49 protein-coding genes (2 of these 49 only partly in view) are annotated in these 57,671 nt (G+C 70.3%); 26 read left to right on the forward strand and 23 right to left on the reverse strand.

Features of this window, described 5'->3' with window-relative positions; genetic code table 11:
* Positions 1-92, reverse strand: the beginning of a protein-coding gene (locus KCH48_RS12600; RefSeq protein WP_210573189.1) for a helix-turn-helix transcriptional regulator. Its footprint begins 757 nt before the window's first position; 92 of the gene's 849 nt are visible here — the first part of the coding sequence; it begins with the start codon at positions 90-92; its stop codon lies off the left edge, out of view.
* Between the two features lie 86 nt (positions 93-178).
* Between KCH48_RS12600 and KCH48_RS12605 the strand changes: the two genes are divergently transcribed.
* The 3 genes from KCH48_RS12605 to KCH48_RS12615 all read left to right on the forward strand — a co-directional run bounded on the left by KCH48_RS12605 (position 179) and on the right by KCH48_RS12615 (position 2,863).
* Positions 179-622 carry an ATP-binding protein gene (locus tag KCH48_RS12605; protein ID WP_210573190.1) on the forward strand — a complete coding sequence of 148 codons (444 nt, stop codon included), beginning with the start codon at positions 179-181 and terminating at the stop codon, positions 620-622.
* 101 nt (positions 623-723) lie between these two features.
* Positions 724-1,503: an NPP1 family protein gene (locus KCH48_RS12610; RefSeq protein WP_210573191.1), complete on the forward strand. Its 780-nt coding sequence runs from the start codon at positions 724-726 to the stop codon at positions 1,501-1,503.
* 109 nt (positions 1,504-1,612) lie between these two features.
* Positions 1,613-2,863: an amidohydrolase gene (locus KCH48_RS12615; protein WP_210573193.1), complete on the forward strand. Its 1,251-nt coding sequence runs from the start codon at positions 1,613-1,615 to the stop codon at positions 2,861-2,863.
* On the opposite strand, the gene KCH48_RS12620 is transcribed toward KCH48_RS12615, so the two are convergent.
* The 5 genes from KCH48_RS12620 to KCH48_RS12640 all read right to left on the reverse strand — a co-directional run bounded on the left by KCH48_RS12620 (position 2,864) and on the right by KCH48_RS12640 (position 9,688).
* Positions 2,864-4,219 (reverse strand): extracellular solute-binding protein, encoded by a 1,356-nt coding sequence (locus KCH48_RS12620; RefSeq protein ID WP_210573195.1) that lies wholly within the window; start codon positions 4,217-4,219, stop codon positions 2,864-2,866.
* Positions 4,216-6,711, reverse strand: a complete 2,496-nt coding sequence (locus tag KCH48_RS12625) for a VWA domain-containing protein (protein ID WP_307840871.1) — start codon at positions 6,709-6,711, stop codon at positions 4,216-4,218. Before KCH48_RS12625 ends, KCH48_RS12620 begins: the two co-directional genes overlap by 4 nt.
* 4 nt (positions 6,712-6,715) lie before the next feature.
* The gene (locus KCH48_RS12630) at positions 6,716-7,084 is read right to left on the reverse strand and encodes a hypothetical protein (RefSeq protein WP_210573199.1); all 369 of its coding nucleotides are present in this window, start codon (positions 7,082-7,084) and stop codon (positions 6,716-6,718) included.
* A gap of 84 nt (positions 7,085-7,168) precedes the next feature.
* Positions 7,169-8,290 carry a hypothetical protein gene (locus KCH48_RS12635; RefSeq protein WP_210573201.1) on the reverse strand — a complete coding sequence of 374 codons (1,122 nt, stop codon included), beginning with the start codon at positions 8,288-8,290 and terminating at the stop codon, positions 7,169-7,171.
* Between the two features lie 84 nt (positions 8,291-8,374).
* A complete protein-coding gene (locus tag KCH48_RS12640; RefSeq protein WP_210573203.1) occupies positions 8,375-9,688 on the reverse strand; it encodes a PP2C family protein-serine/threonine phosphatase in 1,314 nt (437 codons plus the stop codon).
* 169 nt (positions 9,689-9,857) lie between these two features.
* Between KCH48_RS12640 and KCH48_RS12645 the strand changes: the two genes are divergently transcribed.
* Positions 9,858-10,304 (forward strand): hypothetical protein, encoded by a 447-nt coding sequence (locus tag KCH48_RS12645; protein WP_210573205.1) that lies wholly within the window; start codon positions 9,858-9,860, stop codon positions 10,302-10,304.
* Positions 10,305-10,309: 5 nt separating this feature from the next.
* On the opposite strand, the gene KCH48_RS12650 is transcribed toward KCH48_RS12645, so the two are convergent.
* Both KCH48_RS12650 and KCH48_RS12655 read right to left on the reverse strand, forming a co-directional pair.
* Positions 10,310-10,687 (reverse strand): nuclear transport factor 2 family protein, encoded by a 378-nt coding sequence (locus tag KCH48_RS12650; RefSeq protein WP_210573207.1) that lies wholly within the window; start codon positions 10,685-10,687, stop codon positions 10,310-10,312.
* A gap of 102 nt (positions 10,688-10,789) precedes the next feature.
* The gene (locus KCH48_RS12655) at positions 10,790-11,116 is read right to left on the reverse strand and encodes an SH3 domain-containing protein (protein ID WP_307840872.1); all 327 of its coding nucleotides are present in this window, start codon (positions 11,114-11,116) and stop codon (positions 10,790-10,792) included.
* Between the two features lie 189 nt (positions 11,117-11,305).
* Between KCH48_RS12655 and KCH48_RS12660 the strand changes: the two genes are divergently transcribed.
* On the forward strand, positions 11,306-11,677 hold the full coding sequence (locus tag KCH48_RS12660; protein WP_374104675.1) for a hypothetical protein: 372 nt from the start codon (positions 11,306-11,308) through the stop codon (positions 11,675-11,677).
* Here KCH48_RS12660 and KCH48_RS12665 read toward each other — a convergent pair.
* The gene (locus KCH48_RS12665) at positions 11,592-12,914 is read right to left on the reverse strand and encodes a PLP-dependent aminotransferase family protein (protein WP_210573209.1); all 1,323 of its coding nucleotides are present in this window, start codon (positions 12,912-12,914) and stop codon (positions 11,592-11,594) included. The genes KCH48_RS12660 and KCH48_RS12665 overlap by 86 nt on opposite strands.
* Before the next feature lie 77 nt (positions 12,915-12,991).
* Here KCH48_RS12665 and KCH48_RS12670 point away from each other — a divergent pair, with 77 nt between their 5' ends.
* From KCH48_RS12670 to KCH48_RS12685, 4 genes are all read left to right on the forward strand, one after another.
* Positions 12,992-13,771, forward strand: coding sequence for an alpha/beta fold hydrolase (locus KCH48_RS12670; RefSeq protein ID WP_210573211.1), 780 nt, complete (start codon positions 12,992-12,994; stop codon positions 13,769-13,771).
* Positions 13,772-13,940: 169 nt separating this feature from the next.
* A complete protein-coding gene (locus KCH48_RS12675) occupies positions 13,941-14,939 on the forward strand; it encodes an endonuclease/exonuclease/phosphatase family protein (protein WP_210573213.1) in 999 nt (332 codons plus the stop codon).
* 28 nt (positions 14,940-14,967) lie between these two features.
* On the forward strand, positions 14,968-16,905 hold the full coding sequence (locus tag KCH48_RS12680; protein ID WP_210573215.1) for an FUSC family protein: 1,938 nt from the start codon (positions 14,968-14,970) through the stop codon (positions 16,903-16,905).
* A gap of 140 nt (positions 16,906-17,045) precedes the next feature.
* Positions 17,046-17,264: a hypothetical protein gene (locus KCH48_RS12685; RefSeq protein WP_210573217.1), complete on the forward strand. Its 219-nt coding sequence runs from the start codon at positions 17,046-17,048 to the stop codon at positions 17,262-17,264.
* An 83-nt stretch (positions 17,265-17,347) separates the two neighbouring features.
* Here the strand turns inward: KCH48_RS12685 and KCH48_RS12690 are convergent, their stop codons facing one another.
* Complete coding sequence (locus tag KCH48_RS12690; RefSeq protein ID WP_210573219.1) at positions 17,348-19,417, reverse strand: PhoX family phosphatase; 2,070 nt, start codon at positions 19,415-19,417, stop codon at positions 17,348-17,350.
* Positions 19,418-19,688: 271 nt separating this feature from the next.
* Here KCH48_RS12690 and KCH48_RS12695 point away from each other — a divergent pair, with 271 nt between their 5' ends.
* Together KCH48_RS12695 and metG (KCH48_RS12700) are read left to right on the forward strand one after the other, a co-directional pair.
* The gene (locus KCH48_RS12695) at positions 19,689-21,083 is read left to right on the forward strand and encodes a VWA domain-containing protein (RefSeq protein ID WP_210573221.1); all 1,395 of its coding nucleotides are present in this window, start codon (positions 19,689-19,691) and stop codon (positions 21,081-21,083) included.
* A gap of 121 nt (positions 21,084-21,204) precedes the next feature.
* On the forward strand, positions 21,205-22,824 hold the full coding sequence (gene metG / locus KCH48_RS12700) for a methionine--tRNA ligase (protein WP_210573223.1): 1,620 nt from the start codon (positions 21,205-21,207) through the stop codon (positions 22,822-22,824).
* Positions 22,825-22,863: 39 nt separating this feature from the next.
* On the opposite strand, the gene KCH48_RS12705 is transcribed toward metG (KCH48_RS12700), so the two are convergent.
* Entirely contained in the window at positions 22,864-23,289 is a 426-nt protein-coding gene (locus KCH48_RS12705; RefSeq protein ID WP_210573225.1) for a PIN domain nuclease, read from the reverse strand.
* On the reverse strand, positions 23,286-23,495 hold the full coding sequence (locus KCH48_RS12710) for a type II toxin-antitoxin system VapB family antitoxin (protein ID WP_210573236.1): 210 nt from the start codon (positions 23,493-23,495) through the stop codon (positions 23,286-23,288). The genes KCH48_RS12705 and KCH48_RS12710 overlap by 4 nt, the downstream gene beginning before the upstream one ends.
* A gap of 143 nt (positions 23,496-23,638) precedes the next feature.
* On the opposite strand from KCH48_RS12710, the gene metG (KCH48_RS12715) reads away from it, so the two are divergent.
* From metG (KCH48_RS12715) to KCH48_RS12730, 4 genes are all read left to right on the forward strand, one after another.
* Positions 23,639-25,351, forward strand: a complete 1,713-nt coding sequence (gene metG / locus KCH48_RS12715) for a methionine--tRNA ligase (RefSeq protein WP_210573237.1) — start codon at positions 23,639-23,641, stop codon at positions 25,349-25,351.
* A gap of 113 nt (positions 25,352-25,464) precedes the next feature.
* A complete protein-coding gene (locus KCH48_RS12720) occupies positions 25,465-25,929 on the forward strand; it encodes a hypothetical protein (protein WP_210573239.1) in 465 nt (154 codons plus the stop codon).
* Positions 25,930-26,216: 287 nt separating this feature from the next.
* Positions 26,217-26,582: a PH domain-containing protein gene (locus KCH48_RS12725; protein WP_210573241.1), complete on the forward strand. Its 366-nt coding sequence runs from the start codon at positions 26,217-26,219 to the stop codon at positions 26,580-26,582.
* Between the two features lie 188 nt (positions 26,583-26,770).
* The gene (locus KCH48_RS12730) at positions 26,771-28,222 is read left to right on the forward strand and encodes an ATP-binding protein (protein WP_210573243.1); all 1,452 of its coding nucleotides are present in this window, start codon (positions 26,771-26,773) and stop codon (positions 28,220-28,222) included.
* 31 nt (positions 28,223-28,253) lie between these two features.
* Here KCH48_RS12730 and KCH48_RS12735 read toward each other — a convergent pair whose 3' ends face one another.
* Complete coding sequence (locus KCH48_RS12735; protein ID WP_210573245.1) at positions 28,254-32,090, reverse strand: helix-turn-helix domain-containing protein; 3,837 nt, start codon at positions 32,088-32,090, stop codon at positions 28,254-28,256.
* A 343-nt stretch (positions 32,091-32,433) separates the two neighbouring features.
* Here KCH48_RS12735 and KCH48_RS12740 point away from each other — a divergent pair, with 343 nt between their 5' ends.
* Positions 32,434-33,243, forward strand: a complete 810-nt coding sequence (locus KCH48_RS12740; protein WP_210573247.1) for a hypothetical protein — start codon at positions 32,434-32,436, stop codon at positions 33,241-33,243.
* A gap of 41 nt (positions 33,244-33,284) precedes the next feature.
* Positions 33,285-34,589, forward strand: a complete 1,305-nt coding sequence (locus tag KCH48_RS12745) for a copper amine oxidase (RefSeq protein ID WP_210573249.1) — start codon at positions 33,285-33,287, stop codon at positions 34,587-34,589.
* 75 nt (positions 34,590-34,664) lie between these two features.
* Here the strand turns inward: KCH48_RS12745 and aspS are convergent, their stop codons facing one another.
* On the reverse strand, positions 34,665-36,428 hold the full coding sequence (aspS, locus tag KCH48_RS12750) for an aspartate--tRNA ligase (protein ID WP_210573252.1): 1,764 nt from the start codon (positions 36,426-36,428) through the stop codon (positions 34,665-34,667).
* A gap of 200 nt (positions 36,429-36,628) precedes the next feature.
* On the opposite strand from aspS, the gene KCH48_RS12755 reads away from it, so the two are divergent.
* Positions 36,629-38,743 carry a SpoIIE family protein phosphatase gene (locus KCH48_RS12755; protein WP_210573254.1) on the forward strand — a complete coding sequence of 705 codons (2,115 nt, stop codon included), beginning with the start codon at positions 36,629-36,631 and terminating at the stop codon, positions 38,741-38,743.
* A 9-nt stretch (positions 38,744-38,752) separates the two neighbouring features.
* Here the strand turns inward: KCH48_RS12755 and KCH48_RS12760 are convergent, their stop codons facing one another.
* From KCH48_RS12760 to KCH48_RS12775, 4 genes are all read right to left on the reverse strand, one after another.
* Positions 38,753-39,799, reverse strand: coding sequence for an AI-2E family transporter (locus KCH48_RS12760; protein WP_210573256.1), 1,047 nt, complete (start codon positions 39,797-39,799; stop codon positions 38,753-38,755).
* Positions 39,800-39,886: 87 nt separating this feature from the next.
* A complete protein-coding gene (locus KCH48_RS12765; RefSeq protein WP_210573258.1) occupies positions 39,887-40,864 on the reverse strand; it encodes a pirin family protein in 978 nt (325 codons plus the stop codon).
* A 114-nt stretch (positions 40,865-40,978) separates the two neighbouring features.
* The gene (locus KCH48_RS12770; RefSeq protein WP_210573260.1) at positions 40,979-42,916 is read right to left on the reverse strand and encodes an Ig-like domain repeat protein; all 1,938 of its coding nucleotides are present in this window, start codon (positions 42,914-42,916) and stop codon (positions 40,979-40,981) included.
* A 189-nt stretch (positions 42,917-43,105) separates the two neighbouring features.
* Entirely contained in the window at positions 43,106-43,579 is a 474-nt protein-coding gene (locus KCH48_RS12775; RefSeq protein WP_210573262.1) for an SseB family protein, read from the reverse strand.
* A gap of 167 nt (positions 43,580-43,746) precedes the next feature.
* On the opposite strand from KCH48_RS12775, the gene KCH48_RS12780 reads away from it, so the two are divergent.
* The 4 genes from KCH48_RS12780 (at position 43,747) to KCH48_RS12795 (ending at position 48,268) form a co-directional block, all read left to right on the forward strand.
* Complete coding sequence (locus KCH48_RS12780; RefSeq protein ID WP_210573264.1) at positions 43,747-44,607, forward strand: intradiol ring-cleavage dioxygenase; 861 nt, start codon at positions 43,747-43,749, stop codon at positions 44,605-44,607.
* Between the two features lie 129 nt (positions 44,608-44,736).
* Positions 44,737-46,563: an acyl-CoA dehydrogenase gene (locus KCH48_RS12785; protein ID WP_210573265.1), complete on the forward strand. Its 1,827-nt coding sequence runs from the start codon at positions 44,737-44,739 to the stop codon at positions 46,561-46,563.
* 95 nt (positions 46,564-46,658) lie between these two features.
* Positions 46,659-47,957, forward strand: a complete 1,299-nt coding sequence (locus tag KCH48_RS12790) for a M18 family aminopeptidase (RefSeq protein WP_210573267.1) — start codon at positions 46,659-46,661, stop codon at positions 47,955-47,957.
* Between the two features lie 74 nt (positions 47,958-48,031).
* Entirely contained in the window at positions 48,032-48,268 is a 237-nt protein-coding gene (locus tag KCH48_RS12795; RefSeq protein ID WP_210573269.1) for a DUF6458 family protein, read from the forward strand.
* A 2-nt stretch (positions 48,269-48,270) separates the two neighbouring features.
* Here the strand turns inward: KCH48_RS12795 and KCH48_RS12800 are convergent, their stop codons facing one another.
* Positions 48,271-48,657 (reverse strand): cupin domain-containing protein, encoded by a 387-nt coding sequence (locus KCH48_RS12800; RefSeq protein ID WP_210573271.1) that lies wholly within the window; start codon positions 48,655-48,657, stop codon positions 48,271-48,273.
* Between the two features lie 51 nt (positions 48,658-48,708).
* Here KCH48_RS12800 and KCH48_RS12805 point away from each other — a divergent pair, with 51 nt between their 5' ends.
* The 3 genes from KCH48_RS12805 (at position 48,709) to KCH48_RS12815 (ending at position 53,007) form a co-directional block, all read left to right on the forward strand.
* Positions 48,709-49,710 carry a helix-turn-helix domain-containing protein gene (locus tag KCH48_RS12805; RefSeq protein ID WP_210573273.1) on the forward strand — a complete coding sequence of 334 codons (1,002 nt, stop codon included), beginning with the start codon at positions 48,709-48,711 and terminating at the stop codon, positions 49,708-49,710.
* On the forward strand, positions 49,707-50,201 hold the full coding sequence (locus tag KCH48_RS12810) for an LURP-one-related/scramblase family protein (RefSeq protein ID WP_210573275.1): 495 nt from the start codon (positions 49,707-49,709) through the stop codon (positions 50,199-50,201). Before KCH48_RS12805 ends, KCH48_RS12810 begins: the two co-directional genes overlap by 4 nt.
* A 130-nt stretch (positions 50,202-50,331) precedes the next feature.
* Positions 50,332-53,007: a SpoIIE family protein phosphatase/ATP-binding protein gene (locus KCH48_RS12815; protein WP_210573277.1), complete on the forward strand. Its 2,676-nt coding sequence runs from the start codon at positions 50,332-50,334 to the stop codon at positions 53,005-53,007.
* Between the two features lie 16 nt (positions 53,008-53,023).
* Here KCH48_RS12815 and KCH48_RS12820 read toward each other — a convergent pair whose 3' ends face one another.
* Entirely contained in the window at positions 53,024-53,818 is a 795-nt protein-coding gene (locus KCH48_RS12820; RefSeq protein ID WP_210573278.1) for a carbon-nitrogen family hydrolase, read from the reverse strand.
* 180 nt (positions 53,819-53,998) lie between these two features.
* On the opposite strand from KCH48_RS12820, the gene KCH48_RS12825 reads away from it, so the two are divergent.
* A complete protein-coding gene (locus KCH48_RS12825; RefSeq protein ID WP_210573280.1) occupies positions 53,999-54,823 on the forward strand; it encodes a maleylpyruvate isomerase family mycothiol-dependent enzyme in 825 nt (274 codons plus the stop codon).
* 13 nt (positions 54,824-54,836) lie between these two features.
* Here the strand turns inward: KCH48_RS12825 and KCH48_RS12830 are convergent, their stop codons facing one another.
* From KCH48_RS12830 to KCH48_RS12840, 3 genes are all read right to left on the reverse strand, one after another.
* Positions 54,837-55,595 carry a hypothetical protein gene (locus KCH48_RS12830; protein ID WP_210573282.1) on the reverse strand — a complete coding sequence of 253 codons (759 nt, stop codon included), beginning with the start codon at positions 55,593-55,595 and terminating at the stop codon, positions 54,837-54,839.
* A 152-nt stretch (positions 55,596-55,747) separates the two neighbouring features.
* The gene (locus KCH48_RS12835) at positions 55,748-57,043 is read right to left on the reverse strand and encodes a nitrate/nitrite transporter (protein WP_210573284.1); all 1,296 of its coding nucleotides are present in this window, start codon (positions 57,041-57,043) and stop codon (positions 55,748-55,750) included.
* Positions 57,040-57,671: the 3' portion of a GntR family transcriptional regulator gene (locus KCH48_RS12840; RefSeq protein ID WP_210573286.1), read on the reverse strand. Its footprint extends 31 nt past the window's final position; 632 of the gene's 663 nt are visible here — the last part of the coding sequence; its start codon lies off the right edge, out of view; the stop codon is at positions 57,040-57,042. The genes KCH48_RS12835 and KCH48_RS12840 overlap by 4 nt, the downstream gene beginning before the upstream one ends.

A 57,671-nucleotide genomic window follows, 5' to 3' on the forward strand; every position in this document is an offset into this window, starting at 1 on the left:
GACATCCCGGCTGACTCCCGGTACCGGCGGAGCTCGGAGCCGAAGTAGTCCAGCGGCGAGGCGGTGGGGTCGAGTTTGCGGATGTTGGGCATGCGGCGGTCACCCCCAGGTCGGAACGCGGCGCGGCGTTCAGTTCGGTCTGTAGCCGAGCGTAATCACATGACTCCACGCTGATGACATGAATCACGCAACTGCCACCCCCGAGGAAGGACTTGGCGCCCGGCATCTGCGCCGCATCCTCCGCCTGTATCTCGCCACCTGGGGGATGGACGACCTGTACGACTCGGCGTCCCTCGCGCTCACCGAGCTGATCGCCAATGTCGTACGCCACTGTCCCGGGCGGCGTGCGACGGTGCTGATCCTGCGGCTGCCGGAGGAGCGGGGAGTGCGTGTCGAGGTCACCGACACGAGCTCGCGCCCGCCGTTGTCCACAGCTGTGGATGCGCTCGCCGCGGGCGGGCGCGGGCTGGTGATCGTCGAGGCCGTCACGGATCGGTGGGGGTGGGTGCCGTTGGCCGAGCGGCCCGGCAAGACCGTCTGGTTCGAGTGCGACGCCAAGGCCGCGGGGGAAGGGGAGGTGACGCCACGAGGAACATCCCCCCGAAACGCCGAGGACGATTGATCGCCCTGATCAGAACATGCCGCCGATCAACCCCCCGCGCTCCAGTCTCGGTCTCGTCCCGCCGAAATCCCGGCAGAACGAACCACCACTGGAGCACCCGCATGTCGCAGACAGCCAAGGCCCGCAGACGGTCCCGCCTCACCAAGGCCGCCCTCGTCCTGGGCAGCGCCGCCGCCCTGACCGTCGGTCTGACGGGCAGCGCGAGCGCCGCCGTCCTGAATCCGCTGCCGTGGAACGCGAGCACGTTCCAGAGCAAGTACATGCCGCTGTTCGACTACGACTCGGACGGCTGCTTCCCCGCGGCGGCGGTGGACGCGGGCGGACAGCTCAACGGCGGCCTGAACAACAGCGGCTCGATCACCGGCGGCTGCCGGACCGACCACCTCGGCAAGGCCAACACCTACGCGCAGTCCCTGTGCAAGAACGGCTGGTGCGCCTACGTCTACGGGCTCTACTTCGAGAAGGACCAGACGCTCAACGGCGCCGACGCCTTCGGGCACCGCCACGACTGGGAGTCCGTCGTGGTCTTCCAGAAGCAGGGCGAGGAGCGCCCGCGTTACCTGGCCGCCTCCCGGCACGGCGGCTACAGCACCCACCCGATCAACGAGGTGCCGATGGACGGCAACCGCGTCAAGATCGTCTACCACAAGGACGGCGCGAGCACGCACGCCTTCCGCTTCGCCGGGTGGGGCGAGGACACGGAGGCCTGGGGTCCGGGCAACAAGTGGGACACCCCGGCCCTGGTCACCATGGAGCAGATGGACAAGACGCCGCGCGACGCCCTGTGGAACTCCCAGTGGGGCAAGGCCAACTTCCCGCTGACCAACAATCTCGTCGGCAGCATCAACAAGGCCCGGCCCGGCGAGGTCCCCGCGTTCTGACGCACGGACCGACCCCTGAACCGCCGCTGGCGGGACACACTCCCCCCTCGTCCCGCCGGCGGCCTTCCGCATACGCGGCCCCGACAGGTGATCGCCCTACCCTGACGCCATGACGTCTGCTGCCGCACGCACCGCGCTGGACCTCACCGCCGACCTGCCCCTCCCCGCCCTCGAGGACCTCTACCGCGATCTGCACCGGCACCCGGAACTGGCCTTCCGCGAGCACCGGACGGCGGCCGGGCTCGCCAAGAGCCTCACCGCGGCCGGGTTCGACACAGCCGAGGGCATCGGCGGCACCGGCGTCACGGGCCTGCTGCGCAACGGCGACGGCCCGACCGTGCTGCTGCGGGCCGACATGGACGCGCTGCCGGTCGAGGAGCGGACGGGGCTGCCGTACGCGTCGCGGACGCCCGGGGTGATGCACGCGTGCGGGCATGACATGCACGTGACGTGGCTGACGGGCGCGGCGCAGGCGCTGGCCGCCGGACGGGACGCCTGGTCCGGGACGCTGATCGTGGTGGGCCAGCCCGCCGAGGAGTCCGGGCAGGGAGCGGCCGCGATGGTCGCGGACGGGCTCTACGACCGTGTGCCGCGCCCGGACGTCCTGCTCGGCCAGCACGTGGCGCCGGGTCCCGTGGGCCTGTTCGGCCACCGTGCCGGGCTGATCCTCTCCGCCACGACGGACGTCGACATCGTGGTGCACGGGCGCGGCGGGCACGGCTCGCGTCCGGAGACGACCGTCGACCCGGTGGTGACCGCGGCCTATCTGGTGACCCGGTTGCAGACCGTCGTCAGCCGCGAGGTCGCCCCGCGCGAGTCGGCCGTCCTGACCGTCGGCCGTATCGAGGCGGGCACGGCGGCGAACATCATCCCCGCCACCGCCCGGATCTCCCTCAACCTGCGGACGCAGTCGGCGGCGGTGCGGGACCGCATGGTCGCCGCGATCAGGCGTATCGCGCAGGGCGAGTGCCTGGCCGCCGGCTGTCCGCGCGAGCCGGAGGTGACGCTGGGCGACGCCTTCCCGGCGACGGTGAACGACGCCGCGACCCACGACCGTATCGCTGGGGTGCACCGCGAGGTGTTCGGTTCCGCCGCCGTCTTCGACCCGGGCCCGGCGATGGGCAGCGAGGACTTCGCGCAGCTCGCCGAGAGCGAGGGCGAGGGCGGGCTGCCGTACTCCTTCTGGTTCGTGACCAGCACGCCGGACAAGGTGTGGGACGCGGCGGAGGGCGAGGACCTCAGGGCGCGAATCGACGCGGTCCCCAGCAACCACAGCCCGCTCTTCGCGCCCGATCTCGCGGTGGTCGCGCCGGGGGTGCGGACGCTGGTGGCGGGGGCGCTGGCGTACTTGGTGAGCTGATCAGCCGGGCAGGGCCTTCTTCAGGGCCGTATGCAGTTTCTTGGCCAGCTCCTCCTCCGGCGGCGGGTCATCGGTGAACAGGGGGTCCAGCTGGGCGATCACGGTCTGGGTGAAGGCGCCGTACAGGGCGGTGCGCGGGCGTTGGACGGCCTGCTGCAGTGCGGGGAGGAGCGTGGTGCGGGCGTAGGCCGGGCGGCCTTTCTCGCGGGGCATGTCGTCGGGGCGCTCGCCCGTCGCGGACGGCGCGGGCGTGGCCGCCGCCGTGCAGTCGACCGTGTCGTCGGTGTACGCCGACTCCCGGGTCGCCGCGAACCCCGCGTCCAGCAGACAGCGTTCGCTCTCCTCGCCGGTGAGGAACTCGATCAGCTCCATGGCCTTCCCCGCGCGCGGCGAGGCCCGCGTCACCGCCAGGTTCTGCCCGCCGAGCACCCCCTTGCCGGGCAGCGGGACCACGCCGAGCTGGTCCTCGTCGAGGGTCTGGTGCAGGGTGCCGTAGGCGTACGGCCAGTGCCGCAGGAACGTGGTGCGGCCCGCCGCGAAGTCCGCCATCGACGCGGCCTCGTTCGAGTCGTAGGCGTCCCGGAGGATGTACGGCGTCCGGGTGCGCTCGCGCAGCTCCCGGATTCCCCTCTCCAGCGTCTCGGCGTCGCCGGTGTATTCGCCCCGCTCGTCGGTCAGCTCCAGGTCCGGCACCGCCGACGCGAACGCCTCGACGGCGCCCACGGTGCGGCCCTCGTAGGGGCCGAGCTGGGTGGTCCAGCCCTTCTCGTAGCCCTCGGGCTCGTTGCCGCCGAAGTCGTCGATCACCCTGAGCAGCTTCTTCCAGGTGAGGTCGCCCGTCAGCTCGGTCTGCTCCAGGCCCGCGGCCTTCAGGTGGTCGCGGCGGTAGTAGAGCAGCCCGACGTCGCTGTTGAACGGCGCCGCGTACACCTTGCCGTCCCAGCGGGCGGTGTCGGCGACGGAGTCGATGACGTCGTCGCCGAGCAGGTCGTCGGGCAGCTCTCGTACGAGACCGGACTCGGCGAACTCCGGTACCCAGGTGACGTCCAGGTTGACCACGTCGTAGGTGGCGCTGCCCGACTGGAGGGCGCCGAGGAGCTGGCTGCGCTGTTCGTCGGCGCTGCCGGTGAGTTCGACCAGGGTGGCCTTGAAACCGGTGCCCTCCTTGGCCTGCCGGTCGTTCCAGGCGTCGATGAGCTGCTGGCGGATGCCGCCCTTGCCGGTGACGTCCAGGCCGCTGGCGATGACGATGTCGCCGACCACGTCGCCGGAGGGCTCGGCGGACGTGCCGTCCCCGCCGCCGGTGCAGGCGGCCACCAGCAGCAGGGCGAGCAGGGCCGCCGTCCGTCGGATCACTGGTCCTCCCCGAGTCCCGTCCGTTCGACCTCGGCGGACAGGCCCTTGCCGATGTCGTCGTCGGCGTCCAGGCAGCGGCCACCGCTCGCCGCGGCGATCCGGGCGTCCGGCTTGCCCGCTCCGCAGGCTCCGCCGCGCAGCGACACCATCGCCACCGGCACGCCCGCCGACTTCGCCCGGGTCAGCACCTCGTCGAGTTTCCCGCCGGTCATCCGGTCGTGGTCCCCGCTGTCGGTGATGTAGACGATCAGCTGAGGGCGGTCGTCGGTGCCCTGGTCCGCCATGTCGTCGAGCGCGCCGAGCAGCGCGGCGTGCGGATCGGAGTCGGCGCCGGACCGGACCTCGGCCTGGTCGATCGTGCGTACGGCGTCCTCGCGGTCGTGGGTGGCGAGGGGGAGCAGGGGTACATACCGGTCGCCTTCGGGGGTGTCCGCCACCGCCCGCACGCCGTACTCGTCCTGGCCGCCGAGCCCGCCGAGGGACTGCTTCAGCAGACCGGGGCCGCCGCTGGGCCCGTCCCACAGGGAGGCCATCGAGCCGGAGCTGTCGAGCAGGAAGAGGACCCGGCCGGGACCGTGGGCGGCGCGGTAGGCCCGCAACGCCGCCTCGGTCTCGTTCCGTCCGGCGGCCTCCGTCAGCGGCTTGGGATCGGGCAGCACCCCGGGTGCGGGCCCGCTCCCGTCCAGCAGTGGACGGCGGCCGGTGGCCGCGCGGAAACCCGCGCGCGCGAACGCGTCCCGCCCCTGCCCGTCGGTGAGCCAGGAGCGGAAGTCCGCCACGGCTGCGTCCCGCGCGTCCCGGTCCAGGTCGCCGTCCTGCCAGCGCACCCGCACGAACGTGGGCTCCAGGCCGGGCACGTTCGTCGGGTACTCGGCGATCCGGGGGCTGCGCCGCCAACTGTCGCAGCCGACCCCGGACTTCAGCAGGAATTCGGGGACGAGGACGGCCGTACGGTCGTCCACCGCGTCGTCGCGGGGCAGTTCGCACAGCAGCTGCGCGGCCGTGTCGGACGGCGGCCCCGGCTGGTCGAGCTGTTTCTCCACGTCGAGCGCTCGGTCGGCGTCGTCGTACAGGCCGATCGTGGCGAACAGCGCCGAGTCGGTGAACTCCGGGTCGCTGCGGCGCACTTCGGCCTGGTCCGCGCGGCCACGCAGGTCGGCGATCAGCTCGGCGAGCTTGCGGTCGGTGCGCTGGTCGGCGGCGGGGAGGGTGGTCGGTACGGCGAGGACGACCGGGGAGTACGCGAAGGGCTGCCCCTCCACCTTCAGCGAGGCCTTGGGATTGGTGTCCCGCTCGTGTTCGGCCCGTTGGGCGGCGGCGGGCGAGCCCGGGATCCAGATGTCGGCCTGCGGCCCGATGTCCCGCTGCGGGTTGGTCTCCTCCGCCCGGGGTTCCTGCCAGGGCTCGGACTCCTCGCGCAGCGCGGTCACCACATCGGCGGAACGGGCGCTGTACACCGTGATCCCACTGACCCGGCACCCGTCCCCGTCCGTGTTCTCCTCCGACGTCAGATAGGTGTTCGCCGCCGAGGTGACCGTCGGCTTCAGGTCGGGATCGGTCAGGACGCGCAGTTCGAGGGGCGGCGCGCAGACGGGGGAGGAGCCGACGAGGGAGACCAGGCCGTAGGTGCCGAAGGCGAAGGCGGCGAGGGTGAGGACGAGGGTGCCGAGGGCGGCGGCGCGGTGGCGCAGGTGCTTCAGGAGGGGCGACGGTCTGGGCGACAGGTGAGCCGGTTCTTCGGTCCGCGGCGGCTGCACGGCACCGCTCTCCGGCCGCGCGGACAGCAGTACGTCCTCCCCGGGCTCGGCCCGGCTCTGCGGCACCCATGGCTCACCGCGCATCGTCTTCTGCCTGGCCATCTCCTCACGCAGCTGACCGGAGAGCCATCGGAACCGCCATTCGCCCGGTTTCTCAAGGAGTCGGACGAGCTCGGCGGTGAACGGCGTCGGTGTGGCGGGGTCGCCCGCGTCGATGCGGTGGTTGGCCTGCACGCTCATCAGCAGCAGCACCCGCCGCTTGCTGTACTCGTGCTCCCGCTCCCAGGCGACGCCCGCGTTGCCGGCATAGCAGCAGTCGAGGACGACCACGATCCGCTCGGCCTTGCTGCTGAGCAGCACGGTCTGCACGTCGTCGTACTTCGCCGCGCCGGGGAAGACGGTATGTCCGCCCCTGATCACGCGCGCATCGCGCATCTGCAGGAACAGCGGGACGCCGGAGCTGGGCGTCGCGCCGTGCCCGGCGAAGTACAGCAGGAGCAGCCCGTCGGTCTCCGCGGCGGCGGAATACAGCGCCTCGTTGAACTTGCCCTGCGAGGGCGACCGACAGACGGTGATCGAGTCGTCGTCGAACACACCGCCCTTCAGCAGCGCCCGCCTGAGCATGTTCAGGTTGTGTTCGACGGCGGGAAGATCCCCGGGCACCCCGTGCGGCGGCTTCTTGTCCTCGTACGTGGACACCCCGACCAGGAGCGCCCGGTTCTTGCTGGGACTCACCGGACTACCCGTCGCCGTCCAACGGGTCGACGGTTCCCGCGGGCGGCTCGCCGTCCTCCACCTGGCGGCGGTTGGCACGCCAGGCATCGACGGACCGTCCGACCTGGTTGAGCAGCTGAAGGAAGACGGCGCCCCCGGCGGCCCCGATCAGCTGGATGACGATCTCCATGCCGACGCCCATCGGGGCACCGGTCTCGTCCGTGCGGGCCCGTTCGCGGATCCGCAGCTCGCCTTTGCGCACCATCTCGTCGAGCGGCTGTTCCCGCTCGAGCCAGTTCCGCAGCGCGTCGATGTCTCCCTCGCCCGCGGTCTCGTCCAGCCGGACGCGGATCGCTCGCTCGTCCCGGTCGGCCACTCCATCCCCCTCAGCCATAACTCACCATCATGGCAGGGAGGTTGCGGGCACTGAAGGGTTCGTCACCGGGGCACTGAAGTGCGTTTGCGTCACAAACGGAACTCAGTGCGCTGTTTGCGCGGACCGACTCTGTGTCTGGAGCTGGTTCAGATGCCGCTGGATGTGATCCAGCGCGCCCTCCCGACGCCCCGGCACCCGTGCCCTCAAGTCGGCCAGTGTGGGCGCCAGTTCGCGGGCCCGCGCCGGGTCGGCGATCCGGCCCCACTGGTGGTGCGCCCGGTCGACGGCCGCCTCGACGGCCGGGTCGGACGGCGCCTGCCCGGCCGCCAGCCGCGCGGAGGCGACGCCCAGCCAGGTACGGCAGCTGCGGACGGGGTCCCCGGCGAACATGGCCAGATCCGCGCGGACTTCGGCCCAGTGCAGGGCCTGTTCGGAACCGGGACCGTACGCCCGCACCGCGGCCTGCTCCTGATGCGCGGCCAGCGCGTCGGCGTCGTCGTGCCGCTCCGCCTGCACGGCGGCGCTGATCGCGGAGTGCGGATCGGCGACCTGAGGCGGATGCTGCGGGCGCGGCACGTGAACGGGCATCGGCACCGCCGACGGCGTCAGCACCAGGTCACCGTACGAACCCTCGTTGGCGATCCGGCTCAGCGCCAGCTGATGCAACTGCTCCAGCGGCGGCCGGTGTCCGCTGCGCAGGATCGTCGCCACGGCCTTCATGTACGAGGGCACCGCCACCGTCCGCCGGGGAGGCGGCGGCGCGATACGGCCGTAGACGGCGCTGTTGCCGCCCGAGTCGAAGGGCCGGGTCCGCAGATGGTCCCAGGTCTCCGCGTCCGCGTGCAGATCGAGGACGAGGGCCGTGGTCCCCGCCGCTCGCAACCGCAGTTCCTCCCGCACCCAGTGCCACGGGAACGCCGTGTACCGCACCGTCGACGGCGTCGTCCGGGCCAGCGCCAGGTGCGGCAGGAACTGCCGGCGGTCGATCTGCAGCTGGCCGGTGATGAAGACGGTGAGCGGGCCGGGGGCGCCCGCGGCGGCGCGCAGCCGGGTGAGGACGGCCTGCGGCTCGAGGGGGTCGGCGAGTTCGACGACGTTCGCGGTGTCCGTGCCGGACAGGACGGCGGGCGGGACGGCCGCGAGGACGGGAAGCACGGACGCGGCGTCCACCATTCGCCCCTTGCCGAGCGGCGAGGCCGCCAGCAGCAGCACGGTTCCGGGCATCGTCCCTCCCAATCCCCCGTCGATCACTTACGGCAGCACCGTAACCGCTGCGCCTGCAAAGGTGGGTGTCAGGACCACAAACCGTCAACCGTCCCGTGCCTCCAGGGGCCTGAGCCGCCGTACGGCGAACACCGTCGTGTCGTCGGCCAGCCGTCCCCCGCAGTGCCGCAGCACACCCTCCCGTACGAAGTCGACGAGGCGGCGGGGTTCGACGGTGCGCGGGTCGGCGGCGACGGCGCGGGCGACCTCCGTGGCGAGCGGGTAGAAGACGCCGTCGGTGTCCCGGGCCTCGGTGACGCCGTCCGTGGTCATCAGCAGCGTCTCGCCGGGCGCGAGGGTCACCTGCTGGACGGGCGGCGGGTCCTGGGCGGGGGCGAGGGTGCTCAGGCCGAGGGGGAGGGTGTCGCCGCCGGACGGCAGGGACCGTACGCCGTCGGTGCCGACGAGAAGCGGCGGCTCGTGGGCGAAGACGACGACCTCGACGACGCCGGGCTCCGGAACGCGCCCCAAAGGGGCGCGGGGCTGTGACATATGCGGCTCCGCCGCGTGGGCGCGACCAGCCACGACGGACCCGCGGCCGAAGAACCGCCCGGCGCTCGACTCGGGGAACCCCACAAGCACCGCCGTGGCGAAGCGGTCCGCGTCGTCGCGGCCGAGCGCCGTGACATGCCCGCCGTGCCGCAGCATCCGCACCTCCAGGCGGTCGGCGACCGTCGCCAGCTCCGGTTCGTGGTAGCCGGCCTCGCGGAACGTGCCCAGCAGCGCGGCCGCCGCCTCGACCGCGCCCAGGCCCTTGCCCTGCACATCGCCGATGAGGACACGCGTGCCGTGCGGGCCGGGCTGGATGTCGTAGAAGTCGCCGCCGACGCGGGCCTCGACATCTGCGGTCAGATACACCGCCGCGTGCTCCAGGCCGCCCCAGCCGGGCGGCAGCGGACGCAGCACGGTACGGCGGATGGTCTCGGTGACGTCCCGCATGTGCAGCATGCGGCGCTCGCCGCGCACCCTGACCGCGCAGGCCAGCACGGCCAGCACACTGCCGACGGCGACGAGGAAGAAGTCGGCAGGTCCGGCCTGGTACTCGTTCGGCCAGGCGCCGTCCGCGATGGGATAGGCGACGGTCGCGAGCACCGCGTAGGCGGCCGTGCCCCACACCCCGCAGATCGCGGCGGCGATACTCGGCACCAGCACGATCCAGGTGATGATCCGGAAGTCCCGGGTGGTGTTCCAGTCGACGATCAGGATGCCGACGAGCACCAGCAGCGGCGGCACCCAGGCGACGCTCCGGTCCCGGATCCGCAGAATCTGGTGGTGTTGCAGCACATCCCGGGGCACGGCGTCGGGCAGTCGTACGAGCGGGCGCCGACCGCCCACCGGCCTCAGTCCGCGCCCGCTCATGACGCCAAGCGAAACACGGCCGCACGCGGACCGCATCCGGACCGGGGCCAAGCGGGTATCTCACCGAGCCGACCGGGGTTTCCCACCGACTTGCCAGAGCACCCGCCCAGGTGTGCTCTGGATGACAAGAGCGACAGGAGAACAGGGGCAACAAGAGAGGAGTCCTCCCATGGCTCATGCGGCACCCAGCCCCAGGGGACGACCGGCCACGCGGCTCCCCACACCCGACGTCTTCAGCGAGCGCACCCACAGGATCGCGAGGTATGCGATTCCCGTGGTCCTCGGGCTCGTCTACGGCTACTGGGCCGCGGCCAACCGGCGCTCCGGCGGCGAGATCACCGGCTGGAACATCCTGTTCGGCTTCACCACCGCACTCGCGTTCATCGTGCTCTGCGTCGCCGTGGCGATCTGGGCCCCCCGGCTGAAGCGGGAACTGCACTCACTGACGAAGTCCGCCTTCGCCGGCGCGGCATTCGGGTTCCTCTACAGCCAGACGGGGGCGAGCGTGCTGCGCTCCACGGTGATGAGCCTCCTCATCACGGCCGCCATCTTCACGGTGTTCTTCTACCGCTACTACACACACGAGGACGCCGAGGGAAACCCGCTCCCTCGCTGACGTCACTACATCGGTTCGACGAGGGCGGCCCGCCATTCAGGCCGCGGGTCCGCCCCCAGGCTCGTCCAGTACTCCGTCCCACGGACGATCTGTCCGTCACGGACAGTCCAGAACGATGCCGCGCGGAAGACACCGAGACTGTCGTGTGGCACTTCGACTTCGGAGACGACTTCATCGCCCTCGGCCACCACCTTGAGCACCCGAATCGACCAGCCCTCCGGATATTCACGGTTCACCGCGACGAACTTCTCCCGGCCGATGATGCGTTCGAGGCTGATCGGCCACTCGACTACGACATCCTCCGCGATCAACTGGGCGACGCCTGCCCAGTCCCGAGCCTGGATCCGTTCCCACAGGGTCTCAATCACCTTCGAAGATTCCATCGACGGAGCCTCCCACAGGGGTCTGACAGAGGGACACGCGCACGCGCGGGCCCCGGCACCGCCGGCCGGAGCCCACGCGCTCCCCTGTTTCCCTTCCCCCGGTCACCAGTTGGTGTGGACGAAGGCGGCGCTCGCCCATGCCTGGACGCCGACGAGCCGGTACCAGTACGGGTTGCCGTTGACGCTCTGTCCGACGACCCGGCAGTCGATACGGACCTGACTGCCCGGTGCCAGCCGCGCAACGACGTGCGAGTGGACGGTCGGCGACTGCCGCACGTCAAGCTTCGTCGCGGAGACGACAGTGCCCCAGATCGGACCGGAGGATCCTCCGCTGCCGGCGTATGCCGTGCCACCCGCCGTCGAAACGGCGAGGCTTCCGCCGGTCAGCAGGGCCACGGCCAGGGTCCGCAGGGCCGGAGTGGTGCGCATGATCGGCCTCCTTCTCCCCAGAACCATGAGACACCCGATCGGGTGAACCCTCCACCGGAGAGCGCCCCCGTATGCCGTCGCCGAGGTCGCGCGCCCGCTCACCAGGGAGTTACCTGAAGAGGAGCGCCCCGAAGGGGCGCGGGGAACTGCGCGACCAGCCACAACGAACCCGCAGACGAGGTGCTCCACGTGCTCCAAGTCGCAGCCCTCTGGCTCCCCCTGGCGGCCGCCGCGTCCGCCGTCACCGGCATCGCAGTCGCCGCCTACCGCCGCCGCGCCCTCACCGCCACCGCCCTCGGCACCGCACTCGGCGGCGCGTTCCTCGCCCTGACCATCGAGATCGGCCGCCGCCTCACCCTCGCCCACCTCCCCGAGGACGCCCACCACCCAGCCACGAGCACCGCCTACGACGCCCTCACCACCACCCTCCGCACGGTCTCCTGGCTCCTGGTCGCCCTGGGCCTCACCGTGGCCCTCACATGCCACCTCGTACGACGTCGGCGAGCGTCCGCAACGCCCGCTCCAGATCCGGCTCAGGAACGGACGCGAGCCCGAGCCTGACCGCGTCCGGCGTGCGCGCCGGGTCCACGGCGAACGCGGGCCCGGGAGTCACCGCGATCCCGTGCTCGGCTGCGGCGGCCGTGAACGTGTCCGCACGCCAGGGCGCGGGCAACTCCCACCAGGCGTAGTAGGCGCGGGAATCGGACCGTATGCCGAACCCGTCGAGGTGCCGGGCGACAACCCGCTGCCGACGCGCGGCATCCTCCCGCTTCCCCTCGACCAGCCGCGCCACCGTCCCGTCCCCGCACCACCGCACGGCCGCCTCCAGCGCGAAGCGCCCCGCATTCCACCCCCCGGACCGGATCGCGGCGGCCACAGCCTTCGTCCGATCCTGCGGTACGACGAGAAAACCCACGGTGAGCCCGGGCGCGACCCGCTTGGACAGCCCGTCGACGACGTGGGTCAGCGCGGGGGCGTGCACGGCGAACGGCTCGGCATCACTTAGGAACGACCAGATGCGGTCCTCCACAACAGGAATCCCCAAGTCACCTACGACACCCGCGAGTTCGCACCTCCGCGCCTCATCCACCGTCACCGACGTCGGATTGTGCAGCGTCGGCTGCAGATAGAGCGCGGACAGGCGAGCCGTGCGGTGGGCGGCGGCGATCGACTGGGGGAGCGGTCCGCGTTCGTCGGCGGCGAGCGGCACGAGCGTGACGCCGAGCCGCCCCGCGATCTCCTTGACCAGCGGATACGTCAACGGCTCGACACCGACCCGACCACCGGGCCGGACCAGGGAGGCAAGGGCGGCGGCGATGGCCTGACGAGCGTTTCCCGTGAAGAGCAACTGAGCAGGGGCAGGCCGCCAGCCCGGAGTCGCGAGCAGGCCGACCGCCGCCTCCCGTGCCGGAGCCGTTCCGGTGGCCGCCGCCGGACGCAGGGCCTCCGTCAGGACGTCGGGGCGCAGGAGCGGGGCGAGGGCGGGGGCGAGCAGCTCCGACTGGCCGGGCGCGGAAGGGTAGTTGAGCTCCAGATTCACGGGCGCGGCAGTCCCCGCTTCGACGAGCTGACGGCCGTACGACATGACAGGCGTCGCCCGCACGAACGTACCCCGGCCGACCTCCCCCACGACCAGCCCCCGGCGCACAAGTTCGCCATATACCCGCCCGGCCGTGGACCCGGCGATCCCGCGGCGGCGCGCGAACACGCGCTGCGGAGGCAGCCGTTCGCCGGGGCGGAGCCGGCCGGCGGCGATGTCGTCGGCGATGCGGTCGGCGAGACGCCGGTAGTCGTCCACTCAACTCCCTCCCAGGATTGCACCGAGAGCAAAGATCTTATTGCACCGAGGAGTTGACCGGATCTAGGGTCATCCACATGGCACCCTTCCTCGCATACGAGGACAAAGGAGCGGATACCTCTCTGTTTCCCCTCGTCCTCGTCCACGGCCACCCCTTCGACCGCACGATGTGGACCCCGCAGACCGAGGCGTTCTCCGCCTCCCGCCGGGTCATCGCCCCCGACCTGCGCGGCTACGGCGCCTCCCCGGTGGTCCCCGGCGTCACCCCGCTCTCCGACTTCGCCCGCGACATCGAGGCGCTGCTGAACGAGCTGAAGGTGCGGGCGTTCGTCCTGGCCGGCCTCTCGATGGGCGGCCAGATCGCGATGGAGTGCTACCGCCTCTTCGGCGAGCGCGTCCGGGGCCTGGTCCTCGCTGACACCTTCCCGGCGGCGGAGACGGCGGAGGGCAAGGTGATCCGCAACGAGATGGCGGACCGGCTGCTGGCCGAGGGCATGCGCGGATACGCCGACGAGGTGCTGGAGAAGATGGTCGCGCCGTACGCCTCGCCGCAGGTCAAGGCCCACGTCCACGGCATGATGACGGCCACGCCCCCGGAAGGCGCCGCAGCAGCCCTGCGCGGCCGCGCCGAACGCCCCGACTACCGCACCCTGCTGACCCACGTCACCGTCCCGACGCTGGTCGTCGTCGGCGCCGACGACACGTACACACCGGTCGCGGACGCGGAGGCGATGCACGCGGCACTGCCCGACTCGACACTCAGGGTCATCGAAAGGGCGGCCCACATGCCGAACCTGGAACGCCCGGCTGAATTCAACGAGGCGTTGCGGGAGTTCCTGACGCGGGTCGACGCGTAATTACGGGGATCCTGGGCGTCACGTGCTCCCTCTTCCACTCGATGACCGGCGCCACATCATGCGCGCGCACCCTCGGGACCCCTCCCGCTCGGTGCAACCTCCCCCGCACCGCTCCCGTCTTTTTTGAGGGAGGATTCGGCCACCCCACCCGCGAACGGAAGGCCGGGCATTGGACACCGAGGTCGCCGAGTGGACCGCTTCCGATGACGTGCGCCAGCGACGGACCTCGCGGCGTCCCGGCGTCGGGTTCGCCGTGCTGCTGTTCGCCGGAGTCAGTGTCGTCGTGGGCTGCCGGCTCGCCGACACCGACGCCATCACGCCCGTCCCGCAGGTTCTCGCCTTCCTGCCCTGGCTGCTCGTGCCCACGGGTCTCGGGCTGCTGCTCACCGTGCTCGCGCGGTGGTGGGTCGGGGCGGTGTGGGGCGTCGTCCTGCTGGGTCTGCTGGCGTGGTTCATCGAGCCGTACGGCAAGAGCGCCCAGCCGACCGGGCCCGTCCTCGCCTCGTTCCGTGTGCTCACCTCGAACGTCGAGTTCGGGCAGGCCACCGACGCCCTCGTCGAGACCGTACGACGTGACAAGCCGGACATCGTGTTCGTGGAGGAGTGCGACGTCGCCTGCGACGCGGTGCTCAAGCGCGACCTGGCCGCCGACTATCCGCACCGCGAGGCCGCGATCGCCGACGGCTCCGAGGGGTCGGTCATCCTCAGCCGCTTCCCGCTCCAGGGCACGGACGGCGTACCCGGCACGCTTTCGATGCCCGGCGCCGTCGCCGACGTGCGCGGGCACGACGTACGGCTCCAGCTCGCGCACCCCATGCCGCCGCTGCCCGGGCAGACGGACGTATGGCGCCGGGAGCTGGGCGCCCTGCGTGACTACGTGAGCGCCGACGAGCAGACCCCCACCATCCTGGCCGGTGACTTCAACGCCTCCCAGGACCACGCCGCCTTCCGCCGCATCCTGGACGCCGGCCTGCGCGACGCGGCCCGGCTCACCGGCTCCGACCGCACACCGAGCTGGCCGACCCGGACGACACCGACGTTCGGCACCCAGATCGACCATGTGCTGCTGTCCCCGGACTTCTCCGCGCGCACGGCCCGCTTCCTGGACCTCGGCGACACCGACCACCGCTCGCTGCTGGTCGACGTCACGCTCCACCAGCGGGGATGAGGTTGGCGGGGGCGAACATAATGGGGCCATGTCCCGAGAGTTCCCCATCGGCCTGACGCCCCCCGACTGGCTGGTCCGGAACCTCCGGTCCGAACCGGCGCCCGTCAACCGGTCCGCCGTCGCCCGCGCCGCCCTTGCCATGGCCCTGCCCCTCGCCATCGGCCTCGCCGTCGACCGGCCCGCCTACGGCGCCCTCGCCTCCATGGGCGCGCTGTCCGGAGTCATCGGCGACACCGCCGACGCCTACCGGATGCGGATCCTCAACATCGCCGTCCCGCAGCTCTTCGGCGCCGTCGGCATCACCCTCGGCTCGCTGGTCTTCGGCCACGGCTGGCTCGCGGTCGCCGCCGTCACCGGCGTCGCGCTCGTCTCCGGGATGATCTCGACGATCGGCGCGGTCGCCTCCGTATCGGGACTGCTGCTGCTCCTCAACTCGGTGGTGGGCGCGGGCCTGCCGATGCCGGGCGAGTGGTGGCTCGCGCCGGCGCTGATGTCCGGCGGCGGGCTCCTCGTGCTGCTGCTCGCGCTGCTGGCCTGGCCGCTGCGGGGCGGAGTGCCGGAGCGGACGGCGGTCGCGGACACCTACCGGACGGTGGCCGAACTGCTGGCGGCGACCGGTGATCCCGACGCGTACGACGCCGCCCGCCACGCCGTCACCCAGTCGCTGAACCAGTCGTACGACCTCGTCCTCGCCCGGCGCACCCGCCACCACGGCCGCAGCCCCGAACTCACCCGGCTGCTCGCCCAGTTGAACGCCATCACGCCCGTCGTGGAGGCCGCCCCCGCGGCCCACCTGGCCGGAAAGCCGCTCCCGCCCGAGATCCCGTCAGCGGTCCGGCACGTCGCGGAGGCCATCGACACCGGCTACACCGGCCCGATAGGGCTCGACCTGCCGGCGGCCGTGAGCGAGACGAACCGCGCCATGAACCACGCCGTGCGCCACGCGGCCTCCGTCGTCGCCGCCCCGGACATCGACCCCCACGGCATCGACGACCGCCTCGGCCGCCCGGCCGCCCTCCGCATCCGCGCCGCCCAGGCCGGACGGAACGTGATCCTCTCCGCCACCTCCTGGCGCTACGGCCTGCGCCTGGCCCTGTGCATCGGCCTGGCCCAGGTCCTGGTCTCGATCATCACGGTCCCGCGCTCCTACTGGGTCGCGCTGACCATCACCTTCGTCCTCAAGCCCGACTTCGGCTCGGTCTTCTCACGGGCGCTGCTGCGGGCCCTCGGCACGGTCGCCGGACTCGTCGTCGCGGCGGCGGTGCTCTCCCAGGTGCCGCGAGGCTGGTGGGACGTACCGGTGATGCTGCTGCTCGCCCCGCTGATCCCCGCCCTCACCCCACGCGGCTACGGCTACCAGACCGCCGCCATCACCCCGGTGATCCTCCTCCTCTCCGACGTCCTCAACCGCCAGGGAACGGGCCTGCTGCTGCCCCGCCTCGTCGACTCCCTCATGGGCTGCGCGATCGCGCTGGTCGCGGGTTATCTGCTCTGGCCGGAGAGCTGGCACGTCCGCGTGGGCGACCGCCTCGCGGACGCGGTGGCGGACACGGCGACATATGTGGAGGCGGCCTTCGGCAAGGGCGAGGACCCCGCCGCCCGCGCCCGCATGCGCCGCCGCCTCTACCGCGACCTCTCCGTCATCCGCACGGAGTTCCAACGCGCCCTGACCGAACCCCCACCCACCGGCCGCCGCGCCGCCGCCTGGTGGCCCCTGGTCGTCGCCGTGGAACGGATCGTCGACGTGACGACGGCGGCACGGGTGCGGGTGAAGCACGGGGCGACCCCTCCGTCGTCCGCGGAGGTCGCTCAAGTGACCTTGCAACTCCGTGAACTGGCGGAGGGGCTACGAGAGGCAGACGTCCTGTACGAGGTCCGCACCGACCTGACCGGCCCGCCGGAAAGCGTCCTGGAGCCACTCCGCCAGGAGGTGGCGGCAGCAAGGGCGATCGCGTCCCCGCACTGACGGCGATGGCGGCCTGGTCAACTCCGCGCAGGCGGTGAATCGTTACGTCGTTCTCGTGCGAGTGACGCAGGGCGAGTTCGGGAGGGCGTACAGGTAATGATCAATCCTGTTCAACCGCCCTCCCGATAAGGGGATTTTTCATGCGTCGCACCGCCTCCGTCCTCCTCGGCACCCTGGCCCTCGCCGGAGCCGCCGCCCCGGCAGCCACCGCCGTGCCGGACCCGTCGGCCGCCGTCACCTGCCTCACCGAGGCCCCGGGCACCGTCACCGGACTCGTCGACCCGGCCGCCCTGCTCGACCCCACCGCCCTCGCGGCCCCGGCCGAACTCCCGGCCGTGAACTGCGTGACGGCTCCCTGAGCCGCACGGACAAACGGATGCGGGCCGCTCCCCTGAGGGGAGCGGCCCGCATCCGTATGCGTACGGGTTGCGTACGAGTGCGATCAGACGCCGATGTCGCAGCCGTCCTTGCGCCACACGGCCACGACCGCCGGGCGGACGTACTTGCCGGGTCCGTCGGGCCAGGTGCTGGCCGGCTTCTCGACGGTGGCGCCGTCCTTCTCGCCCGGGTGCTGTACGGCGACCAGAACGCGCCGGTCCTGGATGACCGGGCCGCAGGTCTCCGCGCCGATCGGCATCGTCGCGAACTGCTTCAGCTCACCGCGCCGTTCACCGCGCGTAGCTACCCCGAACAGACCGTCGTGGTAGCCGAGCTGGGCGCCGTCGGTGGAGATCCACAGGTTGCCGTACCGGTCGAAGGCGACGTTGTCCGGGCAGGAGATCGGGCTGACCTTGTTCTTCGGGAACCCGGCGAAGTAGGTGGCCGGGTCGTTCGGGTCGCCCGCCACCAGGAACAGCGACCAGGCGAACTTGGTGCTGTCGGCACGGTTCCAGCGCTCGGTCAGCTCCAGGACGTGCCCGTGCTTGTTGGCGTTGCGCGGGTTGGCCTCGTCCGCCTTGGCGTTCGTGCCGGTACCGCGGTTGGTGTTGTTGGTGAGGGCGACGTACACCTTGCCGGTGTGCGGGTTGGGCTCGATGTCCTCGGGCCGGTCCATCTTGGTGGCGCCGACCTTGTCACCGGCGAGCCGCGTGAAGACGAAGACCTCGTCGGCGGTCATGCCCTCGACGTGCGAGACGGCACCCTTCGCCGTGGCGGTGGCGAGCGGGATCCACGTACCGCTGCCGTCGAACTCGCCGTCGGCGGGGAGCTTGCCGGTGCCGTCGATCTCGATGGCGGGCGAGTCGCCGCTGAGCTTGGCGACGTACAGCGTGCCCTCGTCGAGGAGTGAGAGGTTGTGCTCGCGCACCGCCCTGCTCGACCCCTTCTTCATCCGCTTGCTGCCGACGAACTTGTAGAAGTAGTCGAAGCGCTCGTCGTCACCGGAGTAGACGACGGGACGGCCGTCGTCCGTGAGACGCACGGTCGCGCCCTCGTGCTTGAAGCGGCCCAGCGCGGTGTGCTTGCGCGGCTTGGAGGTGGGGTCGTACGGGTCGAGCTCGACGACGTAGCCGAAGCGGTGCACCTCGTTGGGCTCCTGCGCGACGTCGAAGCGCTTGTCGAAGAGCTCCCACTTGCGCTCGGTGGCGGTGGTGCCGATGCCGTACCGCTTGTCCGTCGCCCGGCTGCTGTTGGCGAAGTACTGGTTGAAGTTCTCCTCGCCGTGCAGCGTGGTGCCCCACGGGGTGGTGCCGCCGGCGCAGTTGTTGAGGGTGCCGAGCGCCTTGGTGCCGGTCGGATCGGCGGAGGTCTTCAGCAGGTCCGAACCGGCGGCGGGCCCGGTGATCTTGAACTCGGTGGCCGCGGTGACCCGACGGTTGAGCGGGTGCCGGGGCACGGGCTTGAGCTTGCCGGTCTTCCGGTCACCTTCGACGACGACGGCGGAGAGCCCGTGGGCGGCCCAGGCGATCTCGACCTGCTCCTTGGTCGGGTTGGCGGAGTCGTAGCCACGGAACATGAGCACCTCGTCGGTGTACTCATGGTTGGCGACGAGGATCTGCCGGTTCCACTCGCCCGGGAGGGGCAGCAGCGCGAGGAAGTCGCAGTTGTACCCGAACTGCCCCGCCTGCGCCTTGGCGGTCTGGTTGTCCGGGTCGAAGGCGGGGGCGCCGCGCAGGATGGGCTCGCCCCAGCGGATGACGACGTTCTGGGCGTAGCCGTCGGGAACGGTCACCGCGTCGTTGGTGTTGGGGGCGACAGCGGTGAAACGAAGCCCGCGCGCGCCCTTGGAGGAGCCGAAGGTGGACGTCGTCCGAGTGGCGGCGGCGGCCTCCGGGGCCGCGGCGGCGGTCACGGCGGTGCCGGCCGCGGCGGCCACCGTGACGACGGCGGCGGCCTGCATCACCGAACGGCGGCTGAGGGCGCCCTGGATGACGTCGCCGACGTATTCGTTGGTGGTGGTGTTGGGCACCTCGTGGAAGCAGGCGTTCCCACACCGGTACAAACAGGTCATGGCCGACCGGCCACCGGGATGCGAATCGGACGGCGTTCTGACGAGCGGGAGCGGAATGCGCACTTTGTTTTCCCCTTGCTTCCCCTTGTAACCAGCGTGACGGACGGTAGGCGCATGTTTGTGCGGGAGCGGGGCGACACGGTGAACTAAAGGTGAACTGGAGGTGCCTGTACATTCGTTACGTTCGTGGCGGATGTTTGACCGGTCCGGCCCTTGACTCAGGACATCCCGCCGACCCTGCCCCTCCCGAAGATCACCTTCCGGGGCGGCTAACCTTACGTGTCCGTCCTGGCCAGGGATTAGCGGGCATCAACTCACGCGAAGGGTTGCGTACATGGGCATTCTCACTCTCCTGCGGAACGCGTTCGGCCGCAGCCGAAAGGCCCGCACGGCCGAAGCAGAGGGTGCGACACCTTCGCAGACACCGGAACCGACGGTCCCCTCCCCCTCCCCCTCCCCCGAACCGACCCCCACGGCTTCCATCCCGGAACCCCGCACCTCCACGCCGGACGACTCCGAGCACGACTTGGTCTCGGCCGCTTTCGACAAGGTGACGGTGCCGGGGCCGACGGGGCCGGTGGGAGAGAAGGGGGAGACGGGGGAGACGGGGCTGGATGAGCCGAGGCCCGAGACGCCGGGGGCCGACGAGCCGGTTGTCGAGGCCCCGGTGGCTGAGACGCCGGCTGTCGACGAGCCGGTGGTCGAGGATCCGGTATCCGAGACTCCAGCCGCCGAAGAAGCGGTGGCGGTCGCTGATGAGCCGGCGGTGGAGCCGGAGCCCGTAACTGACGAGCCGGTGGCTGAAGTGGCGGTAGTCGAAGAACCGGCCGCCGAGGAGAAGGCCCTCGAGCCGACCGTGGACGAACCGGTCGCCGAGGAGCCGAAGGCGGTCGTCGCAGACTCCGGCCCGGAGTCCGAGCCGGAGTCTGCCGCTGCTACCGAGGTGGCTCCCGCCGCCGCCCAGGCGGACGAGCCCGCGGCCGCCGACGGCGATCAGGCCCCACAGGGGCCACCCGCACCCGACGACGAAACCGCCACGGGTGGTGCGGGTGGGAACGACGAGGCCGAAGGCGAAGCCGAGGCCGTAGACGACGCCCCGCTGCCGCAGGCGCTCCTCACCGCCTACAACGCCGCCCGCGAAACCCTCACCACCCGCAACCTCACCGGCACGACCGCCAAGGTCTACCTCGTCCTCGACCGCTCCGCGTCCATGCGCCCGTACTACAAGGACGGCTCCGCCCAGGCCCTCGGCGAGCAGGCCCTCGCCCTCGCCGCCCACCTCGACCCCGAGGCCAAGGTCCACGTCGTCTTCTTCTCCACGGAACTCGACGGCACAGGCGAACTCACCCTCACCGACCACGAGAACAAGATCGACGACCTGCACGCAGGGCTCGGCCGCATGGGCCGTACCAGCTACCACACGGCCGTCGAAGAGGTCATCAGCCACTACGAGAAGTCCGCCACCACGGACCCCGCACTCGTGATCTTCCAGACGGACGGTGCCCCGGACGCCAGGACCCCCGCCACCCAGTCCCTCACGGACGCGGCGAAGAAGCACCCCGCCGTCTTCTTCTCCTTCGTCGCCTTCGGTGACCCGGAGAACAAAGCCTTCGACTACCTCCGCAAGCTCAAGTCGGACAACACGGCCCACTTCCTGGCCGGCGAAACCCCACGCGAGCTGACCGACCAGGAGCTCTACGAAGGCGTACTGGCGAACTGGCGCCCGTAGCCCCTCGTAGAACCTCCGCACACGACCGACAGGGCCCGGCATTACCCCGGGCCCTGTCGCCGTAATCCCCCACCCGCAATCGATGTGAGTCGATCTCCCCCGGGCCAGTACGATTTCGACCATGGCGGCCACTGGATCCGAGAAGCAGGGCGGGAAGGCGTACTACGTCTCCACCCCCATTTATTACGTCAACGACGCTCCTCACCTGGGCCACGCCTATACGACCGTCGCAGGCGACGTGCTCTCGCGCTGGCACCGTCAGCGCGGTGAGAAGGTGTGGTACCTCACCGGCACGGACGAGCACGGTCAGAAGATCATGCGCACCGCGGAGGCGAACGGCGTCAGCCCGCAGGAGTGGGCCGACAAGCTCGTCACCGAAGCTTGGCAGCCCCTCTGGGAGCACCTGGAGATCGCGAACGACGACTTCATCCGTACGACGGAGAAGCGTCACACGGACCGCGTCCAGGAGTTCGTCCAGGATCTCCACGACAAGGGCGAGATCTACAAGGGCGGCTACGAGGGCCCGTACTGCGTGGGCTGCGAGGAGTACAAACTCCCCGGCGACCTCATCGAGACCGAGGCCGAAGACGGCACGACGACGAAACTGTGTGCCATCCACAAGAAGCCGGTGGAGATCCTCAAGGAGGAGAACTACTTCTTCAAGCTCAGCGAGTACGGCGAGAAGCTGCTCGCCCACTACGAGGCGAACCCCGGCTTCATCCAGCCCGAGTCGGCCCGCAACGAGGTCGTGAACTTCGTCCGCCAGGGCCTCCAGGACCTCTCCATCTCCCGTTCCACCTTCGACTGGGGCGTCCCGGTCCCGTGGGACGACAAGCACGTGATCTACGTGTGGATCGACGCGCTGCTGAACTACGCGACGGCGGTCGGCTACAACGAGAACCCGGAGAAGTTCGAGAACACCTTCCCCGCCGACGTACACCTGGTCGGCAAGGACATCCTCCGCTTCCACGCGATCATCTGGCCCGCGATGCTGATGGCGCAGGGTCTGCCGCTGCCCGGCAGGATCGTGGCCAACGGCTGGCTGATGGTCGGCGGCGAGAAGATGTCGAAGTCGAACCTGACGGGCATCAAGCCACAGGACCTGACGTCCCACTTCGGCGTGGACGCGTACCGCTGGTACTTCCTGCGCGCGATCGCGTTCGGCCAGGACGGCTCGTTCTCCTGGGAGGACTTCTCCGCCCGCTACACGAGCGAGCTGGCGAACGACTACGGCAACCTCGCGTCGCGCGTGGCCGCGATGGTCGGCAAGTACTTCGGCGGCGCGCTGCCGGAGGCAACGGCCGTGGGCGAGGCCGAGAAGGCCATCCAGGACGGACTGGCCAAGGCGGCGGCCGAAGCGGACCGCCGTATCGGCGACGACCTGGACTTCCAGGGCGGCATCCTGGCGATCTTCGACTTCGTGAAGCAGGTCAACGGTTACATCACGGAACAGGAGCCGTGGAAGGTCGCGAAGGACGACTCCCCGGAGGGCAAGGCCCGCCTGGCAACGATCCTCTACACGGCCGCGGAGTCGCTCCGCGCGGTGGCGGTCCTGCTCAACCCGGTCATGCCCGACACCTCCCAGAAGCTCTGGGACTCCCTCGGCGCGGACGCCGTCCTCGGCCCGCTCCCCGACCAGACACTCACCGACGCCGCCGCCTGGGGCCGACTCCCGGCGGGCGCGACGATCACCAAGGGCGCGGTGCTCTTCCCACGCCTGGAGGAGAAGCCGAGCGCGTAGTACGTACTGCGTACGTACTACGAACACATGACGGGCTTCTCAGGACTCGGGCTCGGGCTCGGCCAGCCAGACGGTCGGCTGGCCCGTACGGTGGGCGACGGTCTCGAAGTCCCGGTCGTGGTGGAGCAGGGTCAGGCCCGACAACTCGGCTGTGGCAGCGATGAGCAGGTCGACCGGTCCGGCCGAGCGGTGCTCAACGTTGTCGGTGAGCAGTTGCTGAACCTCGCGAGCGCGCTGATAAATGCCGTCGGGCATCAGAGTCCAGCTGAACAGCTGCCGCAGCTCCTCCTGAATGCCTTCGCGATCCGCTCGCCCGCGAGCGGAGAAGAGGATCTCCAACTCGGTCAGATCGCACAGCGCGACCAGCCCGTTGTCGAGCACTTGCCCCCAGTCTGCGTCGTACGCATCGCTGCTGAGCAGACGCACGGCGGCCGAGGTGTCGATCAGATACGAGAGATCACTCACCGGCGGTAGTTCCTCTTGTCCAGAAGGATGTCGAAGTCACCACGCGCCCCCCTCTCACGGAGCTTGGCCAGCGCTATGGCCCGGCTGCGCCGCTTGGCGACTTCCAGCAGCGCGGTGTTGACGGTGTCCTTCTTGGTCTTCGTGCCCAGCAGCTCCTGGGCTTCCGCCAGAGCTTCGTCGTCGACCTCGATGAGCAACTTCGACATGACGCACCCCTCCCGTTCAAGCGTTCTATACGATACGCAAGGACAGTATATATTCAAGGCATCGCGATCGTCCCGGTCGACTACGATTTCAAGGTTCGTAGGACGACCCCTCACCCCACGCAGCAAGTCTGGAGCAGCCCGCAATGGCTCGACACCTCATCACCAGCGCCCTTCCGTACATCAACGGGATCAAGCACCTGGGCAACATGGTGGGGTCCATGCTCCCGGCGGACGTCTACTCCCGGTACCTGCGCCAGCGCGGCCACGACGTCCTCTACATCTGCGCGACCGACGAACACGGCACCCCGGCCGAACTGGCGGCCAAGGAGCAGGGCATCCCGGTCGACGAGTTCTGCGCGCAGGCGCACGACCAGCAGAAGGCGATCTACGACGGCTTCCAGCTGGCCTTCGACTACTTCGGCCGCAGCTCCTCCCCGCAGAACCGCGAGATCACCCAGGAGATCGCGCGCGAGCTGAAGGCGAACGGCTTTATCGAGGAGCGGGCCATCCGCCAGGTGTACTCGAACACCGACGGCCGTTTCCTCCCGGACCGCTACATCATCGGCACCTGCCCGCACTGCGGCTACGACAAGGCCCGCGGCGACCAGTGCGAGAACTGCACGCGCGTCCTGGACCCGACCGACCTGATCGACCCGCGCTCCGCGATCAGCGGCAGCAGCGACCTGGAGATCCGCGAGACCAAGCACCTGTTCCTCCTCCAGTCGGCCCTGGCCGGCGAGGTCGAGGCATGGGTCGACGAGCGCGCCGACAACTGGCCGATCCTGGCGTCCTCCATCGCCCGCAAGTGGCTCACGGAGGGCCTGCACGACCGCGCGATCACCCGCGACCTCGACTGGGGCGTCCCGGTCCCGGCGGACACCTGGCCCGACCTGGCCGCTGACGGCAAGGTCTTCTACGTGTGGTTCGACGCCCCGATCGAGTACATCGGCGCGACGAAGGAGTGGGCGGACCAGGACCCGACCGGCAACCGCGACTGGCGCTCCTGGTGGTGGAAGTCGGACGCGGACGTCCGGTACACGCAGTTCATGGGCAAGGACAACGTCCCCTTCCACAGCGTGATGTTCCCGGCGACCCTGCTGGGCACCCGCGCGCCGTGGAAGAAGGTCGACGTGATCAAGGCCTTCAACTGGCTGAACTACTACGGCGGCAAGTTCTCCACGTCGCAGCGGCGCGGCGTCTTCACCCACGACGCCCTGGAGATCCTCCCCGCCGACTACTGGCGCTACTTCATGATGGCCAACGCCCCGGAGTCGGACGACTCGTCCTTCACCTGGGAGCACTTCACGGCCACGGTGAACAAGGACCTGGCGGACACCCTCGGCAACTTCGTCAACCGCGTTCTCTCCTTCTCGAAGAAGCGCTTCGGCGACGAGGTCCCGGCGGGCACGGAGCCCGGCGAGGCGGAGGCGAGGCTCGGCGCGGAGATCGCCCGCCTGCTCACCGAGTACGAGGAGCAGATGGAGGCCATCCAGTTCCGCAAGGCGGCGGCCGCCCTCCGCGCCCTGTGGTCGGCCGGCAACTCGTACCTCGAGGAAAAGGCCCCCTGGCTGGAGATCAAGACCGACAAGGAGGGCGCGGCGCTCACCCTCCGCACGGCGATGAACCTGATCCACCTCTACGCGGTGGTCTCGGAGCCCTTCATCCCGACGACCTCGGCCGCCATGCGCCAGGCGTTCTCCCTGACGGACGACACGGCGACCTGGGTGAGCACCGACGAGGCGAAGGCACTGAACTCGGTCCCCGCCGGCACCCCCTTCACCGTCCCCCCGGTCCTCTTCGCCAAGCTCACGGACGACGACCTGGAGACGTACAAGGAGCGCTTCGGCGGCGAGTAAGGGTGAGAAAGGGGTGATCAACTCGCGGACGAAACGAGAAAGTTGCCCGAGCGGCCGATCCAGTGTGTGCCCTGCCCGCACGGCGCACACATCACGACCGTATGGTCTGCGCCATGGCAGTACCTGAGGTCATCCCGATCGCCTACGAGCCACACGGCCGTACGGAGGCCATCGGTCGCTACGCGGACGGACAGTTCCTGGGGTCGGTCACCTGGGCCTTCCCCAAGGGCTTCCGCCTTGACGCGGGCTGGGAAGAGCACAAGCGGCTCTACGCGGCACTGCACACGTTCGACGCCAAGGGCATCTACCGCGACTCGCAGATCCTGTGCGCGGGCACCTGGGCCGAGCAGCAACGCACCCCGGCAGTCCTGCCCCGGGCCCGGGCCCACCTGGCGACCCTGCTCAGGGCCCTGCCCCGCCGCACCTACACGGACATCGCGATCCGCCCCTTCCAACTCACCGTCGAAGGCGTCCTGTTCGGCCTACTCACGGGAGAGGACGAGGGCGAACCCTGGGCCGAGCTCTACCCGGACCACCTGGGCTTCGGCCCACCCTGGGACGGCCTGTACGACACGTGAGCGCACTGGAAATCAGCCTGGAGAACCCTCAGGCCAGGGAGATGTGGAGAAAGGTGCTGATGGCAGTCACCGCTGACAACCCGAGCCGATTGACCCTCTGGCAGGAGACCTCGACACCCTCACCCTCTGGTTCGACCGCTCCCTGACGGCGACCACGGCCGAGGAACTGTTCGCAGCCGAGGCCTAGGTCACACGACGCGGTACCGACCTCCGTCGGCGCAACCCCCCGCTCCTCCCTGTGCGTCCACCCACCGGGCAACAAAGCCAATCGAGTGGGGGTCCCATCCATGGCACTGTTCGGCAACGCGCACACCATTGACCCGGGCAAGGCACAGCACGACTACGCTCGACTGCTGGGCCAGAACGAGCAGGTGCACGCCGCGTACATGCTGATCCGCGACACGATCCTGCTTACGGACCGGCGTCTGATCCTCGTCGACAAGCAGGGCATCACCGGCAAGAAGGTGGAGTACCACTCCGTCCCGTACCGCAGTATCACCCACTTCGCCGTGGAGACCGCCGGCACTTTCGATCTCGACGCCGAGCTGAAGATCTGGATCTCCGGCACACCGACCCCGATCGAGAAGACCTTCACCAAGGGCGTCGACATCTACGAAGTCCAGGCGATCCTCACTCACTTCGTCGCGAAGTAAAGGGAACTAATCGAACTCAAACACCGCAGGTTGTCCGGGACTTCACCGTCCCGGACGCCCTTCACACTCGTGCGAGGAATCCGCGTCGGACCAGGTCGCCACTACGGTTCACGGGAGCGGAATCTGGGTAGATCAAATCTACGTAGAATGAATCTACCTGAATGCTCGCCCTGGCCCTGGGAGATCCCATGCCCACCCCATTTGTAGGCCGCCAATCCGAGCTGGCCCTCCTCCACAAGCGTCTCGACCGGGTCACCGCCGAGGGCGCCGGGGTCGCGGTCGCCATAAGGGGGCGGCGGCAGGTCGGGAAGTCGCGGCTGGTGCAGGAGTTCTGCGACCGGGCCGGTCGGCCGTACGTCTTCCTCAGCGCCACCAAGGGCGCGTCACCCGTGGAGGGAATCGCCGACTTCATGGCGGAGCTGCGTGAGTCCTCGCTGCCGGCCGACCCGGAGCTCGTGCCGAAGACCGCCCCCACGAACTGGCCCGACGCCCTCCGGAGCCTCGCCGCCGTGCTGCCCGCCTCGCCCAGCATCGTCGTACTCGACGAACTGCCCTGGCTCGCCGAACAGGACCCCGTGTTCGACGGGGCTCTCCAGACCGCGTGGGACCGACTGCTGTCCGGTCGGCCCGTGCTTCTGCTGCTGCTCGGCAGCGATCTGCACATGATGGAGCGGTTCACCGCGTACGACCGCCCCTTCTACGGTCGGGCCGACCCCCTCGTGCTCGGACCACTCAATCCGGCCGAGGTGGGCGATGCCCTCGGCCTGGACGCTGCCGACGCCATCGACGCACACCTCGTGTCGGGCGGGCTGCCGGGCATCCTGCGGGCCTGGCCGCACGGCACCCCGGCGCTGGACTTCATCAAGGCGGAGTGCGCCGACCCGGCCTCGCCGCTCTTCGGTGTCCCGGAAGCCGCCCTCATGGCTGAGTTCCCCGCGCCGGACCAGGCGCGCCGCGTCCTGGAGGCGGTGGGCAGCGGAGACCGTACGCACGCCAACATCGCCGCGACGGCCGGCAGTCAGAGCGGTGCCCTGCCCTCGGGGATACTGTCCCCGCTGCTCCGGCGTCTCACCAATGAGAAGCGAATCCTTGCCTCGGACTCACCGCTGTCCACCCAACCCGGCAAACCAGCCCTATACCGCGTGGCCGACAGTAATCTGCGGCTCCACCTCGCCGCGACGCGGTCCGCGCAGGAGCTGTCCCGGCGCGGCCGGCCCGAGGCCGCGTACCGAGTGGTCGAGCGACGGTGGGCCGCCTGGCGGGGACGGGCCGTCGAACCACTGATTCGGGAGGCGATGGAACTGGCCGCGACGACAGTGGACTTCCCGTGGCCGGACACCGAAGTCGTCGGCGGCTGGTGGAACCGGCGGTTCTCGCCGGAGATCTATCTGATCGGCGCCGACCGCTCCCCCGTAGCGGGGGCGCTGTTCTTCGCGGGCTCCGTGAAGTGGCTCGCCTCCCCCTTCGACCAGCATGACCTGACCGCCCTCATGCAGGGTGCCGCCCAGGTCCCCGGTTTCACTCCGGGGGCCACGGGTCTCGCCGTCGTGTCCCTCTCAGGTACCACGGGAGCAGTGAACGAGAGTGGCGTCGGGCTGGCGTGGGGGGCGCGCGACGTGGTCGCGGCCTGGGGTCGCTGAGCGACTCCGACGTCACCCAGCGGGGCGCCGTTCAGCAGGTCGCGCGGTACGGCAGATCCGGCAGATACGTCTTCCAGTCCGCCGCCGACAGACCGCCGCCGGCGCGCTGGCAGGCCTGGTCGGCCAGGTGGGACGGGGTGAGGTCGTACTTCTGGAGCGGGACGTGGCGGCCGGCGACGTACAGCGTGCGCCCTTCGGCGCCGAAGGCGAGGGACAGGACCGGTCCGCCCGAGGTCGACAGCGCGGAGCCGAGGGGGCGGCTGGACGGTACGTCCCAGAGCTGGACCCTGCCGAAGGGGTCGCCCACCGCGAGGGTACGGCTGTCGGCGGAGAAGGCGAGCTTGGTCATGCTGCCGGTGTAGCCGCCGAAGGCGTAGGGGTCGGAGTACGCGTAGTCGTCCGTGCCAGGGAGCAGGCTGAGGCGCCTGCGCACGGCTCCGTCCCAGAGCTGGACTCTGCCGGTGCGGTCGGCCGCCGCGAGATAGGCCCCGTCGGGGCTGAAAGCCAGCTCTTCGGTCAGGTCATCGCCGAGATTGCGGTCGCTGACCAGCCCGGTGGAGAGGTCGGCGATCACTCCGTCGGGGGTCACCACGGTGTCTCCGTTCCGGCGCACCGCCAGGCTCATCACATACGGGTAGAAACTGTCCACCGCCGCCGTCATCGCCAGACCGTTGGCGGCGGCCCTGTCCACCGTCCGGACGCGCTCGCGGCGGCGCACGTCCCACACGTCGACCGCTTTGTCATTCCAGGACCTGAACGACAGCAGAGAAGTGCCGTCGTGAGTGAGCGCCACGCTCTGCACCCCCCACAGACCACGGCCGCCCGGCGGCTCGATGACGGCGTGTTCCCGCCGGGCTCTGATGTCCCAGACGGTGATCCGGGGCCGCTTCGTCACATCGGTGACGGCGTCGGACCAGCTCCTGCCGTAGGCGAAGTACCTGCCGTCGCCGCTGAATGCCATGAGATCGACGCAGGTCGACTCCAGCTCGCTCCCGTCGAACTCGTCCGGCCCCTCGGCATCACACGGCGTTCCCTCCGGTCCGAGGAGAACATTGCCGTCGCGCGTGTCCAGCAGTTGGACGCCTTTCCCGGCACCGCTCTGCCGCAGAACGGCCAGCGTCGCGCCGTCCTGGGCCAGTTGGGCATGGTAGGCCGGTTGTTGCTCCCAGCGCCGCGCCGTCCCGTCCAGGCGCAGCGACCGTACGACCGTCACGGCTCCGTTGACATAGCGCACGGCGTGCGCGTCGAGGTCGAGCGCGAAATCGCTGGCCTCCGTGGGCAACGAGTACCGGAGGACGGGGACGGGGTCGTGCGGCTCCGATGGGCGCCACACCGCAAGCCCCCGCTCGCCGCTCGCGGCGAGGAACCGGCCGTCCTCGCTGAACCGGAGCGTGCTCAGGCCCTCCTCCTCGATCCCGGTGAGCTCACGCCCGGAGCGGAAGTCCACCATGCGGATCCCGGTCTCGGTGAGGAGCGCCATGGTGCGGTTGTCCGGGGCGAAGTCGAGCCAGCTGGCCTCACCGGCACACGAGTACCGTTTCAGTCCTGCCGGCCACGGTACGGGGGCCGTCCCCCCGCCAGCGGTGTCCCAGATCTCCAGCGGGCGCTTGTCGGAGCACAGCGCCAGCCAGCGGCCGTCCGGACTGACCGCCATCTGCTGCACCGTCTCCGCCTCCCGCACCGTGACCCGCACCAACATCCGCCGGGTGCGCAGGTCCCAGGCCTGGACGGAAGTCGGGCCACCCTTCTCCGGGTCCGAAGGCTCTGTGGCCACCAACAGGGTGTCCCCGCCGGGCCCGAACACCACGCTCATCGCCCAGTCCGTCGGCAACTCGGCGGTGGCCCGCCCGGCCCGGACGTCCCATATCCGGATCCCGTCGCCCTCCCACAGCGCGAGCTGACGGCCGTCCGGTGCGACGGCCTCGACCGTGGCCAGTGCCTCGTCGCCGTACCCCGGGTACGAGCCGGTACGACGATGGGTGCGCACGTCCCACGTCGTGATCCTCTCCGGAGCGACGGACATCAGGGTCCGACCGTTGTCGACGAGATGGCGCCCGTCGCCTGTGCCCGACTCCGCGTCTCCTACATCCGCCCCAGGTATCGCGAACGTGTCCTCCTCCCGCTGTGCCACCGCCCCCACCAACGCCCCCCGAGTCTCCGTGGTCTCCGCCAGCCGCCACGCCGCCACCCCCAGCCGCATCGACGTCACCGGATCGGACAGCCGCATGCTCTCCGCCACCGCCGCGATCCGCCGCGCCTCCGCCTCCGCATGCCGTCGGTCGCTCGTGCGCCCCTGCTGCCAGGCGACGACCCCGGCGACGAGGGACAGGACGACCAGGAGGCTGAGGGCGCCGATCAGTCCGCGGCGGCGGCGCCGCGCACCGGTTCGGGCCTCCCGGCTCGCGGCCAGGAAGGAACCTTCCAGCGAGGTGAGGCTCCCGGGGGCGGTGAACAGTTCGTCAGCCGTGTCGAGGCGGGCACCCCGGTACACGGCCCCGGGGTCGCGCCCCAGGTCGTCCCATGCCTGGGCCGCCTCCGTCAGCCGCCGGTGGGCCCGCAGCCGCTCCCGGTCCTCCTCGATCCAGCCGCGCAGCCGGGGCCAGGCGGTGAGCAGCGCCTCGTGGGCGAGGTCGACGGTGTCCTCGTCGAGGGTGATCAGGCGGGCGTGGGCCAGCCGGTCCAGGACGAGGGCGACGTCGTCGGGGCCGTCGGCGAAGTCGAGTTCCGTACGGGCGACCGGCCGCCGCGTGTCCTGCGAGCCCTCGCCCGGCGTGATCAGCCGGAGCAGGATCAGCCGGGCCAGTTCCGCCTGTGGCGTGGACAGCCCGGCGTACACGTCCTCCGCTGTCTGTGCGATCGCCCCGTGCAGCCCGCCCGCCGCCTCGTACGCCGCCACCGTCAGCGCCCGCCCCCGCCGCCGGCGCCAGGTCTCGTGCAGCACGTGCGACATGAGCGGCAGCCCGCCCGGCTCGCCCTCCACCTCACCCACCACCCGGGCGGTCAGTTCCCGTTCGACGATCAGCCCGGCCGTCTGCGCGGGTCCGATCACCGCCGCACGCAGCTCGGCCGCGCTCATCGGCCCGACCAGCAGCCCGGAGCCGGACAACGCGTCGGCCAGGGCGCGGTGTTCGGCGAGGCGGCCGTAGAAGTCGGCGCGTACGGCGATCACGACCCGCAGTCGGCTGTCCGGCTCACGGGCGGCGAGCAGCCGTTCGACGAACTGCGCGCGCTCGTCCGGGTCGTGGCAGAGGGTGAAGACCTCCTCGAACTGGTCGACGACGATGACCGTGTCTCCGGCGCCGTCTGTCGGCCGTAACGCCTCCGCATGCGTACGCAACGGACGCTCGCCCGGCGTGAGGATGCGGATTCCGGCAACAGAGCCGCCTTGTTGCCGCAGCACCGGTATCAACCCGGCCCGCAACAACGACGACTTGCCGCTCCCCGACGGCCCGAACACCGCCGTGAAGCGCTGCTCGGCCGTCAAAGCCTGTAACGCCGCGATCAGTTCGTCCCGCCCGAAGAACCGGTCGTGGTCGTCGGGCTCGAACCGGGCCAGCCCCTGGTACGGCGACCGGGCCTCGTCCCCCGCCCGTTCCCGTGACGCGGTCTCCTCGCTCGTCTCCGTCCAGCGCCGCTCCCACTCTTCCGGGTCGCCGCCGCATGCCTCGACGTACGCCAGGGTGACGTCCAGCGAAGGCAGTTGCTTCCCGGCGGCGGCCTGGGACAGCGCGGGCACCGAATAGTGCGCCCGGCGGGCCATCTCCCGGTAGGTGAGCCCGCCCGCCTCCTGCCTGAGCTTCCGCAGTTCGTACGCGAACCGCTGCACAGGCCCCGCGTTCGGATCGACCGGTGTCTCGCGACGTCCCATCGCTGCTCTCCCCCGAAGCCTGTGGCCACAACGGTCGACTCGCTTTGTTCAGTGTGGCGGATGAGGGCTGCTTAACAACCCGGACCAGGGCTGAACTCGTAGTCGGCGGGCCGCTCTTGGGCCAGCCACGGCACAGAACGAAGCGCTCGACCCGGGGCACCGAGCAAGGGGAGGAACCAATGTCCGTACCGGATACCGGGAGCTGACGTACGCCGAGCAGGCCCTCGTCGAACGCGCCGAGGGCGCGGCCACCGGGTGAAGTGACCAGACCCGGCGAGGGGCGCGCCCCTCGCCGGCCCTTCCAGAACCGTTCCGCAGACACGAGACACGGGGGAGCACCGACATGCAGCACCAGAAACACCCCGGCCCCACCGCCCACCGCCTCCTCACCGGCACAGCCATAGCCCTGGCCGGTACGGCGGTAGCCGTAGCCGTCGCCCTGCCCATGAACGCCTCGGGTGACGACGGCACCCCGAGCCCGGCGACCACAGCCCAGGCCACAGCCTCGCCGTCGCCGTACGACTCACCGGAAACACCAGGACAGCCCGCACCCGCCGCCGCCCCGCAGACCACCGGAACCGCCAACGACGCCCTGACCGACGCCGAGATCGAGCGCGCCGCGCAGCTGGCCCTCGGCGCGGACCGGCAACTCCGCGCCACCAGCGAGGACGTACGAGGCCTCGACGGGAAGCCGCAGCTCCTCACCACCACCCTGGTCGACCCGGACGGGGCGGACGCCGAGCGGCGGGCCGACATCCTCTTCTACGACTACCGCGACAACCGCCTGGTCAAGAAGACCGTGAACCTCACCACCGGCCGCGTGGAGCGCGCCCAGTCCACCACCGGCACCCAGCCGCCGCCCGCCGGACCGGAGTCGCGCGAGGCGCTGAAGGTACTGCTCGCCGACCCGCTCGGGCAGGGGGTGCGGCAGGACTACGAAAGCGCCACCGGCCGGCCGCTGACGAGCGACCGTCAGCTCCGGGTGCAGGGCATGACGTACGACACCCCACCGCCGGACGCCACCGAACTCGCCGGCTGCGACGGCACGCACCGCTGCGTGCGGCTCTTCACCAGCGTCAGGAACGGGCCCTGGATCGACACCCTGAAGTTCGTCATCGACCTCAGCGACCGCTCGGTGCACCGGCTCCCCTGAGACCGGTCGATCGTGTACGTATCAGACAAGGAGTCCCGCCCATGCGGTCCCTCACCCGGCGACTGGCCCTCACCGGAGCCTGCGCCCTGCTCGCACTGCCCGCCACCACACTGACGAGCGCCGACGCCGCGCCCGAAGCCGCGCCGACGGCACAGGCGGCCTGCAGCCCTTCGTCCACCATCACCAAGAAGCTGCCGAACGGCACCACCTGGCGCATGTGCTGGCGCAACGACCCCACCTCGGGTCTCGTCCTGACGAACATCACCTACCAGCCCAAGCACGCCATCCGCCCGATCGAGGTCCTCGGCAGAGCGGCCCTCGCGCAGATCCATGTGCCTTACGACAACGGCGAATTCGAGTACAACGACGTGACCGAGCAGTACTTCGGCGCCAACATCCTCACCGTCAAACCGAAGGACTGCCCAAGCGGCACGATCAAGAGTGTCCGGGTCGACGACCCGGACGGGCCCGGACGCCGGACCGTCAAGGGGCTGTGCGTGACGACGCAGCCGCGCGGTTTCGCCTACCACGGGAACAGCGAGCACGTCGGGGAGGACCACCCCCACATCGACTCCGCGCAGGGCAGCGACCTGGTCGTGTACACCGTCAACGCGGTCGGCTGGTACCACTACATCACCCAGTGGAACTTCTCCGACGACGGCACCATCACCGCCAAGGAGGGCGCCACCGGCAACCTCGCCGGCGACGAGTTCGATGCCTCCGACGGCACCGGCTGGCCGGTCGGCAAGAACGGCAACGCCAAGGCCCTCAGCCACCAGCACAACGTCCTGTGGAAGCTCGATTTCAAGCCGGACGGGTCGTGGAAGTCCAGGGTCGAGCGCTACGACACCAAGCCCAACGGCACCGAGGCCACTACGGGCTACGGGCGGCTGAAGACCAAACGCACGCCGATCACCAAGGAGTTCAAGGGCGACAACAGCAACGCCCGCTGGTGGCGCGTCGTCAGCACCGCCAGGAACGGGGACAACCATCCGCGCTCGTGGGAGATCGTCCAGCAGCACACCGACAAGTACAGCTCGCGCCCGTACACCCGGCACGACCTGTACGTCACCCAGTTCAACCGCTGCGAGACCTACTCCAACGACAACAACAGCAACGGCGAGACGGGCTGCAAGGACCACGTGGGCCAGTTCGTGAACGGCCAGACCCTCACCCGCCCCGTCGTCTGGGTGAACGTCGGCTTCCACCACATCGCCCGCGACGAGGACCAGACGCCGATGCCGGTGCACTGGCAGGGCTTCGAGATCGTCCCGCGCGACGTGACCGACATGAGCCCGCTGACACCCGACCGCCTGCACAAGCCGAAGTACAACGGCGCGAACTGATCGGGTGACGAGAGGGACAGACAGCAGTGGGGCCCGGAACCGGTCGACGGTTCCGGGCCCCTCCGGGCTGGACGCCTACTTCGGCTGCGGCTTCCGCACCGACAGGTGCAGTTCCTTCAGCCGCGCCTCCTCCAGCTCCGTCGGCGCGCCCATCATCAGGTCCTGGGCATTGCCGTTGAGCGGGAAGGCGATGGTCTCGCGGATGTTCGGCTCGTCGGCCAGCAGCATGACGATGCGGTCGACGCCGGGGGCGATGCCGCCGTGCGGCGGGGCGCCGAAGCGGAACGCGCGCAGCATGCCGGCGAACTTCTCCTCGACGGTCTCGCGGTCGTAGCCCGCGATCTCGAAGGCCTTCAGCATGATCTCGGGCTCGTGGTTCCGGATCGCGCCGGAGGACAGCTCGACGCCGTTGCAGACGATGTCGTACTGCCACCCCAGGATGTCCAGCGGGTCCTGGGTCTCCAGGGCCTCGAGGCCGCCCTGCGGCATGGAGAACGGGTTGTGCGAGAAGTCGATCGCGCCGGTCTCCTCGTCCTTCTCGTACATCGGGAAGTCGACGATCCAGCAGAAGCGGAAGACGTTCTCCTCGAAGTGCCCGGCGCGACGAGCGGCTTCCACCCGCACCGCGCCCATGATCTTCGAGACCTCGTCGAACTCGCCCGCACCGAAGAAGACCGCGTGGCCGGCCGACAGCGACAGGCGCTTCGTCAGCTCCGCGACGTTCTCCTCCGTCAGGAACTTCGCGATCGGGCCGGACAGCGAACCGTCCTCGGCGACCCGCACCCACGCCAGGCCCTTCGCGCCCTGCGAGACCGCGAAGTCACCGAGCTGGTCGAAGAACTTGCGGGGCTGCGCGGAGACGTCCGGCACCGGCAGGGCCCGTACGTGCTTGCCCGCGAAGGCCTTGAACTCCGAGCCCTCGAAGATGTCGGTGATGTCGACGAGCTCCAGCTGGGCGCGCAGGTCCGGCTTGTCGGAGCCGTACTTCAGCATCGCCTCGCGGAACGGGATCCGCGGGAACGGCGACGTGACATGGCGGCCGTTGCCGAACTCCTCGAACAGCTCCGTCATCAGCTTCTCGACGGGCTGGAAGACGTCCTCCTGCTCGACGAAGGACATCTCGACGTCGAGCTGGTAGAACTCGCCCGGCGAGCGGTCGGCGCGCGCGTCCTCGTCGCGGAAGCAGGGCGCGATCTGGAAGTAGCGGTCGAAGCCGGAGATCATCAGCAGCTGCTTGAACTGCTGCGGCGCCTGGGGGAGGGCGTAGAACTTGCCCGGGTGGAGGCGAGAAGGCACGACGAAGTCTCGGGCGCCCTCGGGGGAGGTCGCCGACAGGATCGGCGTCGCCATCTCGTTGAAGCCCAGCGCCGTCATCTTGTGCCGGATCGCCGAGATGACCGCCGTACGCAGCAGGATGTTGCGGTGCATGCGCTCGCGGCGCAGGTCCAGGAAGCGGTACTCCAGGCGCCGCTCCTCGTTGACCCCGTCCTCGGTGTTGATCGTGAACGGCAGCGGGGCGGCCGCGCCGAGCAGCTCGACCTCGGAGACCTCGACCTCGATCTCGCCGGTCGGCAGATCGGGGTTGATGTTCTCGGCGCCGCGGGAGACGACCTGGCCGTCGACACGGACGGTGGACTCCTTGGAGAGCTTGTCCAGAGCCTCGTACGCGGGCGTGCCCGGCCGGGCGACCAGCTGGGTGATGCCGTAGTGATCACGCAGATCGATGAAGAGGATGCCGCCCAGGTCGCGCCGATTGTGCAGCCAGCCGCTCAGCCGGACGTCGGTGCCGACGTCAGAGGCGCGGAGCTCGCCGCAGGTGTGGGACCTGTACCGATGCATCGTCGTTCATCCAGTCTTCGCGGATCGGGGGCTGTTTCACGTGAAACTCCCACCAGTGGATCCAGGGCTGTTTCACGTGAAACTCCACCAAGCCTACCGGGCACCCCAAGATCGCCTCCCACCCATTAATCGCCTCCCACCCATTCAACGATGAACAGCTTCGGTGGCAGTCACCGAACACCTCTCCCTACAGTGGGGCAATGCGCACTGGTGAGCCCCTGCCGGCCGTGGGGGAGGTTCTCGCCGCCCTCGCGACGGGACTGTGGCACTGGAACACCGCCACAAGACTGGTCACAGTCGACGCGGAGACGGCACGGCTGCTCGGGCTGCCCGCAGAGCAGTGCACCCTCAGCCAGGCCCAGGTGCGCGCCCGCCTGCACCCCGTGGACTGGAACGAGATCAGCGGAGTGATCCAGCTCGCCGTCGCCGAGGGCACGCTCGGCGAGGTGCGGGTGCGGATCATGGACGAGCGGGGCCAGATCATCCGGGTCGGCCGCAGCCGCTTCCACGCGTCCTTCGACCGCGAGAAGCGTTCGTACGAGGTGACCGGCTCCCTCCAGGAGGTCACCGACCCCTCGCCGGGCACCACCGCGGGGCGTGCGGTGACCGGGGACTGGCGGCGCTCCCGGGAGGCGTTCCTGCTGGACGCGGGCCGGGCGCTGGCCGAGGCGCGGTCGACGGCGGAGGTACTGCGGGTCGCGGCCGGGCTGTCGATGCCGGGGTTCTCACCGGACGGCCTCGCGGTGTTCGGCGTGGAGGGGGACCGGCTGACGATCATCGGCCACCACGGTCACCAGCAGGGCGACGAGAGCCCCTTCTCGCACATGGCGCTGGGCACCGACTACCCGGCGGCTGAGGTGGTCCGCACCGGCCGAGCCGTCTATCTGTCCACGCCCGAGGAGTACAAGACCCGCTACCCGGTCACCTGGCCGCTGGCCCAGAACTTCGGCCGTCAGTCGTGGGCGTTCCTGCCGCTGACCGTGGCCGGACGGACGATGGGCGCCTGGATGGCGGCCTTCGCCTACCCCGTCGCGTTCACACCGGACGAGCGGTCCGTGCTGACGACGGTGGCCCGCATGCTCGCGCAGGCCCTCTCCCGGGCCGGGCTCGCCGAGTCGGAGCGTGAGCTGACGGACGGCCTCCAGCGCTCGATGCTGCCCACGCTCGGCCCCGAGATACCCGGCATGAGCGTCGCCGCCCGCTATGTGCCGACCGGCGGCGGCCTCCAGGTGGGCGGCGACTGGTACGACATGATCCCGCTGCCCTCCGGCCGGTTCGCGTTCGTCATCGGCGACGTCCAGGGCCATGACGTGCGGGCGGCCGGCCTGATGGGGCAGCTCCGGATAGCGCTCAGGGCGTACGCCTCCGAGGGCCACCGCCCGGACGCGGTGCTCTCCCGCGCCTCCCGCTTTCTGCACGGCATCACCTCCGACGGCGACGACCTGCGCTTCGCGACCTGCCTGTACGCCGAGGCCGACCCCGTGACCGGGACCCTGGACATCGCCCGCGCCGGGCACCCCGACCCGGCGATCCGGATGGCGGACGGCACGGTCATGGCACGGCCCACGGAGGGCGGCCTGCCGCTCGGCATCGACCCGGACGCCGACTACCCGACGAGCCGGTTCACCCTGGAACCCGGCGAGACCATGATGATCTGCACGGACGGCCTGATCGAGACCGGCGGGCACGACCTGGAGACCGGCTGGCTGCGGCTCCGCGCGATCCTGGAAGAGCACAAGGGCGACCTGGAGGAACTCGCCGACTCCCTGGTCCAGGCGGTGCACGGCCCTTCCTCCCACTACACCACCGGCCCGCTGGCCGACCGCCGCGAGGACGACATCGCGCTCCTGCTGCTGTGCCGGCAGGGGGAGGGCTGCGGCTGCGAGGACACGGCGGTCGTCAGACGTCCCACCGTTCGGCGCACGATGCTCTCGGTGGCCCAGGCGGAGCCCGAGCGGGTCGCCACCGCCCGCCAGCAACTCCGCGAACTCCTCCACGACTGGGCCTCCCCCGACCAGGTCGACTCGGCCGTCCTGCTGCTGTCCGAGATGCTCACCAACGTCCTCGTCCACACCGACGCCGACGCCCTCCTCCTCGCCGAGATCACCGGCGAGGCCGGCATCCGCCGCCTCCACGTCGAGGTCACCGACACCAGCGACGACCTCCCCCACAAACGCCGCCCCGGCGAACTGGCCTCCTCCGGACGCGGGTTGATGCTCATCGAACTGCTGGCGAACGCGTGGGGCGTCGACCCGCGCGGCGAGGGCAAGAGCATCTGGTTCGAGCTGTACGAGGAGCAGGGCGCGGCTCAGTGACGCCGGCCCCTACGCATCCGACGGCTCGGCACTCCCGTACCGCGTCCGCAGTTCCTGTACGACCCCGAAGGCCGCCGCGGTCAACGGCACCGCCAGCAGCATCCCTAGGACACCGGCCACGGATGCGCCCGCGGTGATCGTCACCATCACCAGCGCCGGATGCATCTGCACGGTCCGGCTCTGGATCACCGGCTGGAGGACATGCCCCTCCAGCACCTGCACGGCGAGGACCACCCCCAGCACCCACAACGCGATCACGAACCCGCGGTCGGCCATCGCGACCAGCACGGCGACGGCACCGGAGAGGAAGGCGCCGAGGTAGGGGATGTAGGCGCCGACGAAGACGAGCGCGCCCAGCCCGACCGCCCCCGGCACATCCAGGACCAGCAGGCCGACCGTGATGCACACGGCGTCGATCAGCGCGATGAAGGTCGTCCCGCGCATGAACCCCTCGACCGCCTCGAAGGCCCGCCGCGCCATGGCCTCTACGGTGTCGCCGGCCTCGCCCCGCACGACGGCACGCAGCGTGCCGGCGGCCTTGTCGGAGTCCCGCAGGAAGAAGAAGACGAGCAGCAGCGCCAGTACGGCCATAGCGATGGCCTCCCCCACCACACTGACCCCGCTGATCACCCCGGACGCGGCGGTCCCGCCGAACTTGGTGAGCAGTTCCCTCGCGTTGGACGCGAGGTCGTCCAGCGAGGTCCCGGCCGCCCCGAAGTGCTCGGCGAGCGACTCGGCCGCCTGCCTCAGCGAGGCGACGATCTGGTCCCCGGTGTCGATGAGCGCGGCGACCACGATGTACACGGCCCCGCCGACGACGGCCACCACCGCCACGCAGGTCACCGCGGCGGCGACGGACCGGTTGACCCGCGCCTTCACCAGCCGCCGGTGCATCGGCCCGAGCAGCGCGGTCCCCAGCAGCGCCAGCAGCACCGGCACGACGGCCGTACGGACCTCCACGACCAGCCTGATCCCGACGTAGACCACCCCGGCGACCAGCAACACCACGGCACACCAGGCCGCGAACCGGCGCACGGGGTCGGGAAGCAACTGCACGCGTCCAGCGGATCACGCACCGGCCGGGCTGTCCTGCGCGGACAGCCCGCCCGGGTGACGGAGCGTCAGACGTCGGGGCCTGCTCGGTCAGGCGCCAGGGCCCTCTCCGGTCATGCCGTGCACGGCCGGGATGGTCCCGAGCCGGCCCTTCTGGAAGTCCTCGAAGGCCTGCTGGAGTTCTTCGCGGGTGTTCATGACGAACGGGCCGTAGTGGGCCATGGGCTCACGGATCGGCTGGCCGCCCAGGAGGACGACCTCCAGGTCCGGCGTGTGCGAGTCCTGCTGCTCGTCCGCGCGGACGGTCAGCGAACCGCCGGCGCCGAAGACCGCCGTCTGGCCCAGCTGGATCGGACGGCGCTCGGCACCGACCGCGCCCTTGCCCGCCAGCACGTACGCCAGCCCGTTGAAGTCCTCGCGCCAGGGCAGGGTGATCTCCGCGCCCGGCGCCAGCGTCGCGTGGATCATCGTGATCGGCGTGTGCGTTACGCCGGGACCGGCGTGGCCGTCCAGCTCACCGGCGATGACGCGGAGCAGCGCGCCGCCGTCGGGCGTGGTGAGCAGCTGGACGTTGCCACCGCGGATGTCCTGGTAGCGCGGGGGCATCATCTTGTCCTTGGCCGGGAGGTTCACCCACAGCTGGAGGCCGTGGAAGAGACCGCCGGACATCACCAGGTGCTCCGGCGGGGCCTCGATGTGCAGCAGGCCCGCGCCTGCCGTCATCCACTGGGTGTCCCCGTTGGTGATGGTGCCGCCACCACCGTTCGAGTCCTGGTGGTCGAAGATCCCGTCGATGATGTAGGTGACGGTCTCGAAGCCGCGGTGCGGGTGCCAAGGGGTGCCCTTGGGCTCTCCCGGCGCGTAGTCCACCTCACCCATCTGATCCATCATGATGAACGGGTCGAGGTGGCGGTAGTTGATCCCGGCGAACGCTCGGCGCACCGGGAAGCCCTCGCCCTCGAAACCGCTCGGCGCGGTCGTGACAGTGAGCACGGGACGTGCCACGGCGTCGGCCGGGGCGGCCACGCGGGGCAGGGTCAGCGGGTTCTCGACGGTCACTGCAGGCATGTCGGTACCTCCTTGTGCGGCCAGTTTAGTTGAGCATTGAACTTCCTGCTACCCGGAACGACAAAAGCCCGGAGGACATTCCCCCGGGCTTCGCCGTACGGGCCGCAGCCCGCGTCAGTTGCTGAAGTACAGGTACTTCCAGGCCCCGTACGTCGTCGAGTTCACCGTGTCGCCGGACGAGCCGTTGACGTACACCGACCGCATCCGCGCCCGGATGCCCGACTCACCGGGTGCCTCGAGCGTGACGGCCGACTTCCCGTTCGTACCGACCGGGAAGTACTGCGAGTCCCCCGGGTACCACGAGCCCTGGTAGTAGACCTCGATGTCGAAGCGCTGCTGACGGCCCGGGTAGTAGCTCATCGTCGTGGTGAGCAGCGGGTCGGTGTTCTTGTGGAACCAGGAGTACGACGTCGAGCCGATCTTCGCCGTCTTGTAGTGCTTGGAGACGGCGGTGGAGACCTTGACCCTGGCGTACGCCGTGACCTTGACCGTCTTCGGCTTGTAGCGGGCGTCGCCCGAGAAGACCGCGGTCACGGCCGTGTCGCGGGTCATGTCCACCCACGCGCTGAGGTCGCCGGCGGAGTTGACCTTGCCGGACTTGATCAGCTTCTTCGGCTTGTCGCCGCCGAAGGGGTCCGCGTAGATCTGGACGGAGCGGTTCTTGTACGTCGTACCGAGGTGCGCGGTGAACTTGACGTCCGTGCCGTAGTTGTACAGCTTGCCGTTGTTGTTCAGCCTCAGCGCGGTCGAGGCGCGGGAGACGTCGACCTTGTCGGAGGCGCTGACCGCGGTGTGCGTGGCGTCGCCCGCGTAGGAGACCTTGTACGTGACCTTGCCGCCGACCGGGGGCGAGGTCGTGAAGGAGTACGTGCCGTCCGCCTTGACCGTGACGGTCGGCAGCGACTTGCCGTTCGGGCTCTCCAGGTCGGTGCGGGTGACGGCGAGCTTCGTGCCCACCGTGAACGGCACGTTCGCCGTGAGCTTGCCGGTGACTGTGAGCTGCTTGGCGCGGGTCGCGGACGCGGGCGCGTTGACCGTGAGGGTCGGCACGCTGAGCGATGGGCCCGTGAACGCCTTCAGGGTGTAGGTGTTGTCCGAGTTGCCGGCCAGGGCGAACACCCGGGAGGAGTCGGGCGCCCAGGCCACCTCGCCCATGCTGGAGGTCCCGGCGTCGAAGCGGCGCACCGGCGTGGCGGAACCCGCCTTGTAGATGTTCACGTGGCGGTCGTAGGCCTGGGCGATCAGGCCGCCCGGCGAGACGTCGCCGTGCCAGCCGGTCTCGGTGAGGCCCGCGACCTCCGTGAAGGTGCCGTCGGCGTAGTTCAGCTTCCGGGAGCCGTTCCACAACACCTGAGAGGTGCCGGGCACGAGGTCGATGTCCAGGGTCCAGCGGTCGCTGTCCGTCTTGGCGATCACCTGCGGGGTGGTGCCGGAGACGTCGAGGAGGTTGATCGCGCCCGAGCGGTCGCCGCTGTCGTAGAAGGAGAGCAGACCGGGCGAGGACGGGTCCGCGTCGAGGACGGCCGCGTTGTAGTACGGGGCGACACCCTCCGGGAGCTGTCCGAGGGCCACCGCGGCGGCCGGGTCGGCAGCGGGGTCGATGACGCCCAGATTGCCATGGAAGCCGCTCTCGTCCGTCGTCCGGTACGAGAACCACAGCCGCCCGCCCGCGAAGGCGGTCTCACGCGGGTCGACGCCGGCACCGAGGTCGTAGCGGGTCCTGACCTCCAGGGTGGCCGCGTCGATGGCCACGATCTCGTGCGTTGTCGGCAGGGCCGCGTACAGGGTGAGACCGTCGTCCGAGAGCGCGAGATCGCTGGGGCGGCCGAAGCCGACGTTCACGTCGACCAGGGTGCCGCTGTAGTCGGTGGCCAGGATCCGTCCGTTGTCCTGGTCCGCGACGAAGACGCGCTGCAGCGCGCCGTCCGCGACCAGGCCGACGGGCTGGGTGAGGACGGCCGACGCGGCCGAGGCGGTACCCGCCGCGGCGACGCTCAGTGCCACCGAACTGAAGAGGACCGCGAACGCCGTCGCGGCCGAGGTGCTGCGCATGCGCACAGGAATGAAACCCCCACAAGGAATCCCGGGGTCGCCGGGAGCTGAGAGCGCCGCGCGGCACCCGGACGCGAACCGCCGGAAGCGGTGACGTGCGGGGCGCGGCTGCCGGGGATCACTCTATGGCATGGCTGTGACAATCGAGTGGAGATTTTGCGACGCGGGGTTTCCCCCGACGGGCACTGTCTAGCCGTACATCCGCCGCATCGCGAACTCCACCATCTGCTCGACCGCCTTCGCGTCGAACACCATCCGGTGCTCGCCCTCCATGTCCAGGACGAAGCCGTAGCCGGTCGGCAGCAGGTCGATCACCTCGGCGCCGGTGATCACGAAGTACTTGGACTCCTTGCCCGCGTACCGGCGCAGCTCCTTCAGCGAGGTGAACATCGGGATCACCGGCTGCTGGGTGTTGTGCAGGGCGAGGAAGCCGGGGTTGTCACCGCGCGGGCAGTAGACCTTCGACGTCGCGAAGACCTGCTGGAAGTCCTCCGCGGACAGCTGCCCGGTGGTGAAGGCACGCACCGCGTCCGCGAGCGACGGCGGGGACGGCTCGGGGTACAGCGGCGGCTGCTGGCCGTACCCGCCGGGCATGGGCTGCTGCGGCGGGACGTAGCCCTGCTGGGCAGCTCCCCCATCCATGGGCTGGCCGTATCCATACATGAGCGCAAGCGTACCGAGAGCGGCGGGGCGCGGGGCCGGTACGGGTGCCCTGGCAAACCGACAGCGACTTGACAGCCACCGCATTGGTTTCCGACAGCCTGCGCTCCTAGCGTCGGTAGTGCCGTGGGGAGCACTGGAAACGGCACGACGCCAGCGAGGGGACAGCCATGCACCGACACCACGACGACGAGGTCCACGAGCACGACAGAGGGCTCTCCTACGACCTTCCCGTCCTCGCCCGCCGCCGCATGATCCGGCTGATGGCGGGGGCGAGCCTGATACCGCTGGTGGGGTGTTCCGCCGAGGACGACACCTCCGCGGCCTCCTCGTCGTCCCCCTCGTCCTCCTCCTCGTCCGCTGCTTCCGGGTCCACCGGCTCCACCGGCGAGGCGTCCGAGTGCGCGACCATCCCGGACGAGACGGCCGGTCCCTTCCCCGGCGACGGCTCCAACGGCGTGAACGTCCTCAAGGAGAGCGGTGTCGTCCGCGGCGACATCACCAAGAGTTTCGGCGACTCGGCGGGCGGCACCGCCGAGGGCGTGCCCCTGACGATCACGCTCACGGTGGTGGACGCGGCCTCCGGCTGCGGGACGCCGAAGGAGGGCGCCGCCGTCTACATCTGGCACTGCGACCGGGAGGGCAGGTACTCCCTGTACTCCGAGGGCGTCACCGAGGAGAACTATCTGCGCGGTGTCCAGGAGACCGACGACAAGGGGCAGGTCACGTTCACGAGCATCTTCCCGGCCTGCTACACCGGCCGCTGGCCGCACATCCACTTCGAGGTCTACGGCAGCCTGGAGGACGCCACGGCCGCCACCTCCATCACGAACACCTCGCAGCTCGCGTTCCCGAAGGACGTCTGCGACACGGTGTACGCGACGGACGGTTACAGCCAGAGTGTGCAGGAGCTCAGCCGGCTCTCCCTGGAGTCGGACAACATCTTCAGCGACGGCTACGACCAGCAGCTGGCGGCGGTCGAGGGCAGCGTGGCGAAGGGGTACACGGCGACTCTGACGGTTCCGGTGTGACCTGTCACAGATGACCGGATCGGGGTTGCGTCTTATTACCGGCGGGTAGCATCATCGTAGCCACGTGTTGGTATGTGAACGGGCGCGAGGATCCAGTGCCTCGCCGATCTCTCAACGGAGCCAGTCGCCATGGGGCACTACAAGTCGAATCTGCGCGACATCGAGTTCAACCTCTTCGAAGTACTCGGGCGCGACAAGCTGTACGGCACGGGCCCGTTCGAGGAGATGGACGCCGAGACGGCGAAGTCCATCCTCGACGAGATGACCCGCCTCGCGGAGAACGACCTGGCGGAGTCCTTCGCGGACGCCGACCGCAACCCGCCGGTCTACGACCCCGAGACCCACACCGCGCCGGTCCCCGCGTCCTTCAAGAAGAGCTACAAGGCGTTCATGGACGCCGAGTACTGGCGGCTCGGCCTGCCCGAGGAGATCGGTGGCACCACTGCTCCCCCGTCGCTGATCTGGTCGTACGCGGAGCTGATCCTGGGCGCCAACCCGGCCGTGTGGATGTACTCCTCCGGTCCGGCCTTCGCCGGGATCCTCTTCGACGAGGGCAACGAGGTCCAGAAGAAGATCGCTCAGATCGCGGTCGAGCGGACCTGGGGCTCCACCATGGTGCTGACCGAGCCCGACGCGGGTTCGGACGTCGGCGCCGGGCGTACCAAGGCGATCCAGCAGGAGGACGGCTCCTGGCACATCGAGGGCGTGAAGCGCTTCATCACCTCCGGTGAGCACGACATGGAGGAGAACATCCTTCATTACGTGCTGGCGCGTCCCGAGGGTGCCGGCCCCGGCACCAAGGGCCTGTCCCTCTTCCTCGTCCCGAAGTACCTCTTCGACTTCGAGACCGGCGAGCTGGGCGAGCGCAACGGCGTGTACGCGACGAACGTCGAGCACAAGATGGGCCTGAAGGCCTCCAACACCTGCGAGATGACCTTCGGCGACCAGCACCCCGCCAAGGGCTGGCTGATCGGCGACAAGCACGACGGCATCCGTCAGATGTTCCGGATCATCGAGTTCGCGCGGATGATGGTCGGCACGAAGGCGATCTCCACGCTGTCGACGGGCTACCTCAACGCCCTCGAGTACGCCAAGGAGCGCGTCCAGGGCCCGGACCTGGCGAACTTCATGGACAAGACCGCGCCCAAGGTCACCATCACCCACCACCCCGACGTACGCCGCTCGCTGATGACGCAGAAGGCGTACGCGGAGGGCATGCGCGCCCTTGTCCTCTACACGGCCTCGATCCAGGACGCGATCGCCGTCAAGGAGGCCGCCGGTGAGGACGCCAAGACCGAGCACGCGCTGAACGACCTGCTCCTGCCGATCGTCAAGGGCTACGGCTCCGAGAAGGGCTACGAGCAGCTCGCCCAGTCGCTGCAGACCTTCGGCGGCTCCGGCTTCCTGCAGGAGTACCCGATCGAGCAGTACATCCGCGACGCCAAGATCGACACCCTGTACGAGGGCACGACCGCGATCCAGGGCCAGGACTTCTTCTTCCGGAAGATCGTCCGCAACCAGGGTGCCGCGCTGAACTCCCTCGCCGAGGACATCAAGAAGTTCCTGGCCGTCGGCACCGGCGGCGAGGAGCTGGCGGGCGCCCGCGAGCACCTGGCCAAGGCCGCCGTCGAGCTGGAGGCCATCGTCGGTCTCATGCTGACCGACCTCGCCGCCACCGAGAAGGACGTCAAGAACATCTACAAGGTGGGCCTGAACACCACCCGCCTGCTGATGGCCTCCGGTGACGTCGTCGTCGGCTACCTGCTCCTCAAGGGCGCCGCGATCGCCGCCGAGAAGCTGCCGAACGCGTCCGCCAAGGACAAGGCGTTCTACACCGGCAAGATTGCGGCGGCGAAGTTCTTCGCGGCCACCGTCCTGCCCGGCGTCACCGGCGCGCGCAAGCTCGCCGAGGGCGTCGACCTGGACCTGATGGAGCTGGACGAGGCCGCGTTCTAGCCCTTCGGCTCCCTTTACGAGGGCCCGTTCCCGGTCATGGGGAGCGGGCCCTCGTACGTCGTCAAGGAGCCCTCGTACGTCGTTAAGGTGAACCCATGAGCGAACCCCACCGCTTCGACCGCGGCCACACCGACGACCTCATGACCTTCCTGGCGGCGAGCCCGACGCCGTACCACGCCGTGGCGAACACCGCCGAGCGGCTGGAGAAGGCCGGCTTCAAGCAGGTCGCGGAGACGGACGCCTGGGACGGGTCGAGCGGCGGCAAGTACGTGCTGCGCGGTGGCGCGATCATCGCCTGGTACATCCCCGAGAGCGCCGCGGCGCACACGCCGTACCGGATCGTCGGCGCGCACACCGACTCGCCGAACCTGCGGGTCAAGCCGCTGCCGGACGCCGGGGCGCACGGCTGGCGGCAGGTGGCGGTCGAGATCTACGGCGGCCCGCTGATGAACTCCTGGCTGGACCGCGACCTGGGGCTTGCGGGCCGGCTGACGCTCAGGGACGGCTCGACGCGCCTGGTGAACGTCGACCGCCCGCTCCTGCGCGTCCCCCAACTCGCCATCCACCTGGACCGCTCGGTCTCCTCCGAGGGCCTCAAACTCGACAAGCAGCGCCATCTCCAGCCGGTCTGGGGCCTGAGCGACACCGTGCGGGACGGCGACCTGATCGCGTTCCTGGAGTCGGAGAGCGATCTGGCCGCGGGCGAGGTCACCGGCTGGGACCTGATGGTCCACTCCGTGGAACCGCCCGCCTACCTGGGCCGCGACAAGGAACTGCTCGCGGGCCCCCGCATGGACAACCTGCTCTCCGTGCACGCGGCCACGGCGGCACTGGCCGCGGTGGCGACCGGCGGCGCGGGGCTGCCGTACATCCCGGTGCTGGCCGCCTTCGACCACGAGGAGAACGGCTCGCAGAGCGACACGGGCGCGGACGGGCCGCTGCTCGGCAGCGTGCTGGAGCGTTCGGTGTTCGCGCGCGGTGGATCGTACGAGGACAAGGCGCGCGCCTTCGCGGGCACCGTCTGTCTCTCCTCCGACACCGGCCACGCCGTCCACCCCAACTACGCGGAGCGGCACGACCCGACGCACCACCCGCGCGTCAACGGCGGGCCGATCCTGAAGGTGAACGTCAACAACCGCTATGCGACGGACGGTTCGGGCCGCGCGGTGTGGGCCGCGGCCTGCGAGAAGGCGAACGTCCCCTTCCAGTCCTTCGTCTCCAACAACTCCATGCCCTGCGGCACGACCATCGGCCCCATCACCGCGGCCCGGCACGGCATCAAGACCGTCGACATCGGCGTGGCGATCCTGTCGATGCACAGTGCGCGGGAGTTGTGCGGGGTGGACGATCCGCATCTGCTGGCGAACGCGATGGTGGCCTTCCTGGAGGGGTAACTGACGCACCGCCGGGTACTCGCCCCCGACCGGAAGACCGGAACGACCGGACCGGACAGGGAGGCGAACAGCTCATGGGCCTCGGCGGATGCATCATCCTCATCGCCGCGGGAGCCATCCTCAGCTTCGCGACCGACTGGCACATGGAGGGGGTCAACCTCGACCTGGTCGGCGTCATCCTGATGATCGTCGGACTGATCGGAGTGGTGACGTTCAGCAGCGTCGCACGGCGCCGGCGGGTCGTGGTGCCACCCTCGACGCCGGTCATCGAAGAGGAACGGCACCACTACCACGACGGATACGGCCGCTGACGTCAGGTCAGGGCATGCCCCGTCGTGGCGTCCACATGGTCCGGCACCTCGTCGTGGCGGTCGCCCACGGTGAGGGTGCCGGTGGGTTCGAAGAGCAGGATGGCGGCGGGGGCAGGGGCGTACGGCTTGTGTTCCGTGCCGCGAGGGACCGTGAAGACGGAGCCCTTCGGCAGGACGACCGTGCGTTCGCCCTGCGCCTCCCGCAGCGAGATCTGCAGCTCGCCGTCCAGGACCAGGAAGAACTCGTCGGTGTGGTCGTGGACGTGCCAGACGTGGTCGCCGTCGACCTTGGCGACGCGGACGTCGTAGTCGTTGACGGCCGTCACGATGCGGGGGCTCCACGTTTCAGCGAAGGAGGAGAGCGCCTTTTCCAGCGAGATGGGTTCCATGCGCCCATCGTGCGGGTGGCCGGGAGCGCGTGCGAGTGCTAGGAATCGCACATGCCGCAAGGATCCTCTCAGCCGCGTACACATAGCGTCGCCGTGATCGTCGACGAAGGCACCAACCCCTTCGAAGTCGGCGTCGCCACCGAGTTGTTCGGGCTGCCGCGGCCCGAGCTGGGGCTCCCTGGCGCTCTGTACGACGTCACCTTGTGCACGCCCACCCCTGAAGTCCGGATGAACCACGGCTTCTTCACCCTCACCGGCGTGCCCGGCCTCGAGGTCGTCGACGCGGCCGACACCCTCGTCGTCCCCGGCCGCCCCGACAACGTCGTACCGCGCGGCGCCGCCGTCCTCGACGCCATCCGCCGCACCCACGCGCGCGGGGCGAGGATCATGAGCCTGTGCACCGGAAGCTTCGCGCTCGCCGAGGCCGGACTGCTCGACGGACGCCGGGCCACCACGCACTGGCGCTGGGCCGACACCTTCCGGGAACTGCATCCGAAGGTTCTGCTGGAACCGGACGTGCTCTTCGTCGACGAGGGCGACGTCCTCACCGCCGCGGGCAGCGCCGCCGCGCTCGACCTGTGCCTGCATGTCGTACGGCGGGACCATGGCGCCGACGTCGCCAATGCCGTGTCCCGGCGGCTGGTGTTCGCCGCGCACCGGGACGGCGGGCAGAAGCAGTTCGTGGAACGGCCGCTGCCGGACGTGCCCGACGAATCGCTGGGCCCCCTGCTGGCATGGGCGCAGGCCCGGCTGAGCGAGCCGCTGACGGTGGCGGACCTCGCGGCGCGGGCGGCGGTCAGCCCGGCCACCCTGCACCGCCGCTTCCGGGCCCAGCTGGGGACGACCCCGCTGGCCTGGCTGACCGGGGAGCGCGTCGCGCTGGCGTGCCGGATGATCGAGCGCGGGGAGGAACGGCTCGACGTGGTCGCCGCGCGCAGCGGTCTGGGCACCGCCGCCAATCTGCGGGCGCGGCTGCGGCGCGAGACCGGGCTCAGCCCGTCGGCCTACCGGCGGCGTTTCGGGGCCGGTGGCGTGGAAGTCCTGATGCCATGAGATTCCTCGTACGCGACAGGCTCCTCGGCTTCGGTGACGACTACTGGATCGAGGACGACAGCGGCAACAAGGTGTACCTCGTCGACGGCAAGGCGATGCGGCTGCGGGACACCTTCGAGCTGAAGGACACCCAGGGGCGCGTCCTCATCGACATCCACCAGAAGATGCTCGCCCTGCGGGACACGATGGTGATCGAGCGCAACGGCGACCCCCTGGCCCGCATCAAGCGCAAGCGGATGTCCCTCCTGCGCAACCACTACCGGGTGTCCCTCGTCGACGGCACCGCACTCGACGTCAGCGGCAAGATCCTCGACCGTGAATTCGCCGTCGAGTACGCCGGTGAACTCCTCGCCGTGATCTCCCGCCGATGGCTGCACATCCGCGACACCTACGGCGTAGACGTCGTACGCGGCGACGCGGACCCGGCACTGCTGATCGCGGTGACGGTGTGCGTGATCCATCTGGCGGAGAAGGAAAGGGATGGGGACTGATAGCGCCCCATAGGGGCGCGGGGAACTGCGCGACCAGCCACGACGGCCCCGCAGCCGCCCGACAGCCAACCTCGGCACCCCGGAGCGCGCATCGGTATCCGCATCGCCGCACGTGTGAGACAAAAGACCCATGACCGAATTTCTCGGTCGCATGCGCCGGGCGCTGAGCATCCGCACCGTCGCCCGGCAGGTCTTCGTCCTGCAGGCGGCGATCGTCGTGCTGCTCGTGGTCGCCGCCGTGATCGCCGTGGTGCTGCAGGTGCGCGGCGACAGCGAGCGCGAGGCCCGCAACCGTTCCCTCGCCGTGGCCGAGACGTTCGCGAACGCGCCGGGCGTCGTGGCGGCCCTGGAGGCGCCGGACCCGTCCGCGGTGCTCCAGCCGCGCGCGGAGGCGGCACGCAAGGCGTCCGACGTGGACTTCATCGTGGTGATGACCCCGGAAGGGATCCGCTACACCCACCCCAACCCCGCCCAGATCGGCAAGCACTACATCGGCCACATCGCCCCGGCCGCGGCGGGCGGGGTCGTACGGGAGACCTTCACCGGCACGCTGGGCCCCTCCGTGCGTGCCGTCGTCCCCGTGGAGGACGCCGACGGCAAGGTCATCGGCCTGGTCGCCGCCGGTGTGACGCTGGCCAGCGTGGGCGGGGTGGTCGATCACCAGCTGCCCGTGCTGTTCGCCTCGGCCGGGGTCGCCCTCGCCGTCGCCACCGGCGGGACCGCTCTGGTCAGCAGGCGGCTGCGGCACCAGACGCGCGGGCTCGGGCCCACCGAGATGACCCGGATGTACGAGCATCACGACGCGGTCCTGCACTCCGTACGGGAAGGCGTGCTGATCATGGACGGAGACGGGCGGCTGGCGCTGGCCAACGACGAGGCGCGGCGGCTGCTCGGACTGGGCCCGTACGCGGAGGGCCGGCTCATCCAGGACCTCGGCATCGACCGCGACCTGGCCCGGCTGCTGGCGTCCGGCCGGGACGCCACCGACGAGGTGCAGCTGTCGCGGGGCCGGCTGCTGGCGGTCAGCCGGCGGTCCACCGCGTGGGACGGCGGGCCGCCCGGCAGCGTCGCCACCCTGCGCGACACCACCGAGCTGCAGGCCCTCACCGGCCGGGCGGAGGTGGCGCAGCAACGGCTGCGGCTGCTGTACGACGCCGGACTGGAGATCGGCACCAGCCTCGACGTGACCCGCACCTCGCAGGAGCTGTCCGACTTCGCGGTCCCCCGGTTCGCCGACTACGTCACCGTCGACGTGGCCGACCCCGTGCTGCGGGGCGGGGAGCCGAAGGCGGGCATCACCGACATGCGGCGCGTCGCGTTCCAGGGCGTGAAGGAGGGCAGCCCGCTCTACGCGCCCGGCAAGCTGATCCACTTCGCGGCGACCACCCCGCAGGCGGCCGGGTTCCTCGCCGGTGAGCCGGTGCTCGAGGAGGACCTGACCACGTTCTCCGGCTGGCAGGTGCAGGAACCCGAACGGGCCCGGAACATCGTCGCGTTCGGCATCCACTCGATGCTCGCGGTGCCGCTGCGCGCCCGCGGCGTCATCATGGGCGTGGCCACCTTCTGGCGCGCCGACCAGCAGGAACCCTTCGAACGGGACGACATCTCCCTCGCCGAGGAACTCGTCGCCCGCGCCGCCGTCAGCATCGACAACGCCCGCCGCTACACCCGCGAGCACGACATGGCCGTCACCCTGCAGCGCAGCCTGCTGCCGCGGGCCCTGCCCGACCAGAGCGCCCTGGACGTGGCCTACCGCTATCTGCCCGCGCAGGCCGCGCAGGGCGGGGTCGGCGGCGACTGGTTCGACGTCATCCCGCTGCCGGGCGCGCGGGTGGCGCTGGTCGTGGGCGACGTGGTGGGGCACGGCCTGCATGCGGCGGCCACGATGGGCAGGCTGCGGACCGCCGTCCACAACTTCTCGACCCTGGATCTTCCGCCCGACGAACTCCTGTGGCACATGGACGAGTTGGTGGCACGCATCGACCAGGACGAGGAAGGGGACGAGGGCGGCGGCGAGGACGAGAACGCGCCGGTCACCGGGGCGACCTGCCTGTACGCCGTCTACGACCCCGCGTCCGGCGTCTGCACCCTCTCCCGCGCGGGCCATCTCGAACCGGCGCTCGTCCGTCCGGACGGCGAGGCGGAGTTCGTCACCGTCCCCGGCGGCCCTCCGCTGGGCCTGGGCGGCGGGCTCCCCTTCGAGGTGACGACGGTGCAACTGCCGGAAGGCAGCGGCCTCGTGCTCTACACCGACGGCCTGGTGGAGGACCAGCGCCGCGACATCGACGACGGCCTGGAACTGCTCCGCCGCGCCCTCACCGGCCCCGGCCGCACCCCGGAGGAGACCTGCGACGCCACCCTCGACGCCCTGCGGCCCGACCGGCAGCGCGACGACATCGCCCTGGTCGTCGCCCGCGCCCACAGACTCGCCGCCGACCGCACGGCGTCCTGGGACGTACCGCCCGACCCCTCAGCGGTCGGCCGCGTCCGGGCGGCGGCCACCCGGACCCTCCAGTCCTGGGGCCTGTCGGACGAGGCCTTCACCACCGAACTGATCCTCAGCGAACTCGTCACCAACGCCCTCCGCCACGCCACCGCCCCCATCCACGTCCGCCTCATCCGCGACCGCACCCTGATCTGCGAGGTCTCCGACGCCAGCAGCACGGCCCCACATCTACGCCGCGCGGCCACGACGGACGAGGGCGGACGGGGGCTGTTCCTGGTGGCGCAGGTCGCGGAGCGGTGGGGGACGCGGTATTCGGGGGGCGGGAAGGTGATCTGGACGGAGCAGCCGCTGGAGAAGTGACGGCAGGTCTACGGCCTCACCTGCGCGGCGGCGCCAGCCCCAGTACGCGATCCTTGAGCGCCGGGAACTGGTCCCGCGTCACCGAGACCTTCCCGGGATCGAACTCCACCGCGAGGACCTCCTCCCCGGCACCCGCCTCCGCGAGGACCTCCCCCCACGGATCGACCACGATCGAGTGACCGGCCTGCGGAACCCCGGCGTGGGTCCCGGCCGTTCCACAGGCGAGCACGAACGCCTGGTTCTCCACCGCCCGCGCCTGAGCCAGCAGCGTCCAGTGCGCCCGGCGCCGCTCCGGCCAGCCCGCCGGGACGACGAAGGTCTCGGCACCGGCGTCGACGAGAGAGCGGAAGAGTTCGGGGAAACGGAGGTCGTAGCAGGTGCCCACGCCGATGGTCGTCTCCGGCAGGCGAACCGTCACCAGTTCCTGGCCCGCGCCCATCAGCACCGCCTCGCCCTTGTCGAACCCGAAGCGGTGGATCTTGCGGTAGGCGGCGGCCAGGTCACCGGAGGGAGAGAAGACGAGAGACGTGTTGTAGAGCGGCCCGTCGGGGTCCCGTTCCGGAATGGAGCCCGCGTGCAGCCACACGCCGGCGTCGCTCGCGGCCTTCGCCATCACCTCGTACGTCGGCCCTTCGAGCGGCTCGGCCTCGGTGCCGAACTCCTCGTACGCGAAGGCCCCCGTCGTCCACAGTTCCGGCAGTACGACGAGATCCGCGCCCGCCTGCTCCCGTACCAGAGAAGCGACGCGCCGTCGGCGCGATTCGACCGATTCACCCTCGTTCACCGCGATCTGGAGCAATGAGGCGCGCACGCTACCACCGTCCTGGCATTCGAGCCGTACACACGGCCTACGATCGTCACACGAAAGCACTGCCGGGGTGCCTCACAGCAGCGTAACTTAGCGTTCCAAGACACCCGCCGACAGCAGCCGCCTCCCACTGGCAACGCCGCCACAACCAAGCCTGTACCGACCGCCGAGGGGTCCCGTTCCGTGAGTCTGCATCCCACTCTCCAGCCCTACGCCGACGCCTGGACCCACTCCATCGAAGCGATATCCGAGCTGGTGCAGCCCCTTGTGGAGGGCGAGTGGAACCGGCGGACACCGTGCCCCGGCTGGTCGGTCCGTGACGTCGTCTCCCATGTCATCGGCCTGGACTGCGAGATGCTCGGCGACCCGCGCCCCATCCACACGCTCCCGCGCGACCTCTTCCATGTGACGAACGACCACCAGCGCTACATGGAGATGCAGGTCGACGTACGCCGCCACCACACGGGGCCCGAGATGACCTCCGAGCTGGAGCTGGTCACCATCCGGCGCAACCGCCAGCTGCGGAACGAGTCCCGCGACCCGGGGACGAAGGTGCGCGGCCCGCTCGGCACCGAGATCACGCTCGAAGAGTCCATGCGCCATCACGCGTTCGACGTCTGGGCCCACGAACAGGATCTCCGTGTCGCCCTCGGACACCCCGGAAACCTCGATTCGCCCGGCGCGCACGTGGCCCGTGACGTCCTCCTCGAGGCCCTCCCCGACATCGTCGCGAACAAGGCGAACGCGCCTCGCAGCTCGGCGGTCGTCTTCGACGTCCACGGCCCCATCGAGTTCCTGCGCACCATCCGCGTCGACATCCAGGGCCGCGGCACTCTCGAAACGGCCCCTGCCCTCGGCCCCGCCGCCACCCTCACCCTCGACTGGGAGACCTACATCCGGCTGGCCTTCGGGCGCGTGTCGGTGGAGTCGGTCGCCGACCGGATCAAGGCCGAGGGCGATGTGGATCTGGCGGCGGCGATTCTGCGGAACTTCACGGTGACGCCGTAGCCGGGCCGTCGGTTCAGCGGTCTTCCGTGACCGTCGTGGCGACGCCGTCCTTGATCTCGACCTTGGCGGAGACGCCGTTCTTGGCGGCGCTCTCCAGCTGGGTCAGGGTGCACTGCGGCGTTTCCTCGGACTGCGGGTCGCCGCAGATGGTGCCGGCGCCGTACACCCGCGTGTTGTCGGAGACGAAGAACGCCTGCTCGACGCCCTTCATGTCGGAGACGGTGAACTTGCCCGGCGCGAGGTAGCTGACGTTGCCGAACCAGGTGCCGTTGACACCCGACGCGCCGGTGCCGTTCTCGACGCCGGGGCGCTCGCGTACGGCGGTGGCGATGCCGTCCTTGAGTGTCACGTCCGCGGTGACGGCCGCCTTCTTGGTGGCCGTCTCCAGCTGGTCGAGCGTGCAGCTCGCGCTCCCGCAGATCGCGCCGGCGCCGTAGACCGCGGTGTTGTCGGCGACGAAGAACGCCTGGTCGGTCTTGCCGGCCACACTGACGGTGTACTTGCCCGGGGCGAGGTAGCTGACGGTGCCGCCGTTGAAGGTGCCGCTCACGCCCTGCTGGGAGGAGCCCGCGGCGTTCTGCGCGGAGGCGCCCGCCGGCGTCGAGTCCTTGGAGATGTCGGAGGTGTCGGACTTCTTGGCCGAGGACTTGTGCTGGGAGCTGCCGGTGCTCGAGGAACCGTTGCTGTCGGAACCGTTCTGACATGCGGTCATCGCGAGCCCGGCGGCGAGCGCGGCGGTGACGACGACGGCGTGGCGCAGGTGGCGGTTCATCACGGAATTCCCTTCGGAGGCGCGGAGTTCGTTCGATGACTATGAGGGCCCGACAGCCCCTCAGGTCACGCCCGTCCCCGCCTCACGACACCGTTGTCACACCCCTATGACAGAGCAACACCTCAGCCGCAAAGGTCAGCTGCGGTGAACCGTCACGCCGGCACATGCACCGTCGCCACCCGGCTCGCCACCAGCCGCTCCCGCTCCCGCCGGGCCGCCCGCTTCCGCAACCGCAGAATCTGGCTCACGCCCAGCGCCTGGAGTACGAACACCGACGAGAACGCCACCGTGTAGTCGTCCCCGGTCGCGTCCAGCAGCACCCCGACCGCGAACAGCGTGGTCATCGAGGCGACGAAGCCGCCCATGTTGGTGATCCCGGACGCCGTGCCCTGCCGCTCCGGCGGATTCGCCGGCCGGGCGAAGTCGAACCCGAGCATCGAGGCGGGACCGCACGCTCCGAGCACCGCGCACAGCATCACCAGCAGCCACATCGGCGCGTGCTCCCCGGGATACGCCAGCACGGCAGCCCACATCAGCGCGGTCGCCCCGACGGTCCCCAGCGCGAGCGGCAGCCGCGCCGCGTGATGCCGGGCGACGACCTGGCCGTACACCAGACCGACCAGCATGTTCGACAGCACGACGAGCGTCAGCAGTTCCCCGGCGGTCGCCCGCGACAGCCCCTGCGCCTCGACCAGGAACGGCAGCCCCCACAGCAGCAGGAACACCATGGCCGGGAACTGGGTGGTGAAGTGCACCCACAGCCCCAGCCGTGTCCCCGGCTCCCGCCACGAGGCGGCGATCTGCCGGCGGACGTAGGCCGCGCCCTGATGCGGGAAGGGCTGCGGCTCATGCCCCTCGGGGTGGTCCTTCAGGAACAGCAGGAGCAGCACCAGCACCACCACGCCCGCGAGCGCGCTCCCCGCGAAGGCCGTGGTCCAGCCCACGCCGTGCAGCAGCCGCGCGAGCACCAGCGTCGAGACGAGGTTGCCCGCCATGCCGGCCAGCCCTGCGAGCTGCGCCACCATCGGCCCGCGCCGCGCCGGGAACCAGCGGCTGCCGAGCCGCAGCACACTGATGAACGTCATCGCGTCACCGCAGCCGAGCAGCGCACGGGAGGCGAGGGCCATGCCGTACGACGGTGAGAACGCGAACCCGAGTTGCCCCGCCGTGAACAGAACCACGCCGATCGTCAGCACCTTCTTCGTGCCGAGCCGGTCGACGAGCAGGCCCACGGGTATCTGCATGCCCGCGTACACAAGGAGCTGGAGGATCGAGAACGTGGACAGCGCGGAGGCGCCCACGTCGAACCGCTCGACCGCGTCGAGGCCGGCGACCCCCAGCGACGTACGGAAGATGACGGCGACGAAGTAGACGGAGACTCCGATGCCCCAGACGGCGATGGCCTTGCGGCCGCCGGGCGGGTCGCCGGGGAGGGCGACGGCGCTCATCTGACCTCACCCCGCGCGAGGTGCGAGAACCAGCCGACGTGCCGGTGGACGACATCGACGGCCGCCTGCGCGTCCCCGGAGCGCAGCGCCTCAAGGATCTCCTCGTGCTCGGCGAGGGTCTTGGCGATCCGGTCGGGGTGGGAGTGCATCACGGCGACGCCCATGCGCAGTTGCCGGTCGCGGAGTTGGTCGTAGAGCCGGGAGAGGATCGCGTTGCCGCCGCTGCGGACGATCTCGGCGTGGAAGCAGCGGTCGGTGACGGCGGCAGCGGCGAGGTCGCCGGCGGCAGCGTGCGCCTTCTGCTCGGCGAGCAGTTCCTCCAGCCGGGTGATCAACCGCGGACTCGCCGGTACGGCCTTCCGCGCGGCGTGCTCCTCGACCAGCAGCCGGGTCTCCACCACGTCCGCGATCTCCTGCGCGGAGACGGGCAGGACCAGCGCGCCCTTCTTCGGGTAGAGCTTGATCAGCCCCTCGACCTCCAGACGGAGCAGCGCCTCGCGCACCGGAGTGCGGGAAACCCCTACAGCCTCGGCGAGTTCGCCCTCGGTGAGGAGGATGCCGCCCTCGTAACGCCGTTCCAGGACGCCCTGCTTGACGTGGGCGTAGACGCGGTCGGCGGCAGGTGGTT

Origin of the sequence: Streptomyces sp. GESEQ-4 (genome assembly GCF_017948455.1) — a bacterium.
Classification (GTDB): domain Bacteria; phylum Actinomycetota; class Actinomycetes; order Streptomycetales; family Streptomycetaceae; genus Streptomyces.

Bases quoted from the DNA above. Each gene is read 5' to 3' on its own strand.
- KCH48_RS12605 (WP_210573190.1), top strand. From the start codon at position 179: ATGAATCACGCAACTGCCACCCCCGAGGAAGGACTTGGCGCCCGGCAT.
- KCH48_RS12610 (WP_210573191.1), top strand. From the start codon at position 724: ATGTCGCAGACAGCCAAGGCCCGCAGACGGTCCCGCCTCACCAAGGCC.
- KCH48_RS12615 (WP_210573193.1), top strand. From the start codon at position 1,613: ATGACGTCTGCTGCCGCACGCACCGCGCTGGACCTCACCGCCGACCTG.
- KCH48_RS12630 (WP_210573199.1), bottom strand. From the start codon at position 7,084: ATGGCTGAGGGGGATGGAGTGGCCGACCGGGACGAGCGAGCGATCCGC.
- KCH48_RS12635 (WP_210573201.1), bottom strand. From the start codon at position 8,290: ATGCCCGGAACCGTGCTGCTGCTGGCGGCCTCGCCGCTCGGCAAGGGG.
- KCH48_RS12640 (WP_210573203.1), bottom strand. From the start codon at position 9,688: ATGAGCGGGCGCGGACTGAGGCCGGTGGGCGGTCGGCGCCCGCTCGTA.
- KCH48_RS12645 (WP_210573205.1), top strand. From the start codon at position 9,858: ATGGCTCATGCGGCACCCAGCCCCAGGGGACGACCGGCCACGCGGCTC.
- KCH48_RS12650 (WP_210573207.1), bottom strand. From the start codon at position 10,687: ATGGAATCTTCGAAGGTGATTGAGACCCTGTGGGAACGGATCCAGGCT.
- KCH48_RS12655 (WP_307840872.1), bottom strand. From the start codon at position 11,116: ATGCGCACCACTCCGGCCCTGCGGACCCTGGCCGTGGCCCTGCTGACC.
- KCH48_RS12670 (WP_210573211.1), top strand. From the start codon at position 12,992: ATGGCACCCTTCCTCGCATACGAGGACAAAGGAGCGGATACCTCTCTG.
- KCH48_RS12680 (WP_210573215.1), top strand. From the start codon at position 14,968: ATGTCCCGAGAGTTCCCCATCGGCCTGACGCCCCCCGACTGGCTGGTC.
- KCH48_RS12685 (WP_210573217.1), top strand. From the start codon at position 17,046: ATGCGTCGCACCGCCTCCGTCCTCCTCGGCACCCTGGCCCTCGCCGGA.
- KCH48_RS12695 (WP_210573221.1), top strand. From the start codon at position 19,689: ATGGGCATTCTCACTCTCCTGCGGAACGCGTTCGGCCGCAGCCGAAAG.
- metG (WP_210573223.1), top strand. From the start codon at position 21,205: ATGGCGGCCACTGGATCCGAGAAGCAGGGCGGGAAGGCGTACTACGTC.
- KCH48_RS12710 (WP_210573236.1), bottom strand. From the start codon at position 23,495: ATGTCGAAGTTGCTCATCGAGGTCGACGACGAAGCTCTGGCGGAAGCC.
- metG (WP_210573237.1), top strand. From the start codon at position 23,639: ATGGCTCGACACCTCATCACCAGCGCCCTTCCGTACATCAACGGGATC.
- KCH48_RS12720 (WP_210573239.1), top strand. From the start codon at position 25,465: ATGGCAGTACCTGAGGTCATCCCGATCGCCTACGAGCCACACGGCCGT.
- KCH48_RS12725 (WP_210573241.1), top strand. From the start codon at position 26,217: ATGGCACTGTTCGGCAACGCGCACACCATTGACCCGGGCAAGGCACAG.
- KCH48_RS12730 (WP_210573243.1), top strand. From the start codon at position 26,771: ATGCCCACCCCATTTGTAGGCCGCCAATCCGAGCTGGCCCTCCTCCAC.
- KCH48_RS12735 (WP_210573245.1), bottom strand. From the start codon at position 32,090: ATGGGACGTCGCGAGACACCGGTCGATCCGAACGCGGGGCCTGTGCAG.
- KCH48_RS12740 (WP_210573247.1), top strand. From the start codon at position 32,434: ATGCAGCACCAGAAACACCCCGGCCCCACCGCCCACCGCCTCCTCACC.
- KCH48_RS12745 (WP_210573249.1), top strand. From the start codon at position 33,285: ATGCGGTCCCTCACCCGGCGACTGGCCCTCACCGGAGCCTGCGCCCTG.
- aspS (WP_210573252.1), bottom strand. From the start codon at position 36,428: ATGCATCGGTACAGGTCCCACACCTGCGGCGAGCTCCGCGCCTCTGAC.
- KCH48_RS12755 (WP_210573254.1), top strand. From the start codon at position 36,629: ATGCGCACTGGTGAGCCCCTGCCGGCCGTGGGGGAGGTTCTCGCCGCC.
- KCH48_RS12765 (WP_210573258.1), bottom strand. From the start codon at position 40,864: ATGCCTGCAGTGACCGTCGAGAACCCGCTGACCCTGCCCCGCGTGGCC.
- KCH48_RS12770 (WP_210573260.1), bottom strand. From the start codon at position 42,916: ATGCGCAGCACCTCGGCCGCGACGGCGTTCGCGGTCCTCTTCAGTTCG.
- KCH48_RS12775 (WP_210573262.1), bottom strand. From the start codon at position 43,579: ATGTATGGATACGGCCAGCCCATGGATGGGGGAGCTGCCCAGCAGGGC.
- KCH48_RS12780 (WP_210573264.1), top strand. From the start codon at position 43,747: ATGCACCGACACCACGACGACGAGGTCCACGAGCACGACAGAGGGCTC.
- KCH48_RS12785 (WP_210573265.1), top strand. From the start codon at position 44,737: ATGGGGCACTACAAGTCGAATCTGCGCGACATCGAGTTCAACCTCTTC.
- KCH48_RS12790 (WP_210573267.1), top strand. From the start codon at position 46,659: ATGAGCGAACCCCACCGCTTCGACCGCGGCCACACCGACGACCTCATG.
- KCH48_RS12795 (WP_210573269.1), top strand. From the start codon at position 48,032: ATGGGCCTCGGCGGATGCATCATCCTCATCGCCGCGGGAGCCATCCTC.
- KCH48_RS12800 (WP_210573271.1), bottom strand. From the start codon at position 48,657: ATGGAACCCATCTCGCTGGAAAAGGCGCTCTCCTCCTTCGCTGAAACG.
- KCH48_RS12805 (WP_210573273.1), top strand. From the start codon at position 48,709: ATGCCGCAAGGATCCTCTCAGCCGCGTACACATAGCGTCGCCGTGATC.
- KCH48_RS12810 (WP_210573275.1), top strand. From the start codon at position 49,707: ATGAGATTCCTCGTACGCGACAGGCTCCTCGGCTTCGGTGACGACTAC.
- KCH48_RS12815 (WP_210573277.1), top strand. From the start codon at position 50,332: ATGACCGAATTTCTCGGTCGCATGCGCCGGGCGCTGAGCATCCGCACC.
- KCH48_RS12830 (WP_210573282.1), bottom strand. From the start codon at position 55,595: ATGAACCGCCACCTGCGCCACGCCGTCGTCGTCACCGCCGCGCTCGCC.
- KCH48_RS12835 (WP_210573284.1), bottom strand. From the start codon at position 57,043: ATGAGCGCCGTCGCCCTCCCCGGCGACCCGCCCGGCGGCCGCAAGGCC.